This window comes from Burkholderia sp. IMCC1007, from assembly GCF_027257875.1.
In the GTDB taxonomy this organism is placed as follows: domain Bacteria; phylum Pseudomonadota; class Gammaproteobacteria; order Burkholderiales; family Burkholderiaceae; genus Burkholderia.
Genome location: NZ_JAPVQY010000058.1, coordinates 1 through 51,232, shown reverse-complemented (window position 1 = coordinate 51,232; position 51,232 = coordinate 1). Strand labels below are relative to the sequence as shown.

The 51,232-nt window shown below is 64.7% G+C and carries 44 protein-coding genes; 13 read left to right on the top strand and 31 right to left on the bottom strand.

Going from position 1 to position 51,232, the window contains the following annotated elements:
• The 4 genes from lpdA to O1Q03_RS32775 all read right to left on the bottom strand — a co-directional run.
• Window positions 1-1,634 (bottom strand): dihydrolipoyl dehydrogenase (gene lpdA, locus O1Q03_RS32790; RefSeq protein ID WP_269508833.1); only part of this gene is annotated, 1,634 nt, incomplete at its 3' end.
• A 282-nt stretch (window positions 1,635-1,916) separates the two neighbouring features.
• Window positions 1,917-3,287: a dihydrolipoyllysine-residue acetyltransferase gene (gene aceF, locus O1Q03_RS32785; RefSeq protein ID WP_269508831.1), complete on the bottom strand. Its 1,371-nt coding sequence runs from the start codon at window positions 3,285-3,287 to the stop codon at window positions 1,917-1,919.
• Window positions 3,288-3,423: 136 nt separating this feature from the next.
• Window positions 3,424-6,138: an alpha-ketoglutarate dehydrogenase gene (gene mdeB, locus O1Q03_RS32780; protein WP_269508829.1), complete on the bottom strand. Its 2,715-nt coding sequence runs from the start codon at window positions 6,136-6,138 to the stop codon at window positions 3,424-3,426.
• Between the two features lie 179 nt (window positions 6,139-6,317).
• Window positions 6,318-7,226: an AraC family transcriptional regulator gene (locus tag O1Q03_RS32775; protein ID WP_269508827.1), complete on the bottom strand. Its 909-nt coding sequence runs from the start codon at window positions 7,224-7,226 to the stop codon at window positions 6,318-6,320.
• 966 nt (window positions 7,227-8,192) lie between these two features.
• Here O1Q03_RS32775 and O1Q03_RS32770 point away from each other — a divergent pair.
• Together O1Q03_RS32770 and O1Q03_RS32765 are read left to right on the top strand one after the other, a co-directional pair.
• Complete coding sequence (locus tag O1Q03_RS32770; RefSeq protein WP_269508825.1) at window positions 8,193-9,542, top strand: MFS transporter; 1,350 nt, start codon at window positions 8,193-8,195, stop codon at window positions 9,540-9,542.
• A gap of 74 nt (window positions 9,543-9,616) precedes the next feature.
• Entirely contained in the window at window positions 9,617-10,789 is a 1,173-nt protein-coding gene (locus O1Q03_RS32765) for a porin (RefSeq protein ID WP_269508823.1), read from the top strand.
• 78 nt (window positions 10,790-10,867) lie between these two features.
• Here O1Q03_RS32765 and O1Q03_RS32760 read toward each other — a convergent pair whose 3' ends face one another.
• Window positions 10,868-11,122, bottom strand: coding sequence for a DUF4148 domain-containing protein (locus O1Q03_RS32760; protein ID WP_269508835.1), 255 nt, complete (start codon window positions 11,120-11,122; stop codon window positions 10,868-10,870).
• A gap of 72 nt (window positions 11,123-11,194) precedes the next feature.
• Window positions 11,195-11,332, bottom strand: a complete 138-nt coding sequence (locus O1Q03_RS32755; protein WP_269508821.1) for a hypothetical protein — start codon at window positions 11,330-11,332, stop codon at window positions 11,195-11,197.
• Between the two features lie 457 nt (window positions 11,333-11,789).
• Here O1Q03_RS32755 and O1Q03_RS32750 point away from each other — a divergent pair, with 457 nt between their 5' ends.
• Complete coding sequence (locus O1Q03_RS32750; RefSeq protein WP_269508819.1) at window positions 11,790-12,563, top strand: ABC transporter substrate-binding protein; 774 nt, start codon at window positions 11,790-11,792, stop codon at window positions 12,561-12,563.
• A gap of 84 nt (window positions 12,564-12,647) precedes the next feature.
• Here the strand turns inward: O1Q03_RS32750 and O1Q03_RS32745 are convergent, their stop codons facing one another.
• Window positions 12,648-13,598: a LysR substrate-binding domain-containing protein gene (locus O1Q03_RS32745; protein ID WP_269508817.1), complete on the bottom strand. Its 951-nt coding sequence runs from the start codon at window positions 13,596-13,598 to the stop codon at window positions 12,648-12,650.
• A 162-nt stretch (window positions 13,599-13,760) separates the two neighbouring features.
• Here O1Q03_RS32745 and O1Q03_RS32740 point away from each other — a divergent pair, with 162 nt between their 5' ends.
• The 3 genes from O1Q03_RS32740 (at window position 13,761) to O1Q03_RS32730 (ending at window position 17,181) form a co-directional block, all read left to right on the top strand.
• Window positions 13,761-14,807 (top strand): aromatic ring-hydroxylating dioxygenase subunit alpha, encoded by a 1,047-nt coding sequence (locus tag O1Q03_RS32740; protein ID WP_269508815.1) that lies wholly within the window; start codon window positions 13,761-13,763, stop codon window positions 14,805-14,807.
• 1 nt (window position 14,808) lies between these two features.
• Window positions 14,809-15,966, top strand: a complete 1,158-nt coding sequence (locus tag O1Q03_RS32735) for an FAD-binding oxidoreductase (protein WP_269508813.1) — start codon at window positions 14,809-14,811, stop codon at window positions 15,964-15,966.
• 99 nt (window positions 15,967-16,065) lie between these two features.
• Window positions 16,066-17,181 carry a DUF2817 domain-containing protein gene (locus O1Q03_RS32730; RefSeq protein WP_269508811.1) on the top strand — a complete coding sequence of 372 codons (1,116 nt, stop codon included), beginning with the start codon at window positions 16,066-16,068 and terminating at the stop codon, window positions 17,179-17,181.
• 164 nt (window positions 17,182-17,345) lie between these two features.
• Here O1Q03_RS32730 and O1Q03_RS32725 read toward each other — a convergent pair whose 3' ends face one another.
• A complete protein-coding gene (locus O1Q03_RS32725) occupies window positions 17,346-18,221 on the bottom strand; it encodes an aldo/keto reductase family oxidoreductase (RefSeq protein ID WP_269508809.1) in 876 nt (291 codons plus the stop codon).
• Window positions 18,222-18,321: 100 nt separating this feature from the next.
• Here O1Q03_RS32725 and O1Q03_RS32720 point away from each other — a divergent pair, with 100 nt between their 5' ends.
• The gene (locus O1Q03_RS32720; RefSeq protein WP_269508807.1) at window positions 18,322-19,224 is read left to right on the top strand and encodes a LysR family transcriptional regulator; all 903 of its coding nucleotides are present in this window, start codon (window positions 18,322-18,324) and stop codon (window positions 19,222-19,224) included.
• Here the strand turns inward: O1Q03_RS32720 and O1Q03_RS40325 are convergent.
• The 6 genes from O1Q03_RS40325 to xylA all read right to left on the bottom strand — a co-directional run bounded on the left by O1Q03_RS40325 (window position 19,205) and on the right by xylA (window position 26,538).
• Entirely contained in the window at window positions 19,205-19,663 is a 459-nt protein-coding gene (locus tag O1Q03_RS40325) for a hypothetical protein (protein WP_442865896.1), read from the bottom strand. The two genes, O1Q03_RS32720 and O1Q03_RS40325, sit on opposite strands and share 20 nt — an antisense overlap.
• A gap of 11 nt (window positions 19,664-19,674) precedes the next feature.
• Window positions 19,675-20,880 (bottom strand): sugar ABC transporter permease, encoded by a 1,206-nt coding sequence (locus O1Q03_RS32710; protein ID WP_269508805.1) that lies wholly within the window; start codon window positions 20,878-20,880, stop codon window positions 19,675-19,677.
• On the bottom strand, window positions 20,877-22,436 hold the full coding sequence (gene xylG, locus O1Q03_RS32705; RefSeq protein ID WP_269508803.1) for a D-xylose ABC transporter ATP-binding protein: 1,560 nt from the start codon (window positions 22,434-22,436) through the stop codon (window positions 20,877-20,879). The genes O1Q03_RS32710 and xylG overlap by 4 nt, the downstream gene beginning before the upstream one ends.
• 181 nt (window positions 22,437-22,617) lie before the next feature.
• Window positions 22,618-23,646 (bottom strand): D-xylose ABC transporter substrate-binding protein, encoded by a 1,029-nt coding sequence (xylF, locus tag O1Q03_RS32700; protein WP_269508801.1) that lies wholly within the window; start codon window positions 23,644-23,646, stop codon window positions 22,618-22,620.
• Window positions 23,647-23,732: 86 nt separating this feature from the next.
• On the bottom strand, window positions 23,733-25,211 hold the full coding sequence (xylB, locus tag O1Q03_RS32695) for a xylulokinase (RefSeq protein ID WP_269508799.1): 1,479 nt from the start codon (window positions 25,209-25,211) through the stop codon (window positions 23,733-23,735).
• 4 nt (window positions 25,212-25,215) lie between these two features.
• On the bottom strand, window positions 25,216-26,538 hold the full coding sequence (xylA, locus tag O1Q03_RS32690) for a xylose isomerase (protein WP_269508797.1): 1,323 nt from the start codon (window positions 26,536-26,538) through the stop codon (window positions 25,216-25,218).
• Between the two features lie 262 nt (window positions 26,539-26,800).
• Here xylA and O1Q03_RS32685 point away from each other — a divergent pair, with 262 nt between their 5' ends.
• Window positions 26,801-27,994 (top strand): XylR family transcriptional regulator, encoded by a 1,194-nt coding sequence (locus tag O1Q03_RS32685; RefSeq protein WP_269508795.1) that lies wholly within the window; start codon window positions 26,801-26,803, stop codon window positions 27,992-27,994.
• 28 nt (window positions 27,995-28,022) lie between these two features.
• Window positions 28,023-29,111: an aldose epimerase family protein gene (locus O1Q03_RS32680; protein ID WP_269508793.1), complete on the top strand. Its 1,089-nt coding sequence runs from the start codon at window positions 28,023-28,025 to the stop codon at window positions 29,109-29,111.
• A 161-nt stretch (window positions 29,112-29,272) separates the two neighbouring features.
• Here the strand turns inward: O1Q03_RS32680 and O1Q03_RS32675 are convergent, their stop codons facing one another.
• Genes O1Q03_RS32675 through O1Q03_RS32665 form a run of 3 tightly spaced genes read right to left on the bottom strand, consistent with a single transcriptional unit; the run spans window position 29,273 to window position 32,482 of the window.
• Window positions 29,273-30,457, bottom strand: a complete 1,185-nt coding sequence (locus O1Q03_RS32675; protein WP_269508792.1) for a porin — start codon at window positions 30,455-30,457, stop codon at window positions 29,273-29,275.
• A gap of 55 nt (window positions 30,458-30,512) precedes the next feature.
• Window positions 30,513-31,307: an ABC transporter substrate-binding protein gene (locus O1Q03_RS32670; RefSeq protein ID WP_269508790.1), complete on the bottom strand. Its 795-nt coding sequence runs from the start codon at window positions 31,305-31,307 to the stop codon at window positions 30,513-30,515.
• Between the two features lie 53 nt (window positions 31,308-31,360).
• Window positions 31,361-32,482, bottom strand: coding sequence for a M20 aminoacylase family protein (locus O1Q03_RS32665; RefSeq protein ID WP_442865897.1), 1,122 nt, complete (start codon window positions 32,480-32,482; stop codon window positions 31,361-31,363).
• A 194-nt stretch (window positions 32,483-32,676) separates the two neighbouring features.
• On the opposite strand from O1Q03_RS32665, the gene O1Q03_RS32660 reads away from it, so the two are divergent.
• Window positions 32,677-33,639, top strand: a complete 963-nt coding sequence (locus O1Q03_RS32660; protein WP_269508786.1) for a LysR substrate-binding domain-containing protein — start codon at window positions 32,677-32,679, stop codon at window positions 33,637-33,639.
• Window positions 33,640-33,649: 10 nt separating this feature from the next.
• Here O1Q03_RS32660 and O1Q03_RS32655 read toward each other — a convergent pair whose 3' ends face one another.
• Entirely contained in the window at window positions 33,650-34,117 is a 468-nt protein-coding gene (locus tag O1Q03_RS32655; protein WP_269508784.1) for an antibiotic biosynthesis monooxygenase family protein, read from the bottom strand.
• A gap of 207 nt (window positions 34,118-34,324) precedes the next feature.
• Entirely contained in the window at window positions 34,325-35,773 is a 1,449-nt protein-coding gene (gene pdxR / locus O1Q03_RS32650) for a MocR-like pyridoxine biosynthesis transcription factor PdxR (protein WP_269508782.1), read from the bottom strand.
• A 597-nt stretch (window positions 35,774-36,370) separates the two neighbouring features.
• Here pdxR and O1Q03_RS32645 point away from each other — a divergent pair.
• Window positions 36,371-37,819 carry an amidase gene (locus O1Q03_RS32645; RefSeq protein WP_269508780.1) on the top strand — a complete coding sequence of 483 codons (1,449 nt, stop codon included), beginning with the start codon at window positions 36,371-36,373 and terminating at the stop codon, window positions 37,817-37,819.
• 356 nt (window positions 37,820-38,175) lie between these two features.
• Here the strand turns inward: O1Q03_RS32645 and O1Q03_RS32640 are convergent, their stop codons facing one another.
• Together O1Q03_RS32640 and O1Q03_RS32635 are read right to left on the bottom strand one after the other, a co-directional pair.
• The gene (locus O1Q03_RS32640) at window positions 38,176-39,312 is read right to left on the bottom strand and encodes a porin (protein WP_269508778.1); all 1,137 of its coding nucleotides are present in this window, start codon (window positions 39,310-39,312) and stop codon (window positions 38,176-38,178) included.
• 52 nt (window positions 39,313-39,364) lie between these two features.
• The gene (locus O1Q03_RS32635) at window positions 39,365-40,567 is read right to left on the bottom strand and encodes an MFS transporter (RefSeq protein WP_269508776.1); all 1,203 of its coding nucleotides are present in this window, start codon (window positions 40,565-40,567) and stop codon (window positions 39,365-39,367) included.
• 398 nt (window positions 40,568-40,965) lie between these two features.
• On the opposite strand from O1Q03_RS32635, the gene frmR reads away from it, so the two are divergent.
• Complete coding sequence (gene frmR / locus O1Q03_RS32630; RefSeq protein WP_096504646.1) at window positions 40,966-41,241, top strand: formaldehyde-responsive transcriptional repressor FrmR; 276 nt, start codon at window positions 40,966-40,968, stop codon at window positions 41,239-41,241.
• 56 nt (window positions 41,242-41,297) lie between these two features.
• Window positions 41,298-42,407, top strand: a complete 1,110-nt coding sequence (locus tag O1Q03_RS32625; protein WP_269508774.1) for an S-(hydroxymethyl)glutathione dehydrogenase/class III alcohol dehydrogenase — start codon at window positions 41,298-41,300, stop codon at window positions 42,405-42,407.
• 172 nt (window positions 42,408-42,579) lie between these two features.
• Here the strand turns inward: O1Q03_RS32625 and O1Q03_RS32620 are convergent, their stop codons facing one another.
• The 10 genes from O1Q03_RS32620 to O1Q03_RS32575 all read right to left on the bottom strand — a co-directional run.
• Window positions 42,580-42,744, bottom strand: a complete 165-nt coding sequence (locus O1Q03_RS32620) for a hypothetical protein (protein ID WP_269508772.1) — start codon at window positions 42,742-42,744, stop codon at window positions 42,580-42,582.
• A gap of 3 nt (window positions 42,745-42,747) precedes the next feature.
• Window positions 42,748-43,470, bottom strand: a complete 723-nt coding sequence (gene arsH, locus O1Q03_RS32615; RefSeq protein ID WP_269508770.1) for an arsenical resistance protein ArsH — start codon at window positions 43,468-43,470, stop codon at window positions 42,748-42,750.
• A gap of 20 nt (window positions 43,471-43,490) precedes the next feature.
• On the bottom strand, window positions 43,491-44,561 hold the full coding sequence (arsB, locus tag O1Q03_RS32610) for an ACR3 family arsenite efflux transporter (RefSeq protein WP_269508768.1): 1,071 nt from the start codon (window positions 44,559-44,561) through the stop codon (window positions 43,491-43,493).
• 75 nt (window positions 44,562-44,636) lie between these two features.
• Window positions 44,637-45,131, bottom strand: coding sequence for an arsenate reductase ArsC (locus tag O1Q03_RS32605; RefSeq protein ID WP_269508766.1), 495 nt, complete (start codon window positions 45,129-45,131; stop codon window positions 44,637-44,639).
• Window positions 45,132-45,150: 19 nt separating this feature from the next.
• On the bottom strand, window positions 45,151-45,486 hold the full coding sequence (locus O1Q03_RS32600) for an ArsR/SmtB family transcription factor (RefSeq protein ID WP_269508764.1): 336 nt from the start codon (window positions 45,484-45,486) through the stop codon (window positions 45,151-45,153).
• A gap of 170 nt (window positions 45,487-45,656) precedes the next feature.
• Window positions 45,657-45,914: a PAAR domain-containing protein gene (locus O1Q03_RS32595; RefSeq protein ID WP_269508762.1), complete on the bottom strand. Its 258-nt coding sequence runs from the start codon at window positions 45,912-45,914 to the stop codon at window positions 45,657-45,659.
• A 187-nt stretch (window positions 45,915-46,101) separates the two neighbouring features.
• Window positions 46,102-46,824: a DUF6708 domain-containing protein gene (locus O1Q03_RS32590; RefSeq protein WP_269508760.1), complete on the bottom strand. Its 723-nt coding sequence runs from the start codon at window positions 46,822-46,824 to the stop codon at window positions 46,102-46,104.
• A 149-nt stretch (window positions 46,825-46,973) separates the two neighbouring features.
• On the bottom strand, window positions 46,974-47,780 hold the full coding sequence (locus O1Q03_RS32585; protein WP_269508758.1) for a DUF6708 domain-containing protein: 807 nt from the start codon (window positions 47,778-47,780) through the stop codon (window positions 46,974-46,976).
• Window positions 47,780-51,034 (bottom strand): T6SS effector BTH_I2691 family protein, encoded by a 3,255-nt coding sequence (locus O1Q03_RS32580; protein ID WP_269508756.1) that lies wholly within the window; start codon window positions 51,032-51,034, stop codon window positions 47,780-47,782. Before O1Q03_RS32580 ends, O1Q03_RS32585 begins: the two co-directional genes overlap by 1 nt.
• Window positions 51,031-51,232: hypothetical protein (locus O1Q03_RS32575; protein ID WP_269505395.1), on the bottom strand; the 202-nt coding region annotated here is incomplete at its 5' end. The genes O1Q03_RS32575 and O1Q03_RS32580, both read right to left, overlap by 4 nt.

Genomic DNA, 51,232 nt, shown 5'->3' with positions numbered 1-51,232 from the left:
TCCGCGTCCGCGCCCATCTCGACGGCGAGGCACACTTCGCTGATCAGGTCGCCTGCGTTCAGGCCGACGATCCCGCCGCCGATCACGCGATGGGTTTCCTCGTCGAAGATCAGCTTCGTGAAGCCTTCGTCGCGGCCGTTCGCGATCGCGCGGCCCGATGCGGCCCACGGGAACACCGCCTTGCCGTACTTGATGCCTTCGGCCGTGCACTGGTCTTCCGTCTTGCCGGCCCACGCCACTTCCGGATCCGTGTACGCCACCGACGGGATCTGCAGTGCGTCGAAGTACGCCTTCTCGCCGTGTGCGGCTTCCGCTGCGACGTGGCCTTCATGCACGGCCTTGTGCGCGAGCATCGGCTGGCCGACGACGTCGCCGATCGCGAAGATGTGCGGCACGTTCGTGCGCATCTGCTTGTCGACGTCGATGAAGCCGCGATCGGTCACGGCCACGCCGGCCTTGTCGGCGCCGATATTCTTGCCGTTCGGGCTGCGGCCCACTGCGACCAGCACGAGGTCGTAGCGCTGCGCTTCCGCCGGGGCCTTTTCGCCCTCGAACTTCACGTAGATGCCGTCTTCCTTCGCTTCCGCGCCGACCGTCCTGGTCTTCAGCATCACGTTGCCGAAGCGCTTCGCGTTGTACTTTTCCCAGACCTTCACGAGATCGCGGTCCGCACCCATCATCAGGCCGTCCATCATTTCGACCACGTCGATCTCGGCGCCGAGCGTCGAGTACACCGTGGCCATTTCGAGGCCGATGATGCCCCCGCCGATCACCAGCATGCGCTTGGGCAGCTGGCGGAGCTCCAGCGCGCCCGTCGAATCGACGACGCGCGGGTCTTCCGGCATGAACGGCAGCTTCACCGCTTGCGAGCCGGCGGCGATGATCGCCTGCTTGAACTTGACGACCTTCTTGCCGTTTTCGCCCTGCACTTCCATGTGGAACGGATCGACGAACGCGCCCGTGCCCGTCACGACTTCGACCTTGCGTGCCTTCGCCATGCCGGCGAGGCCCGTCGTCAGTTTCTTGACGACGCCGCCCTTGAAGTCGCGCAGCTTGTCGAGGTCGACTTGCGGCTTACCGAACGTGATGCCATGCGACGCGAGCGCCGCGGCTTCCTCGACGACGAGCGACGTATGCAGCAGTGCCTTCGACGGGATGCAGCCGACGTTCAGGCAGACGCCGCCGAGCGTCGAGTAGCGTTCGACGAGCACGGTCTTCATGCCGAGGTCGGCGGCGCGGAACGCGGCTGAGTAGCCGCCGGGGCCGGCGCCGAGCACGAGCATGTCGTATTCGATGTCTGCGTTACCGGAGAAGCTACCGCCTTGGGGCTTGGGTGATGCGTTCTCCGGTGCCTGGACCGGAGCGACCGCCGATGAACGAACGGCCTCGGATTCGCGAGCGTCTTCAAGGAGCGCGATCGGCGTGCCTTCGGACACGATATCGCCGACCTGGACGCTTAATGCCTTGACGATGCCGGAGACGGGGCTTGGTACATCCATGGTTGCCTTGTCGGATTCGAGCGTAATGAGGGATTGCTCTTTCTTGACGCGATCACCGATTTTCACTGCGATTTCGATGACGGGGACGTCTTTGTAATCGCCGATATCCGGCACTTTGATTTCGATGAGACTCATGTACGTCCCTTGTTGTATGGCTACTCAGAGAGGGATGGGGAAACTCGTGTATGAACTGGACTACCCGGACTACGGCCTGACAAGAGAACGCGAACGTGGGCAGAACCCCCTTTGCCGTCCGCCCAAGGACGCGCCTTTCTTTTGGTTACTTTTCTTTGGAAGACAAAGAAAAGTGACCGCCGCCCCGCGCAGGGGCGACGCTAATAGACCGTAATCGCAACAGGTTCAACGACAGGCCGAGGCGGACTGACAAAAACCCACGCCCCGCGAGCCGTCACCCCATCAAAGAACGATGCGACGAAAATCGCCAAGCACCGCGCTGAGATACGAATTGAACCGCGCGGCTTCCGCGCCATCCACTGCGCGGTGATCGAACGACAGAGAGAGGGGCAGGATGAGTCGCGGCACGAACTGCTTGCCGTCCCAAACTGGTTTCATCGCGCTGCGCGACACGCCGAGGATCGCCACTTCTGGTGCGTTGATGAGCGGTGTGAAATGCGTGCCGCCGACACCGCCGAGCGACGAGATCGAGAAGCAACCACCCTGCATCTGATCGAGCTTGAGCTTGCCGTCGCGTGCGGCCTTCGACAGCTCGGCCATTTCCTTCGCGATATCGACGAGGCCTTTCTTGTCCGCATCGCGAATGACGGGCACGACGAGCCCATTCGGCGTATCAGCGGCGAAACCAATGTGGTAGTACTGCTTGAACACGAGGTTGTCACCGTCGAGGCTCGCATTGAAGGCCGGGAACTTCTTCAGCGCAGCGACAACCGCCTTGATGAAAAACGCGAGCATCGTGAACTTCACACCCGCCTTCTCGTGCTCCCTGTTCAGCTGCCCGCGCAGCGCTTCAAGCTCGGTGATGTCTGCTTCGTCGTTGTTCGTGACGTGCGGGATCATCACCCAGTTGCGATGCAGGTTCGCGCCGGATATCTTCTTGATGCGCGACAGCGGCTGCGAATCGACGGGGCCAAATTTCGCGAAATCGACCTCCGGCCACGGCAATAGACCCAGCTCTGCTCCGTTCGCCGAGACGGGCGGCGTCGAGACTGTTGGCGTGCCAGGCGATGTCGCCATTGCGTTCTTGACGAATGCAGTAACGTCTTCCGATGTAACGCGCTGCTTCGGACCGGTGCCCTGCACGCGCGATATCTCGACGCCCAGTTCCCGCGCGAGCTTGCGCACCGACGGCGACGCATGGCTGTCTCGATGCAGTTCGCCTGCGCGCGCTGAGGCGCGATGCAATGGCGCGGGAGCAGACTCCAGTTCGGGCGCGGATGCGGGCACTTGCGTTGGCACTGTCGTGACATCCGCTTCCGGCCGCGTGAGCTCATGCGCAGCAGCAGGCACCGGCACCGGCTCCGGCACGGCTTCATCATGCCGCGCCTCATCGCCTTCGATCAGCGCGATCAGCGCCCCTTCCGACACCGTGTCGCCAACCGCGACCTTCAGCTCCTTGATCACCCCAGCGATCGGGCTGGGCACATCCATCGTCGCCTTGTCCGATTCGAGCATGACGAGCGACTGCTCCTGTTCGACCCGTTGCCCTACTTCCACCAGAACTTCGATTACCGGAATGTTCTTGTAATCGCCGATATCCGGCACTTCTATTCGTGTCACCTGCACATTCGTCTCCAACAGCAAGCGTTTCAACAGTCGGCGCCGCGCGCTTCATCTTGCCGCACGCACTCGATTCGATCGGGTTGCAAACGATTGACCGACGAACGCGCGACGCCTTCGACCAGCCGATTCGCGCGCCACTCTCATCGCGCACACCGGTCAATGGGTTCTAGACAAGCCAGGGTTCGATCAGCCCGCTTCCGATTCGCCCATATCGGTCGATCGCCTGACGCACGATGCGCGGGTCCAGCTGGCCGTCGTCGGCGAGTGCCTTCAACGCGGCGATCACGATCGACGCACGATCCACTTCGAAGAACGCGCGCAACGCCGCACGCGTATCGCTGCGCCCGAAGCCGTCGGTGCCGAGCACGACATAGCGGGACGGCACGTACGCACGGATCAGTTCCGGCACGGCGCGCACATAGTCCGTCGCGGCGATCACCGGCCCACGCGCGGCGCCCAGCGCGGCCGTCACATAGGGCACCGCGGGTTCGCCGCGCTCCAGCAGCCGCTGCGCGCGCTCCACGGACACGCCGTCGCGATGCAATTCGGTAAAGCTCGTCACGCTCCAGACGGCCGCGTCGATATGCCAGTCGTCCTTCAACATCCGGGCCGCGGCCTGGACTTCGCCGAGAATCGCGCCCGAACCCAGCAACTGGACCTGCGCGATCTCGACCTGCGCAGGCTCCAGCGCGTACATCCCCTTGAGCACGCCGCGCCGGACACGATCGACATCCGCTTCAGCCAACGGACGTTGCGCGTAGTTTTCGTTGGTGACGGTCAAGTAGTAAAACAGGTCGCGCTGACGCACGATCATCTGCTGCATGCCTTCGTCGACGATCATCGCCACTTCGTACGCAAAGGCCGGATCGTACGCACGGCAGTTCGGTATCGTCGAGGCCGCAAGATGGCTCGTGCCGTCCTGATGCTGCAGGCCTTCACCGCCGAGCGTCGTCTTGCCGGCCGTCGCGCCGATCAGGAAGCCGCGCGCGCGCTGATCCGCCGCCGCCCAGATCAGGTCGCCGATACGCTGGAAACCGAACATCGAGTAGTAGATATAAAACGGCAGCATCGGCAGATCGTGCACGCTGTACGACGTTGCCGCGGCAATCCACGACGACACCGCCCCCGCCTCCGAGATGCCTTCTTCGAGAATCTGGCCGCCCGTATCCTCACGGTAATAGAGCATCGAACCCATGTCTTCCGGCTCGTACAGTTGACCGAGCGGCGAATAGATACCGACTTGCCGGAACAGATTCGCCATGCCGAAGGTACGCGCCTCGTCGGCGACGACGGGCACCACACGCGGCCCGAGTTCGGCGTCCTTCAACAGGTTGCCGAGCATGCGCACGATCGCCATCGTGGTCGACATTTCCTTGTCGTTGGTGTCGAGCGCGAATTGCCCCCACGCCGACATCGCGGGCACGGCCGGCGTGTGCGATGCCGCTGCGCGCCTTCGCGGGAGGTAGCCGCCCAGCGCTGCACGGCGCGCGTGCAGATACTGCATGACGGCACTGCTTTCGTCGGGCTTGTAGAACTTGAGTTGTTCGACATCGGTGTCCGAGAGCGGCAGGCGAAAGCGGTCGCGAAACGCCTTCAACTGATCGATGTCGAGCTTCTTTTGCTGATGCGTCGTCATGCGCCCCTGGCCGATTGAGCCCATGCCGAAGCCCTTCATGGTCTTCGCGAGAATGACCGTGGGTTGCCCGCGGTGTTTCGACGCCTTTTCGTACGCAGCGTGCAATTTACGAACATCATGGCCGCCGCGCCGCAGGCGGTCGATATCGTCGTTGCTCAGATGCGCGGCGAGCGCAGCCAGCTCGGCGGTCTGACCGAAGAAGCGTTCGCGATTGTAGGCGCCTTCGTTGGCGGAAAAGGTCTGGAACTGCCCGTCCACGGTGTGCGCGAACGCGCGCAACAGCGCCCCCGTGCGATCCCGTGCGAACAGCGCGTCCCAGTCCGAACCCCACAGCACCTTGATGACGTTCCAGCCGGCCCCCGTGAACTGCGCTTCGAGTTCGTCGATGATGCGGCCATTGCTGCGCACCGGTCCGTCGAGCCGCTGCAGATTGCAGTTGATCACGAACACGAGATTGTCGAGCCCCTCGCGCGCGGCCAGCGAAAGCGCGCCGATTGCCTCGGGTTCGTCCATTTCGCCATCGCCGAAATAGCCCCACACCTTGCGGCCTTCCGTGCGTTGCAGCCCGCGGTTCTGCAGATAACGCATGAAGCGCGCTTGGTAGATCGCGTTGATCGGCCCGATGCCCATCGAGCCGGTCGGGAATTGCCAGAAATCCGGCATCAGCCACGGATGCGGATAGGAACAGAGGCCCGCACCGGTGATTTCCTGCCGGTAATGCTCGAGATGCGTGTCGTCGAGAAAGCCTTCGAGATAAGCCCGCGCGTACACGCCGGGCGCCGAATGAGGCTGAAAATAGACGAGATCGCCGCCATGACCATCGTTCGGGCCACGAAAGAAATGATTGAAGCCGACTTCGAACAGGTCGGCCGCGGACGCATAGCTGGCAATATGCCCGCCCAGCTCACCGTACGCGCGATTCGCCCGCACGACCATGGCCAGCGCATTCCAGCGCAGCGCAGCGGCAAGCTTTTCTTCGATGTCGAAATCGCCCGGATACGGAGGCTGCTGGTCGACGGGAATCGTGTTCGCGTAGGGCGTGATATTCAGTCGCGCCGTTGCAATACCGTTGGATGAAGCGTGGGCCGCGAGTCGATCGAACAGGTACTGCGCCCGCTCGGTACCCGCATGCCGGACCACGCCATCGAGCGCGTCGAGCCATTCGGCGGTTTCGAGTGGATCGTCGTCGACGTTCGTCTGACGCAGGGAAAGGATCGAGGGTGTCCCCGTCGATAAGTCGGTCATCTTGCAACTCCGTAAGAGCAATGCGAATTCAGTGGCGAGTGCGCAAAGATTACGGGGGATGCCGCAGAATGTGTGGTCGTATTCAGGGCTGCCGAAGCGGTGTCGGCTGCACGCTCTTCTGCGAAATGCGTGATCTACAGCATTTCATTTTGACGCGGGCGACGTCGCGTGCGGGACGGTCAAGTCCTCGGCGGGAAAACAGGCGCAACGCGCGTCGAGAATGGAAGTGCGTTCGCTGAGCCATCCGCAGGGTCGTCCGCCTCGGTCGAAGCCGTCGACCCGAGCACGGCCTCCGACTGCGTACGCGCCAGCGCGGCGAAGTAACGACCTGGCGAATGCCCGAGCGCCTTCTTGAACATGGTGATGAACGCGGTGACCGACTCATAGCCGAGTTCGTCCGATACACGCTGCACGGTAGCGCCGCCGGCAAGCTCGCGCACCGCAACGAGCAGTTGCAACTGCTGCCGCCAGCGGCCAAACGTTAGCCCCGTCTCACTGACGACGAGCCTCGCCAGCGAACGCTCGCTCATTGCGAGACGTTTCGCCCATTGCGCGACGGTGCTGCGATCGCCGGGATTGGCGTGCAACGCGTCGGCCATCTGCCGGATTCGCGGATGATCCGTCACCGGCAGATAGAGGCGCTCGACCGGCATCAGCGTCAGCTCGTGCAACAGCACGCGCGCAAGCCGGTCGGTATGGCCGCCCTGCTCGTAGTCCAGCGGCGCTCCGGCCAGATGCAGGATCATTTCCCGCACCATCGGCGAAATGGACAGCGTGCAGCAATCCGTCGGCAAGTCGACGATACCGGGCTCCGCAAACAGATAGCAAAGTCGGGCATTGGGCGTCGCATGGTTGCTGTGCGGCATGTCGCCGGGAATCCAGACACCGCATTGCGGCGGGACGATCCAGAAGGCGCCCGCGACCTGACAGGTTACGGCGCCGTGCAACGCCAGCACCAGTTGCCCTTTCCGATGTTTGTGAATCGGGATTTCGGCAGCATGCTCGTCGACGTGCATGCGCAGCGATACGGCCGGCCGGTCGATCGTGTCCGGATCCGCAAAATCAGGAAGACTAACGTAACGGTTCATATCGGGCATCTTTTTGCGACACGCTGGAATTGTAGCGAAATGCATGCGGAGAATGAGTCCGCATAGTAGCGTCATTCCACGCTCGAATGCCGCGACGAGTTCATTGCTCCAGACCTCCGGCGCGCGGGGCCGGCTCGCATGCGTTCCCTCGCATAGTTTCCCGGGAACCCGCGCGGCCGCCTCGCCACGCACACCGCGCATGATCCCGCCCGCTTGTCTCTAGATAGCTCAGCGTGACTTCGGTCCGCGCGCCGACGGCCGTAAGAAGGCCGTTGGCGAACGAGACAGCGATGGTTGAACTCGGAGCTCGCACCGGATCGTTCCGCCAGCATCAATACCTGTGCAGTCGGGTTTGCGCCCGATTGTGCTTGCTGCATGGTCTGTTGCAGAGCAAATACGCGGCCGATAAGTCAGACGAAAGCCACGATGACGTCGAGCGGTCGACGCGGACGTCGCCCCGAAGTTCGGCGAGTGACCGACCGTGAATTGCGCTTCGATTGACTGCTCTCGCAGCACAATCTGCCGAACCGAGCGCCACTGCGGCAACACAAGAATAAGAAATGCCGCCTGAACTGCGGCAATATTTCTCCGTGCAATCAAATGAATTCACCGTCCGGGCGACCCGGATTTCATTAAGCGCAATGAGATCCGAAACGACGAAATAATAAACAAGGCAAGACAGATTTTTTGGCGCGAATACCCAAACGCGCAGCAGCGCCGCGCCGTTGCGTATGGCGCTCGCGCCGGCACGCCAAGGTCGTCGGCGGTTGGATTCGCAGCACCGCTCTATTCGTATAACAAAACGGCCTCAGCAATGAGGCAAGTACTTGTCACATTAATTCATGATTCATTAAACCCGCTTTTATTTGCCCTTTGTTTACAACCACCCGCATCACCTCCTTTAAAACCAGCAAACAAAATGCAATACCCGGAGTAAACCCTTTCTTTGAACGCAAGGAGAACAATATGGAAATACGGCAAATCAACGTCTACGATCTGATCGACAGTCGTAGAATCGGCAGGAGGCAGTATTTCATCGTCGCCTTCTGTGCGCTGCTCATGCTGTTCGATGGCTTCGATACCCAGGTCATCAGTTTCATCGTGCCCGTTCTCGCGAACGAATGGCACCTGCCCAAGGCGGTATTCGGCGCGATTTTTTCCGCAGTTTTCTTCGGGCTGTTGATCGGCAACTTCGGCATTCCGTTCGTGACCCAGCGCTTCGGCACGAAGAAGATTGCCTTCGTGGCAACCGCTGCTTTCGGTCTGTTCACTCTGCTCACCGTCTTTGCGACCAGCGTGCCGCAACTGATCGCGTTGAGGTTCCTCACGGGCATCGGCCTCGGAGCGGCCACGCCGTGCGCGGTAGGCCTCGTTTCGGAATTCAGCCCGAAGAGAACCCGCGCGACGTTCGTCGTTCTGGTCTACCTCGGGTATGCGCTGGGGTTTATCTTCGCGGGCCTCTGCAGTAGCGCGTTGATTCCGCGATTTGGCTGGCAAGGTCCGATGTGGTTGGGCGGGCTCGCTGCACTGGGCCTCACGGTCTTGCTGATCCCGCTGCTGCCGGAATCCGTCGCCTATCTATCGAGAAATGCGGATCAGGCCAAACTCCTTCATGCAACGCGGCGCCTCTTTCCCGATTTCACGCTGCAACCGGACACCGAACTGGTCACTCAGGAAGAGAAGCCTGCGGATGCAAGCGTGCTCGGATTGTTCTCCGCGCAATTCCGCATGGGGACGTTCCTGCTGTGGGCTGTATTCGCAATCAACCTGGCCGCGTTCTATTTTCTGCAAAGCTGGCTGCCGACCGTTCTCGCGTCCATCTCGTTCCCACCCGCGCTAGTGGTCTGGGCGACCATCACGGTGATCATCGGCGGCATCGTGGCCAGTCTGCTGATGGGACCGATCATGGACCGCACGAGCCCTTACAGAATCCTGTCCGCGGCCTACGTCGGCGGCGCCGTCTCGATGTACGCGATCTCGATAGCAATCGGCTCATCGCATCTCGCGTTGCTCACGACGATCTTCTTTTGCGGCTTTTGCATCAGCGGCGGACAAACCTGCGCGATCGCATTGTGCACGCTCTTCTACAGCCCGGAACTGCGCGCCCCGGGCGTTGCATGGGCCTATGGATTCGGTCGGCTCGGCGCCGCGGGCGGCACTTACCTCGCGGGCGTGCTGTACGCGAACAACTGGACGGCCGACGCGATGTTTCGCGTTGCAGCGGCGCCAATCCTCGTTGCGGCGGCTTGCGTGGCCCTGATGGGCGCCTGCTATGGCCTGACGAAGAAAGACCTGAAGAAGTCCTTTTCGGCCTGACCTGCACTGCGCACTGAATCGATGGACGTCAGGTTAACTGTTCTTTTGTATTGCATTTGAAACGCGGAGATCTCATGAAAACGAAAAAAATCAAAATCATTGTCGGCTCGCTCGTGGGGCTCGCCAGTTCCGTCGCGCATAGCCAAAGCAGCGTCACGCTCTATGGCGAGATCGACAACGGTATTCATTACCAGACCAACGTGGGTGGCGGCAAAGCCGTCTACATGGACTCGCTGGACGGTATCGACGGCAGTCGCTGGGGGCTGACGGGCAAGGAAGATCTGGGAGGCGGTCTCAAGGCCATTTTTACGCTCGAGTCGGGCATCAACGTGAATAACGGACAACTTGCGCAAGGCGGCACGGCGTTTGGCCGGCAAGCTTTCGTCGGACTGAGCAGTGACACTTACGGTTCTGTCACCGTCGGCCGTCAATACGACATGGTGTGGTATTTCCCCGAGTTTCTTGCCGGTGCGGCGGCGGTTGGCGACCTGGCGAGCGCGCACCCGGGCGATTTCGACAACACCAGTAACAGCGTGCGATTCAACAACTCGGTGCGCTACATGAGCCCCGACTTCCACGGCTTCTCCTTTGGCGTCGAATACAGCCTGGGCGGCGTGCCCGGCGACTTCACGTCGACGTCGGGCTATTCGGTTGGAGCCGGTTACACACACGGTCCGCTTCAGATCGGCGCGGCGTTCGACTACTTCAAACACCCGACGTCGACGCCGGGTAACGGATGGTTCACCAACTATGCAAGCGGCTTCAATCTGCTGGCCTCGTCGTTGAACTCGGCTTACCAGGTCGCACAAGCCTATCAGGACGCCGTCATCGCGGCGGCCTACACGATCGGCAATGCGACGATCAGCGCGTCGTACTCGAACGTGCAATACGCGAATCTGGGTGCGTCGTTCCGGAACGGCACGGCCATCTTCAACAACTACGACATCGGTTTGAACTACCGTGTCACGCCGGCTTTTTTCGTCGGCATCGCGTATGACTATATGAAAGCGCGGAGCGTCACGACGGCACAAGGCAATTCCGTCGGCAATCAGCACTACAACCAGGTCGCGTTTACGCTGGACTATCTGCTGTCGAAACGTACCGACGTATACTTCTCGGGCGGCTGGCAACGTGCTTCCGGCACATCGTCGACGGGTGCGCTGGCGGTCGCCGACATTGGCGGATCCGGCGATTCGTCGAATAACCACCAGATGGTTTTTCGGCTTGCTGTTCGACATAAATTCTAAGGAGCGATTCTCGCCCGCGCTTCGACATGACAATGCGGCGGTATTTCATTGCCGACATGCCGGCGCCACGATTGTTTGTCAAGGTTGCTGGTTCGACGCCTGGTAGGATGGCGTCGAACCAGCGCTTGCAACATGGGCATCCTGATTCCGGCGAGCCTGGGTCATATCGGGCGGATAGTTTCGCTGCCTGCCCGAGTGTGCCGGAATCCAGCCGTCGCGTTCTGCCCGCATGAGTTCGGCCCATACCTCGGCACGCGTCTTTCCAGTCGTGACCGCCGCTGCGGCGCAGCTCGCATCGGCTACACCGGCGCTTGCGGCCAACGGGAAGGACATGACAATGCAGAGTACCGCTGCAATTATCGTCCGCATGAGAAACTCCTTACTTGTAAAGCGATGATTCCGCGCTCAGACAAAGCCATACATGGTGAACAACATGACGTACGGGATTTCCTGTCCTGCCGAATTGCAGACCACAATGTCCAGCTTCTGAATGGCGCACATGGACACTATTGCCTTTACGGCTTTCGAAAAGGCAAGCTTCATGATGATTGACTCCCCAATTTGATTTGGCCTCGTGGTTGACCTGTCGGCGATCTGTCAATGACGCTGACTTGCGCGTGAACGATGCTCCATTGATTCATGACGCACGGCAGCCATCCCCATTGCACAACGCTTGTTCCCCACCGGCTCGAAGCACGAGAACGTGATACTCCGGTGCTTCGAAGCGTCTCCGTGATGAGTACTTTATCTACATTCACCTGGCCTGAATTTGTGGAAGATGACAACGTATCTGCAAAAACTGCCAGCGTTTCCTCTCGCACATCCACCGCAAGCCCCCTGCGCAGCGCGTTTTAGAAAAACTAAATAACCGCGCAGCGCAAGGCCCCTGTTCGACGCAATTTTGGATTTTTACGCTGGATCCCGGTCACGTTGCCTCATCGGCCGACGTGCAGCCCATGCCAAGTGCAAGCCGACCCTGCCCAAGTCTCCTGGAGCAAATATGAAGAAAGCAATTGCCGGTCTGGTCATTTTGATGACCGCCGCTTCCGCCCATGCGGGCGATGCGACACGCCTGCGTTTTGGCGTGGACCCGTCGTATGCGCCGTTCGAATCGAAAGCGTCGTCGGGGCAACTCGTCGGCTTCGACATCGACGTCGGCAACGAGATCTGCCGCCGCGTCAATGCGCGATGCGTGTGGGTCGAGACGGCGTTCGACGGCATCATCCCGGCGCTCAAGGGCCGCAAGTTCGATGCGATCCTGTCCGCGCTGTCGGTCACGCCGCAGCGCGAGACGCAACTCGCGTTTTCCACGTCCCTGTTCAATACGCCGAGCCGCCTGATCGGTCTGCGCGGCCGCGACATCACGCCGACCGTCGCATCGCTGCGCGGCAAGCGCGTGGGTGTTGCACAGGGCTCGACGCAGGAGACCTATGCGCGAACCTACTGGGCGCCCGCCGGCATCGAGGTCGTGTCGTATGCGAACCAGGAACTCGTCAACAACGACCTGCGCGCGGGGCGCCTCGACGCGACGCTGACCGACATGGTCGCCGCAAGCCAAGGGTTCCTGAAGACGCCGCAAGGCGCGGGCTACGCGTTCCTCGGCGAACCGGTCGTCGACGAGAAGACGCTCGGAAAAGGCGTGGCGATCGGCCTGCGCAAGGAGGATGGCGCGTTGCGCGAGAAGATCGACGGCGCGATCGCCGCGATGAAGCAGGACGGGACAATCCGCCGCCTGGAGCAGCGTTATTTCGATGCTGGCCAGCCGAATCCGTGATCGGCTGCCGTCCCGCGCCAGGGTTGCGGCGCGGACAGCGGGATCAGCCGCCGGGCCGGTCAGTCCGTTGCACCGGCGGCCCCGCTACGCTGCGTCGGGGCCGGCCGTAACGAGTGCGTCGCTGACCTGTTGCTGTTCACGCGCCCGCATGAGCAGCCAGCGATGGAAGCTGCGGCATTCCGGCTTATCGAACGCGCTCTTCTTCCACGCGACGAAGTATGGCCACGGCAGCGGCAAACCCGACGCGAGCGGCACGACGAGTCGCCCGGCGGCGACGTCGTCGCAGATCATCGACGATTGCGCCAGTACGAAGCCGTGACCATCGACGGCAGCCTGGATCGCGACGCTCGACAGCGAGAACGCATGGCGCACCGGCGCTGCCATCGACGCGTCCACACCATGGGCGTCGAACCACGCCTGCCACGACGGTGGCGACGCAAACTTCGGCTGCCAGTCGATCGTAATCAGCGGGAACGGCAGCAAGTCGGCCGGCGCGGCGAGCGCGCTGCGATCACGCAGCAAGTCCGGGCTGCAGGCGGGCACCACCACGTCGCGAAACAGCTCGATCGCATTGTCGACATCCGCCACACGCTCGCCGTAGCTGATCCGGAAATCGATCTCGCAGCCGTCCGGGGCCGGTTCGGCGTGCGTGCCGTCGAAATAGACGCTCAACTCCGGGTACGCCCGCTGCCAGTCGAGCACGCGCGGCGCCAGCCATTTCGACAGCAGCGACGGCAACGCGCTGATTCTCAGCGTGTGCTCGTGTCGAGACCGGTCGACTTCCGCGTGCGCGATGCGCAGCCGCTCGAACGCGTCCGCACAGCGTTCGTGATAGCGGCGCCCGGCCACCGTGAGTCGCAACCGCTTGCCGTCCTTCTCGAGCAGGCTGAGGCCGAGCGTGTCCTCGAGCAGTTTCATCTGCTGGCTGACGGCGCCTGCCGAGATGCCGAGGCGTTTCGCGGCTTCGGCGATACCGCCGCAGCGGCCGACGGCTTCGAAGACCTGCAATGCGCGCAACGGGGGAAGCGTACTCATGATGTTGGACCCGGTAAAGGCGTGATCGTAGACGAAAAACGTTTTAGAGATGCTAAAACATTGACCAGATTTAGGCAGCTATTCTTTCTGTTTGTGGCTTCTTATGCTTACGTCTGGTGAAGCGAAGCCGTGGCATGCGGCGCCGAACAACAGGAGAACGGAATGTTTCTGAAAAACGCGTGGTATGTCGCGGCGCGGGACAAGGAGGTCACGCGCGGGCTCACGTCAGTGACGATGCTCGGCGAGCGGATCGTGCTGTATCGCAAGGCCGACGGTACGCCGGTCGCGCTCGAGGATGCATGCCCGCATCGGATGCTGCCGCTGTCGATGGGCCGGTTGACGGGCGACCACGTCGAATGCGGGTATCACGGGCTGACATTCGACTGCTCCGGCGCATGCGTGCGCGCACCCGGTTCGGCGCGGATTCCGGCGCAGGCGGTGGTGCGGCGTTATCCGGTGGCCGAACGCTACGGGCTCGTGTGGGTCTGGATGGGCGACGAATCAAGCGCGGACCCGGGCGCGATCCTGACGATCGACGAATGGGACGATCCGGCCTGGGGCGTCAATTGCGGCGACGCGATGACCATCGATTGCCACTATCTGTACATGACCGACAACCTGCTCGATCCGTCGCATGTCGCATGGGTGCATCGCTCGTCGTTCGGCAACGCCGCGTGTGAATCCGAGCCGCTGAAGACGAATGTCGCCGCGAACGGCGTGACCGTGTCGCGCTGGATGCGCGACGTCGAAGTCGCGCCGTTCTACGCGAAGTTCGTGCGTTTTTCGGGGCGCTGCGATCGCAAGCAGCACTACGAGGTGCGGTTTCCGTCGGTGGCCGTGATCAAGGCGATCTTCACGCCGGCCGGCATGGGCGGCGACGACGGCGTCGCGCATCCGGACGTGTTCCTGATGAACTCGTATAACTTCATGACGCCCGTCGATGACGCGCACACCCGCTATTTCTGGTTCCAGACGCGCAATTTCGCGCCCGGCGACGAGAACGTGTCGCGCGCATTCGAGGAGGACGTGCGCCATGCGTTCGAAGAAGATCGCGCGGTGCTGGCTGCCGTGCATGCCGGCATGGCGCGCCGTCGCAAGCCGAATATCGATCTCGCGATCGATTCCGGACCGCTGCGGTTCCGGCGCGCGCTCGGCCAGATGATCGACGCCGAACAGGCAGCGGCCACCGCGTGCGAGGCGGGGCGATAACATGGCCGACAGCAGTCCGATTTCCGCGCCCGCGCCGGGCCGATTCGAGCGGTTTCGCGTCGTGGCGCGCACGCGCGAAAGCAGTGCGATCGTGTCGTTCGAACTCGTGCCGGTGGACGGCGCGCGGTCGCTCGCCTTCACGCCCGGTCAGTTCGTCGTGCTGCGGCTGACGCTGCCGGACGGCGAGCGTGTGCTGCGTCACTACAGCCTGTCGGGCGACCCCGCCGATACGTCGCGCTGGCGCATCTCGATCAAGCGCGAAGACGGCAGCAGCGAGGCGCCACCGGGCCGCGGTTCCACTTATCTGCATGCGAGCGTCGACGTCGGTACCGAGCTTGAACTCGCTGGCCCGGCCGGTGCGTTCGTGTGCGACGAAAGCAGCGAGCGGCCGGTCCTGCTGTTGAGCGGCGGCGTCGGCGTGACGCCGCTCGTCAGCATGCTGCATCGGTTATCGCGTGCGTCGCATCGCCGCGTGCATTTCATTCACGCGTGCGAGAACAGCGCCGTTCACGCATTCGCCGACGAGATACGCGCGCTCGCCGCGGCGCGGGATCATATCGACGTCCACGTGTGCTACCGGCAACCACTCGAAGACGACCACGCACGCGACCGATTCGACAGTCGCGGGCTCGTGACGCGTGAGCTGCTGCAGTCACTGCTGCCGCTCGACGACTACGACGTCTACCTGTGCGGCCCGTCCGGTTTCATGCAGGCGAACTGGCGACTGCTGCGCGGGCTGGGCATCGCGCGCGAGCGGATCCACTACGAATTCTTCGGGCCCGCCACGGTGCTCGATAGCGACAGCGATACCGCCACATCGGCACGCGACACTACGGCGCCGTCCGGGACAGTTGTCGCCCCGGGCACCGCGACGCCCGATCTCGATGGCGATGTGGTGACCGTGCGTTTCCGGCCGGATTGCGAGCCCATATACTGGCTGCCGGAACATGGATCATTGCTGGAGATGGCCGAGCAGGCCGGGTACGCGCCGACGTTCAATTGCCGCGCCGGCTTGTGCAATGCATGCATGACGCCACTGCTGTCCGGCAGCGTCGCCTATGACGAAGCCCCGCTGTCGCCCCCGCCGGAAGGGTCGGTGCTGCTGTGCTGCGCGCGGCCGGTCGGTGCGGTGACGCTCGATCTGCAACCCGCGCGCTGACGCGTGACGACGGCGGCAGTCGGTCGAATCGGCGGCCGCAGACGCGGCAGACGGCAGCGGCCCGCGGCAAATTCCCGCGCAAATCTCGAGGATTCAACGATGAAGAACGGTTTCCCAGTCGATGCCGATTTCACGCGGCAACGCACACGGTTTCTCCATGCGGCCGAAGCCGCCGGCGCGACGCTGACGACGCATCCGCATCCGCTCACTGGGCCGGAAGGCGAAACGCTTGCGACGGACGTCGCGTGGCTCGGCCCGCGGGATGCGCGCCGGGTGCTGGCGGTCGTGTCCGGCACGCATGGCGTCGAAGGCTACTACGGGTCGACGTGCCAGGCGGAATGGCTGCACGAGCGCGCCGGACGTGCGTTACCGCCCGACGTCGCAGTGTTGATGGTCCATCTGATCAACCCGTGGGGCACCGCATGGGTGCGGCGCGTCAACGAAGACAACGTCGACCTGAACCGGAATTATGTGGACTTCGATGCCGCGCTGCCCGGCAACCCGGGCTACGAGTCGATCCATGACATCTATACGTGTCGTGACTTCGACGGTCCGGAGCGCCGGCGCGCGGACGAATGGCTCGACACGCATCTGCGTTCGCTCGGCTGGTCCGGCTATCAGGCGCTGCTCGGCGCGGGGCAGTATGTGCATGCCGACGGCCTCTATTACGGCGGACGGCAGGCGACGTGGTCGAACCGGACGTTGCGCGAGATCGTCGCGCAGCATCTGCGCGCCGCGCACGTCGCGATCGCGTTCGACCTGCATACCGGTGCCGGGCCGTTCGGCCATCCGATGCTGATGGCGATCGCGCAAGCGCGCTATCCGGCGCTCGCCGATGCCGAAAGACTGTACGGCCCGTGGCTCCATACGCTGTTGACCGCACAGGATGCGGCGGTCAGCGATACCGGCGTGGCCGCACGCGCAACCGGTTACACGTCGCAGGCGCTCCTCGATGCGCTGCCCGATACGCATTTGATGCAGCTCGTGATCGAATGCGGAACGCTTCCGGAAGCGTTGATACACGCGGCGCTACGCGACGATCACTGGCTGCATCTGCACGGCGATCCGCGCGATGCGCTCGGCAGGAGGATCAAGCGCGCGCTGTTGGACGCGTTTTTGCCGGCCGATCCCGACTGGCGGGAGATTGCGTGGATGCGCACGCGGCAGGTGCTGGATCGTGCGTTGCATGCACTGCCGACGCTCAAACCTGAGTGAGCGGCTGCGATATTCCCGTCTGCGACACGACGACCGTCAGAGCGAAGTCGACTCGCGAAGCCCCGCCGGACTCGACATCGATCCCGCCGTAAGCCGTCGGCACGCTTCCCCGCACCCATCGCAACTCGCACGGCGCCCACGGAGCCGTTACGCCCGCGCCGATGTCATCCGCGAGCGGACGCGACGCCGTCGAGTTCGCGCACCGCATCCTCCGGCAGTGTCAATGCACCGGCGGCCAGATTCTCGCGTAGATGCGCGACGGACGACGTGCCCGGAATCAGCAGAAGATTCGGCGCTCTGTGCAGCAGCCATGCGAGCGCGGTCTGCATCGGCGTCGCGCCGAGCCGCACGGCGACGGCGTCGAGCGTGGACGACTGCAACGGACTGAAGCCGCCGAGCGGAAAGTACGGGACGTACGCGATGCCGTCGCGGGCCAGCGCATCGACGAGCGCGTCGTCGTTCCGATGCGCGAGGTTGTAATGGTTCTGCACGCAGACGATGTCGCAGATGCTGCGCCCTTCCGCGATCTGCGCGGCCGTCACGTTGCTCAGCCCGATGTGCCGCACGAGGCCCTGCCGCTGCAGTTCCGCGAGCGCGCTCAACGGCGCTTCGATCGAGCCTTCGGCCGGGCCGTGCGTGTCGAACATGATCCGGAGATTGACCACGTCGAGCACGTCGAGGCCGAGGTTGCGCAGGTTGTCGTGCACGGCGGCGGCAAGGTCGTCAGCGGAGAACGCCGGCAGCCACGAACCGTCGTCGCCGCGCTTCGCGCCGATCTTGGTCACGATCAGCAGGTCGTCGCGATACGGATGCAACGCTTCCCGAATCAACCGGTTCGTCACGTGCGGGCCGTAAAAGTCGCTCGTATCGATATGATCGACGCCCGATTCGACGGCTTCGCGCAGAACCGCAAGCGCCGCATCGCGGTCCCGCGGCGGCCCGAACACGCCGGGCCCGGCCAGCTGCATCGCGCCATAGCCGATGCGGTGAACGCGGCGGCCCGCGATCGGAAACGTGCCGGATTGAACGATGGCGGACATGACGGTACTCCAGGATCGACTGAATGAATCGCAGGTTACGCCGAGTCGGGCTGCGCGATAATCGGCCATAATCTGCACACCCTGTACGAAAAGGCGAACAATGCAAGTCGATCTCGGCGATCTGAACGCATTCGTCGCGGTGGCGCGCGCGAAGGGCTTTCGCGACGCCGCGCGCATGACCGGCGCGAGCGCGTCCGGGCTCAGCGAAGCAGTGCGCCGGCTGGAGGCGCAACTCGGCGTGCGGCTGCTGCATCGTACGACGCGCAGCGTGGCGCCGACCGAAGCCGGGCAACGGCTGCTCGCGCGGCTCGCGCCGGCACTCACCGAGGTGGAAGCGGCGCTCGACGTCGTCAATACGTTCCGGGAGAAACCGGTCGGCACGCTGAAGCTGAACGTCCCGACGAGCGCGGCGCGGCTCGTGCTGCCGTCGATCATCCCGCGCTTTCTCGACGCGTATCCGGAGATCCGGCTCGAGATCGTGGCCGACGAGAGCTTCGTCGACATCCTCGCGGCCGGCTGCGACGCGGGCATTCGCTACGACGAGCGCCTCGAACAGGACATGATCGCCGTGCCCATCGGCCCGCGCTCGCAACGCTTCGCGACCGCCGCCGCGCCTGCCTATCTCGACCGGCACGGTCGCCCGGGCCATCCGCGGGAACTGCTCGATCACGCATGCCTGCGCGGCCGGTTCGCGAGCGGCGCGATGCCGGCGTGGGAGTACGAGCGCCGTGGCGAGGTGGTCCGCGTGCAGCCGTCGGGGCCGCTCGTCGTGCAGATCGGCGGCGCCGTCGATCTCGTCGTGGATGCCGCCTGTGCCGGGCTCGGCATCGTCCATCTTTACGAAGACTGGCTTCGCCCGCATCTCGCGAGCGGCGCGCTCGAGCCCGTGCTCGACGGCTGGTGGCGGCCGTTCTCGGGCCCGTATCTGTACTATCCGGGGCGGCGCTTCGTGCCGGCCCCGCTGCGGGCCTTCGTCGATTTCATCAAGGCGGATGCGGGGTAACACATCGTCGGCCGCCGGTAGCCAACGCCGGCAAACCGACAACGCGACAACGGCCGCCGCGCCGCCGGCGGCACATGCCGGGACGCGGCTCGCGCCACGTGGCTGCCCCGCTACGCGAGCCGGACGGCGAGCGCCGCGCCAGCCCCGACAACCTCGCACACGCGCCGATCGCGAGAAACTTCATCGCCCTGGCCTGCTGCCCTTCGCGCCGAATGGCCGCGACCCAAAGGATCGCCGCGAGCGATCCGGTAACGGACAGGTTCGGCCCGGGATCGACGCCGATCAGCAGCGCGCCGATCACCGGTTGCGGGCGGTGCGCCGCGCCGACGGTCGCACTGGCCACGCGCCCGGCAAGCAGGTTGTTGACCGCATTCGACGCGAACGCAAGCGCGACGGCGAGGCCGGAGATAGCCGCCGCACGATCCGCGCAGCGCACCACCCGACGTCACGTCACCGCCGGTTCGACCGCGACAGCACGTCGATCCACACCGCCAGCACCAGCACCGCGCCCTTGACGATCATCTGCCAGTACGCGTCGACGTCGAGCATCGACATCCCGTTGTCGAGGCTCGCCATCACGAGTGCGCCGATCAGCGCGCCGTAGACGGTGCCCGACCCGCCGCGCATCGACGTGCCGCCGATGAAGCACGCGGCGATCGCATCGAGCTCGCCCATCGTGCCGGCCGACGGCGAGCCGGCCGCGAGCCGCGCGGTGTTGACGATCCCCGCGAACGCGCACATCAGCCCCATCAGCGCGAAGATCGCGAGCTTCACACGATCGGTGTCGACGCCCGACAGCCGCGTCGCCTCCAGGTTCGACCCCACCGCATAGATGCGGCGGCCGAACACGGTCTGCGTCGCGATCCACGAGAACGCGCCGAGCAGCGCGAGCAGCAGCAGTACGGGCACGGGGATGCCGCCGTAGCGGTCGAGCGTCGCGACGAACGCGAACAGCACCGCACCCGCGCCGACGATCTTCGCGACGTCCTGCCACAGCGGCGCGACGGCAAGCCGGTAGCGGCGCCGCGTACCGCGCTGCCGCATGACCAGCAGCGCGACGAGCGCGAACAGCAGCACCGCGAGGCCATCGCCCAGCGCGCGCGGCAGATAGCCCTGCCCGATGAACACGAAGCCGTCGGACACCGGCGCGATCGTCGAGCCGCCCGTCACGCCGAGCAGGATCCCGCGGAACGCGAGCATCCCGCCAAGCCCGACGATGAACGACGGCACGCGCCGATACGTCGACCACCAGCCGTTGAAGAGGCCGACCAGCACGCCGAGAGCGAGCACGGCCGGCACCGTCGCGGCGACCGGCCAGTGACGATTGACGTCGAGGATCGCCGCGACGCCGCCGAGCAGCCCGAGCAGCGAGCCGACCGACAGGTCGATCTCGCCCGCGATGATCACGAACACCATCCCGCATGCGAGCATCCCGGTGATCGACATCTGCCGCAGCAGGTTCGATACGTTGCGCGGCGTGACGAACGCGCCGTCGGTCAGCACCGAGAAGAACGCCCAGATCGCGACGACCGCGAACAGCAGCGCGAGCACCTTGTAGCGCACGAAGACCTGGCGCAGCGGGCGGCCGTGCGCGCGGCGCGTGTCGGCGTCCGGCGGCACCGGCTGGGACTGGGAAGACGAAAGTTCGGTGTTCATGTCGCGCTCGCTGCAATGGGTTCGGCCGGACGCCGCGCGGGCTTGAGCGCGGCGCCGAGGATCTGTTCCTGCGTGAGACCTTCGTTGACGAAATCTCCGCGCAACTCGCCTTCGCCGATCACCAGCACGCGATCGGCCAGGCCGAGCACTTCCGGCAGTTCCGACGACACGACGATCAGCGCGACGCCGCGCTTGGCCAGCGCGCAGATCAGCCGGTAGATCTCGGCCTTCGCGCCGACGTCCACGCCGCGCGTCGGCTCGTCGAGGATCAGCACCTGCGGGTCGGCCAGCAGCATCCTGGCGAGCACCGCCTTCTGCTGGTTGCCGCCGGACAGGCTCGCGATCGGCAGGAACGGGTGTGCGGCGCGCACCGACAGGCGCTGCATCTCGGTGCGGATCGCGTCGAGTTCCGCCGCCGCATCGATCCGCCCGCGCGTGGCGAAGCGGCGCAGCACCGACAGCGTGATGTTGTGGCCGACGGCCAGCTGCGGCACGATCCCGTGACGCTTGCGATCCTCGGGCACCATCGCGATGCCCGCACGGATCGCATCGGCCGGCGCGCGGATCGCGAGCGGCCGGCCGTTCATCCGCACGGTTGCCGTGCTCGCGCCCGGATACGCGCCGAAAATCGCCTGCATCAGCTCGGTTCGCCCCGCGCCGACGAGCCCGGCGACGCCGAGGATCTCGCCGCGCCGCACGCTGAACGACACGTCGTCGACGCGCTTGCGGCGCGGATTCGCGACGTCGTGACAGGTCACGTTGCGCACGTCGAGCACCACGTCGCCGATCTCGTGCGGCTCGCGCGGATAGAGATTGCTGATCTCGCGCCCGACCATCATCGCGATGATCCGGTCGGTGGTCAGCGCGCGCATCGGCTCGGTCGAGACATGGCGGCCGTCGCGGATCACGGTCACGGTGTCGCATACCGCATCGATCTCGTCGAGCTTGTGCGAGATGTACACGCACGCGACGCCGCGGCGCTTCAGGTCGCGCACGATGTCGAGCAGGATCCGGGTTTCGGCCGCGCTCAGCGACGACGACGGCTCGTCGAGGATCAACAGCTTCGCACGCTTGTTCAGCGCCTTCGCGATCTCGATCAGCTGCTGGTGGCCGCCGCCGTAGTTCATCACCGGCTGCGCGACGTTGATCGCGTCGATCCGCAGCTCGCGCAGCAGCGCTTCCGAGCGGCGCACCATCTCCGCGTAGTGCATGCGGCCGCCCGGCAGCGTGATCTCGTTGCCGAGGAAGATGTTCTCGGCGACCGACAGTTCGGGCACGAGCATCAGTTCCTGGTGGATGATCACGATGCCGGCGCGCTCGGTGTCGCGCACGCCGGACGCCGCGAGCGGCGCGCCTTCCCAGCGGATCTCGCCATCCCACGTGCCGTGCGGGTACACGCCCGACAGCACCTTCATCAACGTGGACTTGCCGGCGCCGTTCTCGCCGCACAGTCCGACGCATTCGCCGGGGCGCACGGTCAGGTCGATGCCGTCGAGCGCCTTCACGCCGTCGAATGCCTTGACGATGCCGCGCATCGTCAGCAGGGGTTCGGTCATACGTTTCATCGTCTCGCAATGCGCACGCGGCGGCAGACATGGCTGGTGGGCCTGGCCGGCCGCACCTGGCCGGCCACACCTCGCCGGCCACACCTCGCCGGCCGCACCTCGCCGGCCGCACCTCGCCGGCCACACCTCGCCGGCCGCACCTAGCCGGCCGCGTGCATCGTGCCGATCACCGTTACTGGCTCGCCAGCTGGGCCTGGGTATAGAAGCCGTCCTTCACGACGACGTCGACGTTGCGCTTGGTCAGCACCGTCGGCTGCAGCAACACCGTGTCGACCTTCTTCTTCCCGTTGTCGTATTGCGCGTTGAACGCCGGCTTCGTGCCCTTCGCGAGATCGACGGCGAGCTTCGCGGCTTCGCTCGCGATCAGCTTCAGCGGCTTGTAGACGGTCATCGTCTGCGTGCCGGCGATCACGCGCTTCACGGCCGCGAGGTCCGCATCCTGCCCGGACACCGGTACCTTGCCGGCCAGATGCTGCGCGGCGAGCGCCTGGATCGCGCCGCCGGCCGTGCCGTCGTTCGACGCGACGATCGCGTCGATCCGGTTGTTGTTCGCGGTCAGCGCGTCCTCGACGATCCGCAGCGCGGTCGATGCGCTCCATTCCGGCACCCACTGCTGGCCGACGATCTTGACGTCGCCGCGGTCGATCGCCGGCTTCAGCACCTTCAGTTGTCCTTCGCGAAGCATCTTCGCGTTGTTGTCGGTCGGCGCGCCGCCCAGCAGGAAATAATTGCCCTTCGGCTTCGCATCGAACACGCCCTGCGCCTGCAGCTCGCCGACCTTCTCGTTGTCGAACGAGATGTACGCGTCGACGTCGGCGTCGAGAATCAGGCGGTCGTACGACACGATCCTGATGCCGGCCTTCCTCGCTTCGGCGACGACGTTGCCGAGCGTCTTCGAATTGAACGGCACGATCACGATCACGTCGACGCCGCGCGAGATCAGGTTCTCGATCTGCGAGATCTGCCGCGCCTCGCTCGCGTCGGCCGACTGCACCGACACCTTCGCGCCGAGCTTCGTCGCCGCCGCGACGAAATAGTCACGATCGCGCGACCAGCGCTCGACGCGCAGGTCGTCGATGCAGAAGCCGATCTCGGGCTTGTCCTTGCTCGCATGCGCGAGCGGCGCGCCCAGCGCGAGGATCGCCAGCGCAGCGGCGCCGGCAAGCGAACTCAATACGGTACGACGCGTCACGGATTGCATGTCTCCACTCCTTGTTATGGAACCACCTCACGAACGCCGGGCGGCCGCCGGGATGCGCCGCCCGCATCGAATCACTGCAGGGCGCTTCATGCGCCCGTTGCAAACACCGGTTCGAGCGCGCGGTACAGCGCGCGAAACGTCGGCCGCCGCATGTCGCGATACCACGCGTGCCGCGCGGGGTCGGGCTCGCGCACCGCGACGATCGGCGGTTGCGGGCACACGTCGGCAAGCGGCGCATCCGGTTCGAGTGCGAGACGCGCAAGCTGCGCGGCACCCAGCGCCGGGCCGACCTCGCCGCCCGCGCGCAACGTCAGCGCGCGGCCGCTCAGGTCGGCGAGCATCTGCGTCCAGTACGCGCTGCGCGAGCCGCCGCCGATCACCGTGATGCTGTCCGGCGCGAGCCCGGCCGCATGCAGCGCGTCGATCCCGTCGAGCAGCGCGAAGCCGACGCCTTCGAGCGTCGCGTTCGCCAGATCCGCGCGCTGCGTGTCGGGCGTGAGCCCATAGAACACGCCCTTCGCATTCACGTCGTTGTGCGGCGTGCGCTCGCCGCTCAGATAAGGCAGGAACCACGGGCGGCTCGCACGCGCGTTCGCGTCGGCATCGGCGAGCAGCGCCGCGACGCCGTCGTAGCCGGCCAGTTGCGCGGTGAAGTCGATGCAGCCCGCCGCGTTCAGCATTACCGACATCAGGTGCCACGTGTCGGGCAGCGCATGACAGAAGCTGTGCACCGCCGATTCGGGATTCGCGCGAAACCCGTCCGACACCGCGAAATACACGCCCGACGTGCCGAGCGACAGCAGCGCATCGCCGGGCTGCACGATCCCCACGCCGATCGCGCCGGCCGCGTTGTCGCCGCCGCCCGCGACCACCGGAATCTCGCGCAGGCCGAGCGCGCGGGCGACGGCCGGCAGCAGCGTGCCCGTCAGGCGATTGCCCTCGAACACCGCGGGCATCTGCGCACGCGACAGCCCGCACGCGGCGAGCAGCGTGTCGTCGTAGTCGCGCTTCGCGACGTCCAGCCACAGCGTGCCGGCGGCATCCGATGCATCGGTTGCGAACGCACCGATCAGCCGATAGCGCAGATAGTCCTTCGGCAGCAGCACGTATGCGATGCGCGCGAACACATCGGGTTCGTGACGGCGCACCCACAGCAGCTTCGGCGCGGTGAAGCCGGGCATCGCGATGTTGCCGGCCACCGTGCGCAGCGCGGGCGCGAGCCGCTCGAGTTCCGCGCACTCCGCATCCGCGCGGCCGTCGTTCCACAGGATCGCCGGGCGCAGCACGTCGCCGTGCGCGTCGAGCAGCGTCGCGCCGTGCATCTGGCCGGTCAGCCCGAGCGCGGCGATGTCGCGCGGATCGATGCCGGCGGCGCGCGCCTGCGCGACGAGCGCGGCGAGCGCGCTGCAGGCCGCGTCCCACCAGTCGCGCGGCGCCTGCTCCGACCAGCGCGGATGCGGACGGCTGACCGCGAGCGGATGGCCCGCGCTCGCCCGCACCGCGCCGCTGCCGTCGAGCAGCACCGCCTTCACGCCGGACGTGCCGAGATCGAGTCCGATGTACATGGCGTCAGCGCAGCCCGTAGATCGCCTGGTTCACGATGTTCTCGAGCCGCTCCTGCGCGCCGCTCGCATGCCGCGGGTTGACGTCGCGTTCGAGTGCGTCGGCCGCAAGCGACTGCAGCGTATGGCCGCCGGCGAGGATCTTGCGGCCGAGCGGCTCGTCCCATTGCGCGTAGCGCTGCCGGCGCAGCGCGTCGAGCCGGTCGTTCTCGACCAGCACCGCCGCGCGCTCGAGCGCGAGCGCAAGCACGTCGATCGCGCCGACGTGGCCGTAGAACAGGTCCTCCGGATCGATGCTCTGGCGGCGCACCTTCGCGTCGAAGTTCATCCCGCCGGTCGTGAAGCCGCCGTGCCGCAGAATCTCGTAGAACGCGAGCGTCAGCTCCTCGACGCTGTTCGGGAACTGGTCGGTGTCCCAACCGTTCTGCGGGTCGCCGCGGTTCGCATCGACGCTGCCGAACACACCGAGCGCGAATGCGTTCGCGATCTCGTGATGGAACGAATGGCCGGCGAGCGTCGCGTGATTCGCCTCGATGTTCACGCGAATCTCGTTCTGCAATCCGTATTGCACGAGGAAGCCGTGCACGGTCGCGACGTCGTAGTCGTACTGATGCTTGGTCGGCTCCTGCGGCTTCGGCTCGATCAGCAGCGCGCCCTTGAAGCCGATCCGGTGCTTGTGCTCGACGACCATCGACAGGAAGCGCGCGAACTGCTCGCGCTCGCGCTTCAGGTCGGTGTTGAGCAGCGTCTCGTAGCCTTCGCGGCCGCCCCACAGCACGTAGTTCTCGCCGCCGAGCCGGTGCGTCGCGTCGAGCGCGTGGGATACCTGCGTCGCCGCCCATGCGAACACGTCGGGATTCGGGTTGGTCGCGGCGCCGGCCGCGAAGCGCGGGTGCGAGAACAGGTTCGCGGTGCCCCACAAGAGCCGCACGCCGCTCGCCTGCTGGCGCTCGCCCAGATAGTCGACCATCCGCGCGAAATTCGCTGCGTACGCGCGCAGGGTGTCGCCTTCCGGGGCGACGTCGGTGTCGTGGAACGTGTAGAACGGCGTACCGAGTTTCGTGAAGAATTCGAACGCCGCATCCGCCTTCATCCGCGCGCGCTCGAGCGCGTCGCCCGGTTGCTGCCACGGCCGCTGGAACGCGCCCTGCCCGAAGATGTCGTGGCCCGGCCATACGAACGTATGCCAGTAGCAAACCGCGATCCGCAGATGCTCGGCGAGCGGCTTGCCGAGCACGCGCTTCTCGGGATCGTAATGGTGATAGGCGAGCGGATTGTCCGACTGCGGACCTTCGTAGCGAATCGCGGGGATGTGTTCGAAATACGACATGGCGTCTCCATGCGGGGCGTGTTGCAGCGCAACGTGCATTGCGACGACGCACGCGGCCGAATTCGGATGGCTGGATCGTGCCCGCGCGCCGGCGCGCCGGCAATTGCGAAATTGAGCAGCGCGCGTAACGATTCTTGCCAGCGCGCTGCGCACGGCCCGCGTTCCGTCCTACAATCGCCGGACACGATAGAGCCGCGCGGCATCGCCCGCGCGCCCGGAGACAACGGCACGACGCCCGAGCGGCGCGCGCCCCGAGACCGAGATGACGCGCACCCCTTCCGCCCAGACACCGCACCGCATCGCGCTGCTGTTCAACGCGAACAAGGTCTACGACCGCGAGATCATCAGCGGCATCGGCCAGTACCTGCACACGACGCGCGTCGTGTGGGACCTGTTCCTCGAAGACGACTTCCGCTGCCGGCTCGCCGGCATCGAGCGCTTCGACGGCGACGGCATCATCGCGGACTTCGACGATCCGACCGTCGCCGACGCGCTCGCCGGCTCGCCGCTGCCGATCGTCGCGGTCGGTTCGTCGTACGAGGATTCGACGCAGTATCCGCCCGACGTCCCATATATTGCGACGGACAACCCGAAGCTCGTGTCGCTGGCTTATACGCACCTGATCGGCGCAGGGCTCGCGCATTTCGCGATGTACAGCCTGCCGGTCGCGCAGGAGAACCGCTGGGCGCAGCAGCGCGAGCTCGCGTTCGACCGGCTTGCGCGCGCGGACGGGCTCGACGCGCCGATCTACCGCGGGCTGTCGACGAGCGCGTCGGGCTGGAACCATGCGATCGAACAGCTGATCGGCTGGCTGCATGCGCTGCCGAAGCCCGTCGGCGTGATCGCGGTCACCGATGCGCGTGCGCGGCATCTGCTGCAGGCGTGCCTGCTCGCCGGCATCGCCGTCCCGGAACAGGTCGCGATCATCGGCATCGACAACGATCCGCTCACGCGCACGCTGACGCGCATTCCGCTGTCGTCCGTGATCCAGGGCACCGAGGAAATGGGCCGCACCGCCGCGCACCTGCTGCACCGGATGCTGCGCGGCGCACGCTTCCCCGAACAACGCATCCTGGTCCCGCCGGTCGGCATCAACGTGCTCGAGTCCACGCGTCACCAGCCGCTCGCGAGCCCGCACGTGATGCGCGCACGGCATTTCATTCGCCAGTACGCGTGCCAGGGGATCAAGACCGAACAGGTCGCCGACTATGTCGGCGTGTCGCGTTCGCTGCTCGAAGAGCACTTCCGGCGCGAACTGCAGCGCACCGTGCACCAGGAAATCCTGCGTCACAAGCTCGAGGCCGCGCAGGCGCTGCTCGCGGGCCGCCATGCGTCGAGCGCGGAAGTCGCGATCCGCTGCGGCTTCACGTCGTTGCAATACATGCACGCGGTGTTCCGCCGCGAACTCGGCTGCACGCCGCGCGAGTACCAGGAACGCGCCGCGGCCGCCCACTGAATTCACCGCCCCACGAGCGAACCCACTCATGCATATCGATACCGACACTTCCCGCCCGGCAGCCGACGTCGCCCGCATTCCGTCCGAGTCGTGGGGCACGCTGCCCGGCGGCGACCCGGTGCGGCGCTACACGCTGCGCAACGCGCACGGGATGCGCGTCGTCGTCAGCGATCTCGGCGCGACCGTCGTGTCGTGGCTCGCCGCCGATCGCACCGGTCGTTTCGCCGATGTCGTGCTGGCCCACGACACGCCGGCCGAGTACCTCGCATCCGGCGCGTATCTCGGCGCGACGGTCGGCCGCTGGGCGAACCGGATCGCGGGCGCGCGCTTCACGCTCGACGGCATCGACTACGCGCTCGACCGCAACGAGAACGGCAATCTGCTGCACGGCGGCGCAAGCGGCTTCCATCGCGCACGCTGGGACGTGGTCGACGATCGCGGCGGCCTGACGCTGCGGCTCGATTCGCCGGAAGGCGATGCAGGGTTCCCCGGCAACGTCAGCATGCAGGTGCGCTACTCGCTCGACGACGACGGCACGCTGACGATCGATTACCGCGGCGTGACCGATGCGCCGACCCCGCTCAACCTGACGAATCACAGCTACTTCAATCTCAGCGGACGCGCGGGCAGCGACGTGCGGGGCCACCTGCTGGAGATCGACGCCGACGCATTCGTCGAAGTCGACGACACGCTGATCCCGACCGGCACGGCGGACGTGACGGGTACCGCGTTCGATTTCCGGCAGAGCGCGCCGCTCGGCGCGCGCCTCGACTGGCCCCATGCGCAGCTCGCGCGCGGGCGCGGGTTCGATCACTGCTACGTGTTGCGCGACCCCGAGCGCGGCGTGCGGCACGTCGCGTCGATCTACGATCCGGAAAGCGGCCGCGAGCTCGCGGTGTCGACGGATCAGCGCGGGCTGCAGCTCTATACGGGCAACCATCTCGATGGCCTGCGCGTGAGCGGCGGCGTGTCGTGCGTGCGGCATGCGGCGCTGTGCGTCGAAGCCGGGTTCTTTCCGAACCAGGTCAACATGGATGGATTGAGCGCCGAAACCATCCTTCACCCGGGCGTAACGTATCGGCACACGACCCGGTATCGCGTCGGCGTTCGCGCGTAGCGATATGCGGAGCGGCCGCTGAAGGTCCCGTGACCGAAACGGCGCACCGAGATTTCGTGTATCGACGAGTTGAAGAAGGTAACGGTGACGTAAAGGGCAATCCGGAGTGGACCAGGACAGGCGGCAGCACCGTGCCGCCGCCCGTTGCCAGCGCGCTTCCGTCAGAACTTGTGCCGGATTCCCGCATGCACCATCAACTGCTTCGACGTCGCCGACAGATCGGCCGCGCCGGGGATATACGCCTGATCGAGCGACGAGCCGGTCGCATCGCCGGCGATGCGCTGATACGCGCCCATCAGATAGACGTCGGTCCGCTTCGACAGGTTGTAGTCCGCCATCAGCCCGACCGAATGGATCTTCGGTTTCGCGCTACCCGTGGTCGCTTCGTAACGCACCGTCGTATACACATACTGCGCACCGACGAAGAACGCCGGCGTGAACTGATACTTGCCGTTCACTTCGAAGTTCTGATACTTGATCGCCGTGACCGTGCCGCCGGCGAGCGGGCCCGTCACCGGTTCGATCGTCTCGTCGCCGAACAGGTAGCCGACGTTCGCGGTGGGCCGCGTGACGTTGCTGTTCGTATACGCGAACCCGACCGTCGCAGGCCCGGCCGTGTAGTTGACGCCCGCGCCGAAAATCCGCAGCCGCGCCGACGCGAAGTTCGCATCCGCGCCGACCGGCCCGGAGCCCGCGATCGCGCCGCCGCTTGTCGCGCCCGGGTTGTCCGCGTTCAGGAACGCCGCGCCGACGAGCAGGCCGCCCTGCTCGTACTGCGCGCCGATGCTCCACTGCCGATTGTTCGCGAAGCCGGTGTCGTTGCTGAAGCTGTACGTGCCGCCGAACGAGAAACCGGCAAAATCCGGGCTCGCATACTTGACCGTATTGTTCACGCGGAACGTGTTGCCGGTGTTGTCGTTGTCGAGCGGATGCGAGAACGGATACACGCCCCAGCTGCCGTTCGCGGTAGTCGGCGCGAGATAGTCGACGACGGAATCGTATTGGCGGCCGAGCGTCACCGTGCCGAAGCGCGTGCTGCCCAAGCCGACATACGCCTGCCGCCCGAACATGCGGCCGCCCTGCGCGAGCGTGCCGCTGTTCACGTTGAAGCCGTTCTCGATCTGGAACAGCGCGCTGTAGCCGCCGCCGAGATCCTCGGTGCCCTTCAGCCCCCAGCGGCTGCCCTGCGCGAAGCCGCTCGCCATCTGCCACGCGCCGTGGCCGCCGACGTTGTTCGTATAGTCGACGCCCGCATCGATCAACCCGTACAGCGTGACGCTACTTTGTGCAAAGGCGGGCGCCGCACACAGCGCCGGCATCGCGACGACCAACAATCTCCAGTTCATTCGTGTTCCTTATTGATGTGATGATCCCCACCCGCTCGCTACGAAGCGGTGCCGCTTACTTCGCGCCGTAGATGTCGAAGTCGAAGTACTTGCGGTTGATCCGCTGATACGTGCCGTTCGCGAGGATCGTCGCCAGCGCGCGGTTGAACGCGTCGCGCAGGTCGGTGTCCTGCTTGCGCAAGCCGAGGCCGTCGCCCTGCCCGAAGTACTTCGCGTCGTCGATCGCCGCGCCGACGAACATGAAGTCCTTGCCCTGCGGCTTCTTCAGGAAGCCGTCGCTGGCCGCGATCGACGCCTGGAACGCCGCGTCGAGCCGCCCGGTCACGAGGTCGGCATAGACCTGGTCCTGGTTCTGGTACGACTCGATCTGCACGCCGGCCGGCTGCCAGTTCGCGATCGCATAGTCGGCCTGCGCGGAGCCCTGTTCGACGCCCACGCGCTTACCCTTCAGCGACACAGCCGCCGGCAGCAGCGGCGAGCCCTTGCGCGCGATCAGCCGGGCCGGCGCATTCGAGATCCGGTTCGTGAACGCGATCTGCTGCATCCGCTTCGGCGTGATCGTCATCGACGACGCGATCACGTCGAACTTGCGCGCGAGCAGCCCCGGAATCATCCCGTCGAAGCTCGACTCGACCCACACGCAACGCGCATGCAGTTCCGCGCACAGCGCGTTCGTGATGTCGATCCCGAAGCCCGTCAGCGTGCCGTCCGGCTGCTTGTATTCGAGCGGCGGATACGTCGGATCGACCGCGAGGCGAATCTCCTTGCCCGTCCAGTCGCCCGCGTGCGCGGCCGCTGCCATCGTCGTTGCCGTCAGCGCCACCGCGAGCGCCGCCATCCACTGTTTCATTGCGTGTCTCCTTGTTTCCATCGTTGAAAGTGATTCGAATGCGTGTGCCCGGCTCACGCGAGATAGCGCTCCGCGAGCGCGATCCAGTAGCTCGCGCCGGTCGCGAGGCACGCGTCGTTGAAGTCGTAGCCGGGGTTGTGCAGCCCGCAGCCGGCGGCACCGTCGCCGTTGCCGATCGACAGGTAGCTGCCCGGGCACGCGTTCAGCATGAACGCGAAATCCTCGCTCGCCGCGATCGGCCGCAGGTGCGGAATCAGCGCGTCGTCGCCGCCCCATTCCCGCGCCACGTCGCGTGCGAACGCGGTTTCCGCCGGATGATTGACGAGCACCGGATAACCGTACCGATAGTCGATCTCGGCCGTCGCCCCATAGCTTTCCGCGTGGCCGTGCACGATCGCGCGGATGCGTCGTTCGAGCAACGCGCGCACGTCCGGCGACAGCGCCCGCACGCTCAGTTCGAGATCCGCATGCGGCGCAATCACGTTCGATGCGGTGCCCGCGTGGATCGAGCCGGTCGTGACGATCGCCAGCTCCTGCGGATTCACGTTGCGCGACACGATCGTCTGCAGCGCCATCACGATCGATGCGCACACGACCACCGGGTCGATCGTCATGTGCGGCGCCGCGCCGTGACCGCCGCGCCCCGTGACGCGCACCCGCACCTCGTCGGCCGACGCCATCGCCGGGCCGTCGCAGAAGCCGAGCACGCCGGCCGGCAGCCCCGGCACGTTGTGCATCGCGAACACGGCATCGCACGGGAACTGCGCGAACAGCCCGTCGTCGATCATCCGCTTCGCGCCGCCGAGCCCTTCCTCCGCCGGCTGGAAAATCAGGTTCAGCGTGCCGTTGAAGCGCCCGCGTTCCGCCAAGCAACGGGCGGCGGCGAGCAGCATCGCCGTATGGCCGTCGTGGCCGCACGCGTGCATCACGCCGTCGTGCCGGCTCGCATGCGGCAGCCCGGTCGTCTCGCGGATCGGCAGCGCGTCCATGTCCGCGCGCAGCCCGAGCCGTTTGCCGGCGCCGCGCGTGAGCGTGCCGACCACGCCGGTGCCGCCGAGGCCGCGCGTCACCCGATAACCCCACGTTGTCAGGAACTCGGCGACCAGCGCGCTCGTCGCGTGTTCGTCGAAACCGAGCTCCGGATGCGCATGCAGCCTGCGGCGCAGCGCGATCATCTCCGTTTCGATGGCCGCCATTTCTGGCGCAATGCGTTCTCGATCCAACCCCGATACTCCTCGATGCGTTCCGGTTTGCCGATCGCCGAATGGCGGATCGTGGCGGGATCGTATGCAGCGAAAATGCCGGCGAACAGCCGCAGTTTCGTTATGATGACAACCTTTCGTTGTCGGGTCTCGGCCCGTTTCGTACCATGAGCACGATCAAGCTGCATCAGTTGCAGGCGCTCGTCGCGAGCGCGGAAGCCGGCAGCATCCGCGGTGCCGCGCGCACCCTCGGGTTGTCGCAGGCGGCCGTCACGCGCGCGCTGCGCGAGCTGGAGGCGAGCGAGCGCCTGCCGCTGCTGGTGCGCGCGCCGGAAGGCATCGGCTTCACCGAATACGGCAAGACGCTGCTCACGCACGCGAAGCTCGTGCTCAAGCAGCTCGAGCACGCGCAGAGCGACCTGGAACGGATGCGCGGCCGCGTCGAGGGGCGGCTGAGCGTCGGCGTCACGCCGTGGCTCACCATGACGTTCCTGCCGGAAACCGTGCTGCGGTTTCGCGAGCGGATGCCCGACGTGCGCGTCGAGCTCTACGAGGCGCTGATGGCCGTCGCGCAACCGCTGCTGCGCGACGGCAGCATGGATTTCGCGCTCGGCCACCTGCAGCCCGGCAGCAGCGCGCAGGAATTCGCATTCGAGCCGCTGCTGCGGTACGAAACGTCGGTGATGGTGCGCGCTGGGCATCCGCACGAGCGTGCGAAGTCAGTGCATGAGTTGCTCGATTGCGACTGGGTGCTGAATTCGTCCGCCGACGGCCAGGCCGCGCTCGTGGACTATCTGTTCACGCGGCACGGCGCGCAGATCGACGAACGGCGCATCGTGCGCGCGCAGTCGGTCGCGATACTGCAGACGATGCTCGAACAGGCCGGCATGTGCACGTGGTGCCCGACGATCCTCGCGGCGGTGCGGCCGTTCGGCGAGCGGATGCGCGTGCTGCCGCTGAAGGAGACGTTCGAGCCGAGCGAACTCGGGATCGTCACGCGCCGCAGCAGCACGCTCGGCGACCCGGCACGCTGCTTCATCGACTGCCTGCTGCAGGTGATCCGGCGGCATGCACGCTCGGCGCGCGGCGAGGATCTCGCGCTGTTCCGCACGCTCGAGCTGTTGATCTGAGGCGCGCGCGTCAGACTGCGACGTCCTTGTACAACGCGGTGCTCGCGCGGTTTTCGGGTGTCACCGGAAAGTTGAATCCGCATTGCGCGCACGGCTGCGCGAGCACGTCGCGCTCGCGTTCGAGCGGATACGGGCTGTCGTCGGCGGTCCCGCAGCACGGGCAGACGCGAATCAGGCGCGTATTCTTCAGCTCGAAATTGGTGATGATGTCTTCCATGATCGCGCCGGTGCGGACCGCCCATTCCTTCGCATGCTTGTGATACACGTTCGCATGCCAGTCGCGCAGCGCGTCGAAGCTGGTCCAGAAGCTGACTTCGTTGAACCACGCGGGATCGTCCGCATGCACCCACCACGTGAGGTGCATGAATCCCGGCACGTCCTTCAGGTGGTTGCGCACATCCGAGAACACCATCTTGAACTTCTCGTAGCCATCCGGGCTCGAGAAACGCACGCGCTGCATGCTCAGATAGACAGACATATTACGGGCTCCTGGCGATTGGGTTGATGAGCAGTCGCCGGGCGAGCGAGCCGGCATGTGCGACTGTCGGGCGACTGACGGCCCAATATAGGCAGGCAATAAACCCGCTGATGGTCCAACGGCGGCGAATTCGAAGGAGCCAAGTCGAACGACGGGCATCGACGCGCCGTCGCGCGGCGCGGCACGCGAATGCCCGACCGCCTTGCGTCAGCCGCGCACCACGCGCGCGAGGCGTTCGATGCCTTCGCGGATGAGCGCCTCTTCCATCGACGCATAGCCGAGCAACAGCCCGGCCTTTCTGGGCGCGTGCAGAAAGTACGGCGTCACCGGGTAGATGCCGACCCCGGCCTGCGCGGCGGCCTCGATCAGCGTCGGCACGTCCCCGGACGTGCGCTTGTTGAGCCACACGAGCGCATGGATGCCGGCGCTGATGCCCTGAACCGTCACGTGCTCGCCCAGGCATTCGTCCACCGCGCGCATGAACGCGGCACGCTTGCGGCCGCACAGCCGCTTCTGCTCGACCAGGTAGCGGTCGAAATGCCCCTGCGCGATGAAGTCGCTCAGCGACGACTGAAGCAGCAGCGGCGTCTGCCGGTCGCACACGTGTTTCGCGGCCAGCAGGCTCGGCAGCAGATGCCGCGGGCTGACGATGTAGCCGATGCGCAGCGACGGGAACAGCACCTTCGACATCGTGCCGACGTAGATCACGCGATCGCCGCTGTCCACGGCCTTGATCGACGCCTGCGGGCGCACGTCGTAGCGCAGTTCCGCGTCGTAATCGTCCTCGACGACGAACGCATTGTGTTCGCCGGCCCAGTCGAGCAGATCGCGGCGTCGCGCCGCGGACAGGATCGCGCCGGTCGGAAACTGGTGCGACGGCGTCACGTAGACGGCCCGGCAATGCGCGGACGCGCCCGGCAGCTTCGCGGTCTGCAGGCCGTCCTTGTCGACCGGCACCGCGACGATCCGCGCGCCGGCCGCCGCGAACGCTTCCCGCGCGCCTTCGAAATGCGGCTCTTCGATCGCCACGCCGTCCTCGGGATCGATCAGCAGACGCGCAATCAGGTCGAGCGCCTGCTGCGAGCCGTTCGTGACGACGATGTCGTCCGGTCGGCACTGGATCCCGCGGGCCCGCGCCAGATACTCGGCGATCTCCGCGCGCAGCGGCGGATAGCCGCCCGGATGTCCATAGCCGATATTCGACGTCGCGCTGACGGTGGCGCGCCGCGCGACGATCCGCGACCACTTCGAAAACGGAAACTCGTCCGTCACCGGCAGCCCGTACCGGAAGTCGTACTTCAGCTCCGGTCGCTCCAGGATCGGCGACGGTTCGAGACTCTGCAGCCGCCGCGCAAAATGGGACAGCACCGGCGCGGCCGTCGCTGGCCGGGTCCGCGGCAATTCAGCCGCGGGCTTGGCGACCAGGCCTTCCGCGACGACCGACCCCGCGCCGAAGCGGCTGACGATGTGCCCTTCGTTTACCAGCTCGCTGTAAGCCGTAGTAACCGTGTTGCGCGATACGCCGAGCTCCTTCGCCAGATCGCGCGTCGGCGGCAGCCGCGTGCCGGGCTGCGCCTTCGCGATCTCGGTGCGCAGCGCCCGAACCAGCTGGTCGACCAGCGCGCCCTTGCCATCCAGCGCGAACAGGACACCCAAACTCTTTCTGCTCCGGCTTGATTTCTCCACTACCTGTGATCCTTTCGAACGCCAAGAAAACGACGCCGCCTGCCGCGCCCGTCGCGCGCCGCACGATGCCGGCCGCCCGATCTTACTTCGCCTGAAATATGCGCCAAACACTCGGTTGCCCCAATGTCGCGCGGGCGCGCCACGGCGGTCGCCACGGCCCGCGTCACGGCCGCCGCGTCGCGCGACCGAGCAGCAACTTGGCACCTTTCATCCGCGCGGGTTTGGCCCCACAACGGCCGTTTTTGCGTGCGTATATTGACCTCGGACCACGACGCGGCCGGCGCACGTGCGTGCGATCGCCGGCGCCGCTGCTTCGCGCGCCGGCAGTCATTCACGTCACCACGACCCAACCCTCACCCGTGCAAGCAGACAAGCCATGCAGCTGGACACAGCAATCGACCGTCTCGCATCAAGCGTCGCAGTCGTCTTCGTTGCGTACGGAGCGGCCCTCGTCTGGCCGGCGCCGGCGCACGATCGACCGAAGGCCCGCGGCGACGTGGTCATATCAGGAGGACGGACGGCTTCACGGTTCGCCCTGGCTATTCAATCTGACGACAGGACACCCACATGATTTCCCTGGAAGAGTACGCACGACATGACGGCCTGGGTCTGGCCGAGCTCGTCGCCAAAAAGGACGTCACGCCGCTCGAGCTGCTGGACGCCGCGTTCGCCGCCATCGACAAGGTCAACCCGACCGTCAACGCGGTGCTGCAGGTGCTTCGCGAGCAGCCCGCCGCCACCGTGGCGTCCGGAATACCGGCCGGGCCGTTCTCGGGCGTGCCGTTCCTGATCAAGGAAGCGGTGCTGCAAGCGAAGGGCGTGAAGTGCGAGATGGGTTCCGGTCTCGCGCGGGGACTCGTCGCACCGGCCGATTCCGAGCTGATGACGCGCTTCCGGCAAGCCGGGTTCGTGCTGGCAGGTACGACCCAGACGTCGGAGTTCGCATACAGCCCGTCGACCGAACCGCGGCTGCACGGTGCGGTGCGCAATCCGTGGGATCTCGCGCGCAGCGCCGGCGGCTCGAGCGGCGGCGCCGGGGCTGCCGTCGCCGCGGGCATCGTTCCGGTCGCACACGGCAACGACGGCGGCGGCTCGATCCGGATTCCGGCGTCGTGCAACGGGCTCGTGGGCCTCAAGCCGAGCCGCTACCGGACCCCGTGGGGGCCGTACCACGGCTCGGAGCTTGTGTTCGGCGCAATCTCGGAGTTCGCACTGACCCGCACGGTACGCGACGCGGCGGCCCTGCTCGACGCGGTGTCGGGCGCCGACGTCGGCGCGCCCGGCCATCCGCTGCCGCAACCGGAGCCGTACGGCGCCGTCATCGCGCAACGGCCGCGCGCGCTGCGCATCGCGTGGTCGACGAAGACGGGAGCCGGCGACCTTCCCGATCCCGAGTGCGTGGAGGCCGTGCACCGGACCGTGCGCCTGCTCGAGGAACTCGGTCATACCGTCGTCGAGGATGCGCCGGTCTATGACTGGGAACAGTTCCTCGAAGCGACGCACGTCGTGTGGATGAGCTTCATCGCGGCCAGCGCGCAGCAGCTCGCGCAGGCGACCGGTCGTACGCCGGGTCCGCACAACCTCGAGGCCGCGACGCTCGCATCGTACGAAGAAGGCAGGAAATACAAGGCCACCGACCTGATCGGCGCACTCGGCCAGCACAACGCGGTGTGCCGGCAGGTCGGCGCGTTTTTCGAAACGGTCGATGTGTTCCTGACGCCGACGCTCGCGAGACTGCCTCGCCCGCTGGGCGAACTGAATCAGGATCGCGCAGGCATCACCGCGTTCGAATGGACCCGGCAAGTGTTCTCGTATATTCCCTTTACGCCGGTGTTCAACGTGACGGGGCAGCCTGCGATCTCGCTGCCGCTGCATGTGACCGAAACCGGGCTGCCGGTCGGGGTGCACTTCGCCGGGCGCTACGGACAGGAAGCCACGCTACTGCAATTGGCCGCGCAGCTCGAACAGGCGCGTCCGTGGGCAAACCGGCGGCCGCCGGTGCACGTGGCGCGATAAGTCTCGCGTCACGCCCGATCGTGCAGCCCGCGCCGACGACTGATGTCGTCGGCTTTTTTATTCGTAGCTCGGCATGCCCGCGCTGGCCCGCCTTCCGGCTGGCCCGGCATCCTCCTCTCGTATCGCATCGAAACGGGCGCATGCGACCGGCGCTCCCGTCGGTTTCTGCATTCCCACTCCATTGCGTGCGTGCGCATTGATTGCCTCGGCCGTCGCGTGCTCCGTCAATCTTCGCTTGCAGTGTGCGCACGAACCGGCCTGTGCGGATGCCCGAATGCAAGAAACCCTCGGGAACGTTACCGTTCGCCGAGGGTTTCCGAAGCGGCTCGAACGAACCGCGAATCCACCGTCACGCGTCAGAAAACAGTCCGGATGCCCACGCGACCAAGGACCTGCGAGCGGGTCGACGAGATGCCGGCCGACCCGGTGATATAGGCATTGCCGAATACGGTTCCGGCCGCGTCCCCGCCGACCTGCTGATAAACGGCCTGCGCATACAGGAACGTGCGCTTGGACAGCAGGTAATCGGCCATCAGGCCGCCCTGATGCCAGCGCGGCGTGGCCGCCCCCGAAGCGCTGTCGAACCGACCGAGGGTATAGGCATACATCGCGGCGAGCACCACGGTCGGCGTGGCCTGATACCTGACGTTCGCCTCGAGGTTGTCGAACCGCAGCAGCGTCGCGCCGGCCGGCAGCGTGCCGAAATAGGCGGACGAAACCGGATCGTTCAATACCGTGTGCGTGTAGGTCAGGCCTAGCGTCGCCGGCCCCCAGTCGTAGTTCGCCCCCGCGCCCCACACGCGCTGACGCCGCGCGACGAAATTCGCATCGGTCGACGAAATCGCGCCGGACGCCGTCGCCCCCGGGGAATCGGCCTGCAGATACGCGACCGCAAGCGACAGCGGCGACCGGTTGTACGACGCGCCGACGCTGAAACTCCGATTGCTCGCGAACCCGGTTGCATTCCCGAATGCATACACACCACCGAACTGCAGGCCACCATAATTCGTGCTACTGAATTTCACGGCGTTGCCGAGCCGGAACGTCGCGACCGTATTGTCGTTGTCGTACGGATGCGCGAACGGCCATCCGCCATCGCGGCCATTGGCCGTCAAGGGCGCCAGGTAATCCTGGATCGAGTCGTATTGACGACCGAGCGTAACGCTGCCCCAGCGCGCGTTCTGCAAGCCGACGAACGCCTGACGCCCGAACAGCATCCCCGACGGCAGCGCGCGACCGGAATTGAGCAAAAAGCCGTTCTCCAGCGTGAAGATCGCCGCGGTTCCCGCGCCGAGCGCTTCCACGCCCTTGATCCCCCAGCGGTCGCCCGCGGTCCAGCCGCTCTGCGTCTGCCACGCCTGCTTGCCGCCGGCATTGTTCGTGAAGCCGATGCCCTCGTCGATCAGGCCGTAAAGCGTCACGCTGCTCTGCGCGGACGCCGCGTTCGTCACCGCGCACAACACCGTGCACAGCATGGCTGCCTTGTATTTCATGGATTCTCCAAATGATCGTGATTGCTTTGTGTGCGCGTCGGCGCGAGGCGGGTCACTGCACCGCGACGCTGCGCGCGTGATCGGTCTGTGTCGCGCGGCGATTGACACGCACGAGTGTCAGGCAGCCCAGCCACGCGAAAACGCACATCGCGGCGGCCGCGAGCAGCATCGCCGTGTAGCCTTTGCTGATCGAGATGATCCAGCCGGCCACCGCCGGGCCGACCATCAACCCGACGCCGATGCCCGCGCTGGAGAATGCGAGCAGACGGCTGGTTTCATCAGCCTGAGAAATGGCTTCCAGCATCGGTGGAAGCGCAAACGTCCATGCGAACTTGAACAGGATCGCGGACATCGTGAAGAGCGCGAGCGAGCGCACGTCGACGAGCCCGAGACACGACAGGAGCATCGCGCCCATCCCGGCCGAGATCAGCAGCGCGGCCTGCACGCGGCCGCTGAGCACGCCGACGACGACCGAGCCGATCATGCCGGCCACCGTGGAAATCGCCAGGGCGGTCCCGATGCTGGCGTCCGTCAGATGGATGCCGGTGCCGATTTGCCCGATGAACGTCCACACGCTGGCCAAACCGTAGTAGAAGGCCGTGACGGTGCCGAGCCCGAGCAGCAGCAGGTGGAACGGCACCCTCGCCTGCGGCCGACTCCCCGCGCGCGCCGACGGCGGCGTGGCCGGCAGCCATTTGATGAACGGGATCATCGACAACGCGAGCAGCACTTCCACGACGAAAAACGCTTTCAGCCCGTAGGCGTGGAACAGCAAAGGCAGCACCAGCAGGCCGATGGTGCCCGACGCCAGTTGGCCGAGGATGAACATCGCGTATCCGCGCGCCGGCCGCGACACCTGCCCGGAAAAAGACAATCCCAGCAGGCTGATCGAGCAGCCGCCGAAGATCGTCGTCACGCCCTGCACGAGCATCAGCGCCCTGACGTCGGGCAGCACGAAAATCGACGCGACATAGCCGGCGATGAACACGAACAGCGCGAAGTTGAAGAGCTTCCCCCAGTTCACTCTCGGCAGCACATAGGTGCCGAGAATGCCGGCAACCGCGAACCCGCAAAATTCCAGCGAAAAGAAATTCCCCAACTGCCCCGGGGTAAACGCAAACTCGTTGACGAACTGGTTGCCGAGCGCCGGCGCACACAGCAACACGCCGTTCGGAAAGACACCCACCATGAAAAGGGCAATCATCGGCAACCATGCCGTCGTGTCGCGCCGCATCACGCCTTCAGTGTTCTGCATCTGCATATCATCTCCTGACAGGAAGATCCTGGATTTATCGACAACCACGCGCATTCGTTCTGGCATCTCCTCGATGTAAAACATTTCAATAGGATTTCTAAATTAATGCATCGATCATGTGAATCGATATCGGCGTGTGGACGGCGCCCGTCCTTATGAAGCCCTGTTGCCCATCGCGCACCTGCATGTACCGCCGCCGCGCCGGATCCAACGAAAACGCAGCATATCGACTTCAAAAAGTCATCGTTGGTCCAAACCGGCCGCGGGCGAGAGTGCCAAACGTGGCACCGCAACCCTCTCCCACGCCCTTTCCGTGCGCCCGCGGCCGGCAACGATCCCGTATACCTGCGCGCGGCATTGTTTTATACTGCCCCCCAGTATCCGGAAGCCACGACACCATGCCGCATTCCCCCGAAGAAAAGAAACGCGTCCTGACCCGCGTGCGCCGCGTTCGCGGGCAGTTGAACGCGCTCGAGCAAGCGCTCGAGGAGGGCGCGGACTGTGGTCCGGTCCTGCAGCAACTGGCTGCCATCCGCGGCGCGATCAACGGCGTCATGGCCAACGTGCTGGAAAGTCACTTGCGCGAGGAATTCACGCAGCTCGCGGACGCCCCGCGGCCCGCTTCCGGATCGATCGACGAAATCGTCACTCTCGTTCGGTCCTATTTGCGTTGACAGAGGCGAAATCGTCGACGTAGCGCTCCATTCGGTGTTTTTTAAACAGGATTGCCATGAAATCACGTGCTGCTGTTGCGTTTGAGGCGGGTAAGCCGCTGCAGATCGTCGAGATCGATGTCGAGCCGCCCCGCAAGGGCGAAGTGCTGATCAAGATCACCCATACGGGCGTCTGTCACACCGACGCGTTCACGCTGTCGGGCGACGATCCGGAAGGGATCTTTCCCGCCGTGCTGGGCCACGAAGGCGCCGGCATCGTCGTGGAAGTCGGTGAAGGCGTGACCAGCGTCAAACCCGGCGACCACGTCATTCCGCTGTACACCGCCGAATGCGGCGAATGCCTGTTCTGCAAGAGCGGCAAGACCAACCTGTGCGTGTCGGTGCGTGCTACCCAGGGCAAGGGCGTGATGCCCGACGGCACCACGCGTTTCAGCTACAACGGCCAGCCGATCTATCACTACATGGGCTGCTCGACGTTCAGCGAATACACCGTCGTCGCCGAAGTCTCGCTCGCGAAGATCAACCCGGACGCGAATCCGGAGCAGGTCTGCCTGCTCGGCTGCGGCGTCACGACCGGCCTCGGCGCGGTGAAGAACACCGCCAAGGTGCAGCCCGGCGATTCGGTGGCCGTGTTCGGCCTCGGCGGCATCGGCCTCGCCGTGATCCAGGGTGCGAAGCTCGCGAAGGCCGGCCGCATCATCGCGATCGACACCAACCCGGGCAAGTTCGACCTCGCACGCGTGTTCGGCGCGACCGACTGCGTGAACCCGAAGGATCATCAGGAACCGATCCAGCAAGTGATCGTCGGGATGACCGGCTGGGGCGTCGACCACAGCTTCGAGTGCATCGGCAACGTGAACGTGATGCGCGCCGCGCTCGAATGCGCGCACCGCGGCTGGGGTCAATCGGTCGTCATCGGCGTCGCGGGCGCCGGCCAGGAAATCTCGACGCGTCCGTTCCAGCTCGTCACCGGCCGCCGCTGGCTCGGTACCGCATTCGGCGGCGTCAAGGGCCGCTCCGAATTGCCGGGCATGGTCGAGGACGCGATGGCCGGCACGATCCAGCTCGCACCGTTCGTCACGCACACGAAGCCGCTCACCGGCATCAACGAGGCGTTCGACCTGATGCACGAAGGCAAGTCCATCCGGACCGTCGTGCATTTCTGAAGCACGCGTGAAACACGCGCAACGAGGCCGGCCCGATCGCGGCATCCGGTCTCGTTGCGTGACGCCGCCGGCAAGCCATCGCGGTTGCGGGTGGTGCATGTCCGAACCATCCTCCTCGCTCGGGCCGGTAACGGTCATCGTCGTGCCGTGCATCGCGCGACGCCATACGCAATCACTCCGGATCGGCGAGCACGATGACGTTCTCAACGTACATCGTGACAATCGCGACGGGCAATTTCGGATAGCGAAGCAATGCTTCGATCGATCGCAGGTCGGACAACCCGGCATAGCGAAGCTGCATGACATCGCCTCCCGGCAGGACCGGCGGCACCCGCATGGTTCAGATCCCGCGCTGGTTCACCCGCTTCGACAATGCCTCTGCACTTTCCTTCCGCTCGCTGTACCGGTCGACCAGATACGGGCCGATGTCCCTTGTGAGCAGCGTGAACTTCACCAGTTCCTCCATCACGTCGACGACCCGATCGTAATAGGCCGACGGCTTCATCCGCCCCGCTTCGTCGAATTCCATGAATGCCTTGGCGACCGACGACTGATTCGGAATGGTCAGCATGCGCATCCATCGCCCCAGCACGCGCATCTGGTTCACCGCGTTGAACGACTGCGAGCCGCCGCTGACCTGCATCACCGCCAGTGTCTTGCCCTGCGTCGGCCGCACGGCGCCGACCGATAGCGGAATCCAGTCGATCTGCGACTTCATGATGCCCGTCATTGCGCCGTGTCGTTCCGGCGAGCACCACGCCATCCCTTCCGACCACAGCACCAGCTCGCGCAACTCGACGACCTTCGGGTGCGACTCCGGCGCATCGTCGGGCAGCGGCAGGCCGCTCGGATTGAACACACGCACCTCGGCGCCCATTGCCACGAGCAGGCGTTCGGCCTCCTCGACCAGCAGGCGGCTGAACGAGCGCTCGCGCAGCGAGCCGTACAGCAGCAGGAAACGCGGCGGATGCGTGGATGGCGACGCCGGCCGCAAGCGGCTCGCGTCCGGCACGCGGAAAAGCTCGGGATCGAGTTGCGGCAGGTCAGTCAGTCGATCGGTCATGAATGGATTCCCCGGTTGGTTCACACGCGCTCGTACCAGCCCTTCGACCGGATCACGATACGCACCACCAGCAGCATGACCGGCACTTCGATCAGCACGCCGACGACCGTCGCGAGCGCCGCGCCGGAGTGAAAACCGAACAGGCTGATCGCGGCCGCGACGGCGAGCTCGAAGAAGTTCGACGCGCCGATCAGCGCGGACGGGCACGCGACGTCGTGCTTCTCGCCCACCGCGCGGTTGAGCCAGTACGCGAGCGCCGCATTGAAGAGCACCTGGATCAGGATCGGCACCGCGAGCAACGCGATCACCAGCGGCTGCTTCAGGATCGCCTCGCCCTGGAACGCGAACAGCAGCACGAGCGTCGCGAGCAGCGCGGCGATCGACCACGGGCCGATCCTCGCCATCGCGGCATCGAACGCGGCCTGCCCGTTGCGCAGCAATCGCTTGCGCCAGATCTGCGCGAGTATCACCGGAATCACGATGTAGAGGATGACTGACGTCAGCAGCGTCGCCCACGGCACGGTGATCGCGGATATCCCCAGCAGCAGCCCGACCAGCGGCGCGAACGCGACCACCATGATGCTGTCGTTCAGCGCGACCTGCGACAGCGTGAACAGCGGGTCGCCGCCCGTCAGCCGGCTCCAGACGAACACCATCGCCGTGCACGGCGCGGCCGCCAGCAGGATCAGGCCGGCAATGTAGCTGTCGAGCTGGTCTGCCGGGAGCAGCGGTGCGAACAGTTGCCGGACGAACAGCCAGCCGAGGAACGCCATCGAGAACGGCTTGACGAGCCAGTTCACGACGAGTGTGACGCCGATCCCCTTCACATGCCGGCGCACTTCATGCAGTGCGCCGAAGTCGACCTTCACGAGCATCGGGATCACCATCACCCAGATCAGCAGCCCGACCGGCAGGTTGACCTGCGCATATTCGATGCGGCCGATCCGCTGGAACAGGCCGGGTTGCGCTTGCCCGAGCCCGATGCCGGCGACGATGCACAGCGCGACCCAGATCGTCAGGTAGCGTTCGAAGAAGCCGATCGCGGGCTTGGCGACAGCGTGGCGCGGCGGGATGACGTTGGACGTGTTCATCGGACAGGATTCGGGGCTCGGGGCTCGGGGAAAGACATGCGGCAACCCACTCGCGGACGCCGCCGTGCGCGCCGTTCAGTTTCGCGAGATGGCGGTCAGTGCCGCCTCGAGTTCAGCGTGGCTCATGCGATCGAGCGGCAGTGCCAGCAGTTGCAGCATCCGGTAGCCGAGCGCCTCGCGCGTCAGCTCGAACGCGAGCCGCTTGCCGGCATCGCCGCCCGCCGCGTTCGACGGATCGGCGTAGCCCCAGTGCACTTTCACCGGACTGCCGGGCCAGTACGGGCAGGCTTCCGCGGCCGCGCTGTCGCATACCGTGATGACGATGCGCATTTCCGGCGCGCCGCCGCCGACGAATTCGTGCTGGCTTTTGCTGCGGTATCCGGTGACGTCGACGCCTGCGCGCGTCAGCGCGTCCAGCGCGAATGGGTTGAGCCGGCCGCTCGGCGCGCTGCCGGCGCTGTAGGCGCGGACGTCGCGGCCGAGCTTTGCGGCCCAGTGGTTGAGCATCCCTTCCGCCAGCACGCTGCGCGCGGAGTTGTGGGTGCAGAGGATCAGGACGTTGGTGGTCATCGGCGGGCGCAGATACGTTTCAGGTTTGGTCGGAGCAAGCGGGCGAACACGCGGAAACCGGCGAGCACGGATTGCCGCCGCAACAGTTCTCGGTGAGGTAGCCGATGAGCCCGTTCATCGTCGCGAAGTTCGCGCAATAGAACACGAAGCGGCCTTCCTGCCGACTCGTGACGAGCTGCGCGTGCGCCAGTTCCTTCAGATGAAACGACAGCGACGACGGCGGTACGTCGAGCAGCGTCGCGATCTGCCCGGCCGGCATGCCCGCCGGGCCGGCCTGGACCAGTGCGCGGAAAACGGCGAGGCGGGAGTCGTGCGCGAGCGCCGACAGGGCGGCGATGGTTTGGGTGGTTTCCATTTTTCGATGATAGTCGAAATGTGGAAATAATGGAATGGGGGCGTCGTGCTCGCGACAAGATTGAACCGGTCGGGTTTCTTCGACAGAGTCGCGGGTGAGTATTCGGTCTGTCTTAACCGCTTGGTGAAGGTCGCGGCTACCACGAGCCGCACTCGATTACTCGACCGACGTCACTCCACCAACCATCCCGCTTCGCCTTCGACCAGGATGCCGCCATGGCTGGTAGTGTCACCCACGCGAGCAACGGGTTGGCCCTCAATGCCGCTGCCCGGCGAGCCGGTTTCGATAATGGCCCCGCAACTGGTGCGATCTCCGACCCGCGCCACAGCCCGGCCATCGATCGCAGCAGACGCGGCCCCGCTAGTAACCGTGCCCTCGCCATGGAGCGGACAGATATGGCGATGACCGACGAGTACGACTGGTTTCATTTCAGACTCCTTGAGTTAAGAACTACATCACGTGGATCAACTTGAGCTGTTATCGGCTCATTGGGCCCGGGCAAATCGCGCTGCCAACCCTTGCACGGAACATTGAGTTTTGGTTTTGCCATCAGGCTTCCTCGGTTATTTCGATGGCTGCGAAGCCAGAGCTATCGCTCTTATCAGGCATGGGCGTTCACGGTGCCGTCCGCGACTCGTGGTCCATGTCAGCGGGCCACTCAACCTTGGGAGCCAAGCGCAACGCCAAGTTGTACGGAGCTACATCGTTGGGATCGCGCGGCTCGGCATGGTCAGGATCGAGACCCTCGATGCCGTTTTGCATGTACGAACACACATAGGCCCAAAGGTTGGTCGTGTTGGCGGCGGTGCTACTAAGGGCGAAGCGAGTAATGACGTCATTGGTACCCGGCTTCACGACGGCAATGGAAACACCTTCTTTGATGATGGGGGCACCACCGGCGGTCGCGCGGCGCACCTTCCACCTTTCGGCGCGCAAATCGTCCCAGTCATAACTCGCCGTAGTGACATACCAGCGCGTGAACGGATTCCACCAGACCGAGTGAAAGTCGTATACGTACACTTTGCGGCGCATGCGGTTGAAGCGAAGAGGCAGATCGCGCGGTGGCGAAACGTCCGCGCGATAAAGAACACATGTTCCCCAGATACCAAATGCAACAGTGATAATATCTACAAAAGTGACACCGAGGCACTCCAGGGTCGTCCAAGTGTCAAACGCCCTTAAAATGAAGACAAGCCACCCAGTAAAAAATATATACCAGGTTATCGTCATCGCCGAAATTATCGAAAAACAAAATACCAATCCACGAATAGTCGACACATTTCTGGAAATTTCTATGTAGATCAAGTCGAGATGCATTGGTGACTGCCACAGAATCATCGGGCTTTCATCGATAGGTTCGTTCGGGCCTGCTAGATCACGTTGCCATCCGGAACAAGGAGGATTGAGCTTTGGTTCTACCATCATAATTCTTCCGTGATTTCGACAGCAGCAAAGCCAGAACTATCGCTCTTATCAGACATAGGAATTCACGGTGCCGTGCGTGACTCGCGATCCATATCAGCAGGCCACTCCACCTTGGGAGCCAAGCGCAACGCCAAGTTGTACGGAGCGACGTCATTGGGATCGCGCGGCTCCGCGTGATCCGGGTCAAGACCCTCGATGCCGTTTTGCATGTATGAACACACATAGGCCCAAAGGTTCGACGTGTTGGCGGCGGTGCTACTAAGGAGGAAGCGTGTAATGACGTCATTGGTACCGGGCTTCACGACCGCAATGGAGACGCCTTCTTTGATGATGGGTGCACCACCGGCGGTTGCTCCGCGCACCTTCCATTTCTCGGCGCGCAAGTCGTCCCAGTCGTAGCTCGCCGTGGTGACATACCAGCGCGTGAAAGGATTCCACCAGACCGAGTGAAAATCATAAACATAGACTTTGCGGCGGAGGCGATTGAAGCGAAGGGGAAGACTGCGAGGCGCAGATACGTCCGCTCGATAGAAAACACATACAGCCCATACGCACAGTGCAATTACACTGATGTGCAGCAAGACAATTCCCGCCATTTCAATCACCGCGTTAAGATCGGTCATTTCTAACATGGCAATATCTCTCCCGGCAAAAGCCACATATCGGCAGGTCGTCAATGCAGTTAGCAGGGAAAAGCAAAGCAGGGCTCCACGCAACACCGAAGTGTTTCGTTCGAATTCGACATAGATCGTATCGATATATGCCGGAGCCTGCCACAACAGCGAGGGGCTTTCATCGACAGATGCGTTTGGTTCGGGAAGATCACGTTGCCATCCAGTACAAGGAGGATTCAATTTGGGTTTTACCATCATAATTCTTCCGTGATTTCTACAGCAGCGAAGCCGGAACTATCGCTCTTATCAGGCCAGAAGGTCACAATCAATGTGGCCGACTTGATCTTGTGAACTGGACCTAACCAATACCGGCCGCTCAACACCGGCCGCTTCGAAGTGGGGTTCGTCTCGCCTTCGAGGGAGTAATCCGGGCGATTCAGCACTGTGGCTGGCTTGAGCGTTGCCGTGTCGTTGAATTGGCCCGATGCCATTACATGGGGGGATAGAGCGGGCAGGCGCTTACCAGTGCGCGTCACGCCAAAGCGTTCGGTAGAAAGGGTAAAGCGATAGCGCGATCGTTGAGCATCGAATCCCGGTAAGACCGCACCATAGGCCAACACCGTTCCTGTCTCTACAGCGCCACCATTTTTTAGTACCTCGACGTCTTCAGCCATAAGCTCGTCGACGGGTCTAGCGCGAGTTCCCTTCTCGAAACTGAGTGTCACGTCCATACCTAGTACCGCGGCATTGAGTGCCGCGATAGCGCGATCCATGTCTTTCTCTGGATCGCTCCACCGCTGCTTGCCTTCTACTTGGCCGAAGTAGCAACGCCGAGCCCATTGTTCTAAGGCATCTGATTCGAGACTCTTTGCATACTGGACGACTGCGAAGGCAAATAGTCCGAACGCGATACCACCGCCCAAAGCGCCAAATAGAACGAGCGAACCAGTGGCTCCCCAAAAGGTGAGACCGGCTCCGATAATCGATAGACTTCCTGCGATTTCGTAGGTTCTTGCTGCCTTCTCATCACCGATTTTTTCCACACGCGTGGCGGAACTGAAGCTCGCCTTTGCGTCTGCAATACCGGCAAGGGCAGCTATTGCCCCACCGATCTTCACCATTAGGTTACCTAGCCCCACAACTCGACCGAGCACCGGCGTTTGCTTGACTCCCCAGTGCCGCACGAACTCCCTTGCAGCCTCCGCCGGAATTTTGATTGCCAAACCAGCCGCTTCAACATGCGCCCCGATCAAACTAATCGACACACTGTAAAACGCAGCCACCGCTTCCGGATGACGCGCACCCACCTTCGCATCCAGATCGGCCAGCGTGCTCTTCAAACTGTCCTGCAGAAAGTACAGCCCGACGAACGACAAGCCCGCGTCCACGCTGCCGACAGACAAGCTCTTGAGGCCAGCGAAGCTGCTGCCAGCAAAACGATGCGCACCGGCGGCACCGATCTGCAAGCCGTTAAGCAGCTTGGCCGCGGCCGGCTCCAGGTTCTTGAGGCCTGCCTTGATCTGGCGCAGTGCCGCCTTGGCCTCCCGGTTCACGTCCTGCCCCAACACACCGCCGGCCTGCTTGATGTCGCGCGCCCGCTCCGTCGCATCCTGCCCAAACTGTACGAGCCGTTGCTTGACCTCTTCGGCCGAACCATGAACCCATAGCGTGACGTCGATCAATACGTTGCGAACGTTGGCGTTCGGGATAGTGATCAAGCTCCCCAACAGCATCGCGCGCGCCCCCTTGCCGACAGCCTTTTGCGCCGCATTGGCGTGGCCGCGTATCTCCTCCGACAACAGATCGAAGCACTCGCCTACCGTGAGCTGGATCGTGACCTGAGTGAGCTTGGTTTTTCCGTAGAGCCACGCCGCGCCCATATGGAGATTGTCCAGCGCCGCCTTGGCGCCGATGCTCAGGGTACTGTCCAGGCGATTGGCCGCGTCATGCATCGCGGCGAGCAACTGATCAGCCGCACCGACGATGACACTTCTGCGCCAATCATCACCGTCCTTACTGGTCGCGATGAGTTTGAGCACGTCATAGTATTTCTTGCCCGCATCGTTGGGCATGGCGCCGGCTGCGAACTGCGGCTCAAACGCTTTCTGCAGGTCGGTATGCTGCCCATTCAGCGCGATGTAGGCCGGGCTGTTGGGGTCTTTCAGTAACTGCCGCCATGCCTTGCCACTGGGGCCAAGTACTTGGGGCTTGGGTGTTTCGCCCGCTTTGGCCGGCGACGATGGGGCATCGGTGATACCCCCGGCAAGACAGTCGGCGGCGCTAACGAGACGACATTGCCATGAACGAACATCCGCGTCGGCATAGTCGAACGTCATGATGCGGTTCCAGTCGGCACTGGCCACCTGCGTACCCCAGTCGGTCGCATAGGCATCGATCTGCTTCTGGAAATCGTCGACCGTTTTGTCGTACGCGTCCTGGAAAGTTTTGCGTCCCTTCGGGCCGGTTTCCCAGTAACGTTCTTCGAGTCGCGCGATTCGACTCTTGACCTTGTGCTCGACCGTGGTAGCGCGCTCTTTCGCCGGATCTTGGAACACCGGCGGCACGCCAGCCTCGCTGGGCATCCAGAAATCATCGGCGGGAGGTGGCGTGTCGGCATCCACGAGCTGGGCGATGTAGGCTTTTATGCCCAGCAAGCATTGCGAAGTGAGGTAGGCATATCGCCGCGCCGGCTCCTCACGCCAGTGCTGGCGCAAAGTGCTGACGGAGAGCCGCAAGCTGTTGAGTTCCGCTGCCATGCCCACCGGATCGGGCAAGATGAGGCCCGCTACCCCTTTCTCGAGCCCATGCTGCTTCTCGAGTATGTGCAATTGCGCGCGCATCGCTTGCGCGCGTGCTTGGCGAGGATGCCACGCATGAACGCTACCGAAGTCGCGTGTGTTCGCGGCGTATTCGGCCACGTGCTCGTGGAGTGCATCGCCATGCTCCAGCGCAAGTGCCTGATTGTTCGCTTTTGGATCGGACTTCAGGATGGCGAGATTGATCAGCTTGAATCGCTGGCGATAGTCTGCCGGCAGCGGCTTGCCGTTAGCGTGCTTGCCCGTGCGATACGCATCGAGCGTGGCCTTCGGCCAGGGGTCCTGCGCGAACGCGATCCAGGCCTGCTTGTAGGTTGCCGTGTCGATGTTGATGAACGCAGCACGCAGATCATGCCCGGCATCCACGCACGCCTTCGAGAGCGGCTCGGGTTTCGCGCGCGGCATGGCAAAGGGATTGCATTGACGCAGGTAGCCTTCCGGAGTCACCTGATAGGCGTGCCAGATTTTTTCATCCAGCAGCACATAGACGTAGCCCTGTCGCAGTACACGCAACGCGGTCTGTACCGACGCGTGATGCAGCGCACCCTGCCGCTTGAGCCCCTGGGTAACCGGCATGACGGCGAGCCGCAACGGCAGGATCGGTACGCCCGTGCGCTGACACGCGTTGCAATCTCCGGTGGGATTGGGCGCTGCTTGGCGTGCGGCTCGGGTGAGAGTTTGGCTCGTGCTCATGAATAGCTCACTGCTGCGGGTAACGACGCGACGATGCGCATCCAGGCCGAATCGTCGTAGGTCTCAAAACGCGCCTGTAACGTGGATGTGCCGGCCAACGCGCGCGCAATGTCAGCCTGTACGTGAGGGTGCAGTGGCAAATCCGGATGAATGAACACGCGATGCATGCACAGATCGATGACGTCGGCGCTCAGGCGC

Excerpts from the sequence above, each read along its gene's own strand:
- mdeB (WP_269508829.1), bottom strand. The coding sequence starts at position 6,138 with ATGACCGACTTATCGACGGGGACACCCTCGATCCTTTCCCTGCGTCAG.
- O1Q03_RS32775 (WP_269508827.1), bottom strand. The coding sequence starts at position 7,226 with ATGAACCGTTACGTTAGTCTTCCTGATTTTGCGGATCCGGACACGATC.
- O1Q03_RS32770 (WP_269508825.1), top strand. The coding sequence starts at position 8,193 with ATGGAAATACGGCAAATCAACGTCTACGATCTGATCGACAGTCGTAGA.
- O1Q03_RS32765 (WP_269508823.1), top strand. The coding sequence starts at position 9,617 with ATGAAAACGAAAAAAATCAAAATCATTGTCGGCTCGCTCGTGGGGCTC.
- O1Q03_RS32760 (WP_269508835.1), bottom strand. The coding sequence starts at position 11,122 with ATGTCCTTCCCGTTGGCCGCAAGCGCCGGTGTAGCCGATGCGAGCTGC.
- O1Q03_RS32755 (WP_269508821.1), bottom strand. The coding sequence starts at position 11,332 with ATGAAGCTTGCCTTTTCGAAAGCCGTAAAGGCAATAGTGTCCATGTGC.
- O1Q03_RS32750 (WP_269508819.1), top strand. The coding sequence starts at position 11,790 with ATGAAGAAAGCAATTGCCGGTCTGGTCATTTTGATGACCGCCGCTTCC.
- O1Q03_RS32745 (WP_269508817.1), bottom strand. The coding sequence starts at position 13,598 with ATGAGTACGCTTCCCCCGTTGCGCGCATTGCAGGTCTTCGAAGCCGTC.
- O1Q03_RS32740 (WP_269508815.1), top strand. The coding sequence starts at position 13,761 with ATGTTTCTGAAAAACGCGTGGTATGTCGCGGCGCGGGACAAGGAGGTC.
- O1Q03_RS32735 (WP_269508813.1), top strand. The coding sequence starts at position 14,809 with ATGGCCGACAGCAGTCCGATTTCCGCGCCCGCGCCGGGCCGATTCGAG.
- O1Q03_RS32730 (WP_269508811.1), top strand. The coding sequence starts at position 16,066 with ATGAAGAACGGTTTCCCAGTCGATGCCGATTTCACGCGGCAACGCACA.
- O1Q03_RS32725 (WP_269508809.1), bottom strand. The coding sequence starts at position 18,221 with ATGTCCGCCATCGTTCAATCCGGCACGTTTCCGATCGCGGGCCGCCGC.
- O1Q03_RS32720 (WP_269508807.1), top strand. The coding sequence starts at position 18,322 with ATGCAAGTCGATCTCGGCGATCTGAACGCATTCGTCGCGGTGGCGCGC.
- O1Q03_RS32710 (WP_269508805.1), bottom strand. The coding sequence starts at position 20,880 with ATGAACACCGAACTTTCGTCTTCCCAGTCCCAGCCGGTGCCGCCGGAC.
- xylG (WP_269508803.1), bottom strand. The coding sequence starts at position 22,436 with ATGACCGAACCCCTGCTGACGATGCGCGGCATCGTCAAGGCATTCGAC.
- xylF (WP_269508801.1), bottom strand. The coding sequence starts at position 23,646 with ATGCAATCCGTGACGCGTCGTACCGTATTGAGTTCGCTTGCCGGCGCC.
- xylB (WP_269508799.1), bottom strand. The coding sequence starts at position 25,211 with ATGTACATCGGACTCGATCTCGGCACGTCCGGCGTGAAGGCGGTGCTG.
- xylA (WP_269508797.1), bottom strand. The coding sequence starts at position 26,538 with ATGTCGTATTTCGAACACATCCCCGCGATTCGCTACGAAGGTCCGCAG.
- O1Q03_RS32685 (WP_269508795.1), top strand. The coding sequence starts at position 26,801 with ATGACGCGCACCCCTTCCGCCCAGACACCGCACCGCATCGCGCTGCTG.
- O1Q03_RS32680 (WP_269508793.1), top strand. The coding sequence starts at position 28,023 with ATGCATATCGATACCGACACTTCCCGCCCGGCAGCCGACGTCGCCCGC.
- O1Q03_RS32675 (WP_269508792.1), bottom strand. The coding sequence starts at position 30,457 with ATGAACTGGAGATTGTTGGTCGTCGCGATGCCGGCGCTGTGTGCGGCG.
- O1Q03_RS32670 (WP_269508790.1), bottom strand. The coding sequence starts at position 31,307 with ATGAAACAGTGGATGGCGGCGCTCGCGGTGGCGCTGACGGCAACGACG.
- O1Q03_RS32665 (WP_442865897.1), bottom strand. The coding sequence starts at position 32,482 with ATGATCGCGCTGCGCCGCAGGCTGCATGCGCATCCGGAGCTCGGTTTC.
- O1Q03_RS32660 (WP_269508786.1), top strand. The coding sequence starts at position 32,677 with ATGAGCACGATCAAGCTGCATCAGTTGCAGGCGCTCGTCGCGAGCGCG.
- O1Q03_RS32655 (WP_269508784.1), bottom strand. The coding sequence starts at position 34,117 with ATGTCTGTCTATCTGAGCATGCAGCGCGTGCGTTTCTCGAGCCCGGAT.
- O1Q03_RS32645 (WP_269508780.1), top strand. The coding sequence starts at position 36,371 with ATGATTTCCCTGGAAGAGTACGCACGACATGACGGCCTGGGTCTGGCC.
- O1Q03_RS32640 (WP_269508778.1), bottom strand. The coding sequence starts at position 39,312 with ATGAAATACAAGGCAGCCATGCTGTGCACGGTGTTGTGCGCGGTGACG.
- O1Q03_RS32635 (WP_269508776.1), bottom strand. The coding sequence starts at position 40,567 with ATGCAGAACACTGAAGGCGTGATGCGGCGCGACACGACGGCATGGTTG.
- frmR (WP_096504646.1), top strand. The coding sequence starts at position 40,966 with ATGCCGCATTCCCCCGAAGAAAAGAAACGCGTCCTGACCCGCGTGCGC.
- O1Q03_RS32625 (WP_269508774.1), top strand. The coding sequence starts at position 41,298 with ATGAAATCACGTGCTGCTGTTGCGTTTGAGGCGGGTAAGCCGCTGCAG.
- O1Q03_RS32620 (WP_269508772.1), bottom strand. The coding sequence starts at position 42,744 with ATGCGGGTGCCGCCGGTCCTGCCGGGAGGCGATGTCATGCAGCTTCGC.
- arsH (WP_269508770.1), bottom strand. The coding sequence starts at position 43,470 with ATGACCGATCGACTGACTGACCTGCCGCAACTCGATCCCGAGCTTTTC.
- arsB (WP_269508768.1), bottom strand. The coding sequence starts at position 44,561 with ATGAACACGTCCAACGTCATCCCGCCGCGCCACGCTGTCGCCAAGCCC.
- O1Q03_RS32605 (WP_269508766.1), bottom strand. The coding sequence starts at position 45,131 with ATGACCACCAACGTCCTGATCCTCTGCACCCACAACTCCGCGCGCAGC.
- O1Q03_RS32600 (WP_269508764.1), bottom strand. The coding sequence starts at position 45,486 with ATGGAAACCACCCAAACCATCGCCGCCCTGTCGGCGCTCGCGCACGAC.
- O1Q03_RS32595 (WP_269508762.1), bottom strand. The coding sequence starts at position 45,914 with ATGAAACCAGTCGTACTCGTCGGTCATCGCCATATCTGTCCGCTCCAT.
- O1Q03_RS32590 (WP_269508760.1), bottom strand. The coding sequence starts at position 46,824 with ATGATTCTGTGGCAGTCACCAATGCATCTCGACTTGATCTACATAGAA.
- O1Q03_RS32585 (WP_269508758.1), bottom strand. The coding sequence starts at position 47,780 with ATGGTAAAACCCAAATTGAATCCTCCTTGTACTGGATGGCAACGTGAT.
- O1Q03_RS32580 (WP_269508756.1), bottom strand. The coding sequence starts at position 51,034 with ATGAGCACGAGCCAAACTCTCACCCGAGCCGCACGCCAAGCAGCGCCC.